The organism is Pseudomonas sp. NFR09, assembly GCF_900111535.1.
Classification (GTDB): domain Bacteria; phylum Pseudomonadota; class Gammaproteobacteria; order Pseudomonadales; family Pseudomonadaceae; genus Aquipseudomonas; species Aquipseudomonas extremorientalis.
On record NZ_FOIH01000001.1, the window covers coordinates 629,241 to 685,952 of the forward strand.

The following is a 56,712-nucleotide window of genomic DNA, read 5'->3' on the forward strand; positions in this document are numbered from 1 at the left end:
GAAATTCTTGAAGCCTTCGACCCCGAACTGGATATCGAACTGGACGAGATCGAAGCCGTCCTGCACCGCATCCAGCAGTTCGAGCCTGCCGGTATCGGCGCGCGCACCCTCAGCGAATGCCTGCTGCTGCAATTGCGCCAGCTGCCGGCCAAGACCCCCTGGCTCGCCGAGGCCCAGCGCCTGGTCACCGACTACATCGACCTGCTGGGCAGCCGCGACTACAGCCAGTTGATGCGCCGCATGAAGCTCAAGGAAGACGACCTGCGCCAGGTCATCGAGCTGGTACAGAGCCTCAACCCGCGCCCTGGCTCGCAAATCGAGTCCAGCGAAGCCGAGTACGTGGTTCCCGACGTGATCGTGCGCAAGGACAACGAGCGATGGCTGGTGGAACTGAACCAGGAGTCGGTGCCACGCCTGAGGGTCAACCCGCAATATGCCGGTTTCGTCCGCCGCGCCGACACCAGCGCCGATAACACCTTCATGCGCAACCAGTTGCAGGAAGCCCGCTGGTTCATCAAGAGCCTGCAAAGCCGCAACGAAACCCTGATGAAAGTCGCCACCCAGATCGTCGAGCACCAGCGCGGCTTCCTGGAATACGGCGACGAGGCGATGAAGCCGCTGGTACTGCATGACATCGCCGAAGCGGTGGGCATGCATGAGTCGACCATTTCACGCGTGACCACGCAGAAATTCATGCATACCCCACGGGGTATTTATGAACTGAAATACTTTTTCTCCAGCCACGTCAGCACCTCCGAAGGCGGTGAATGCTCGTCCACGGCGATCCGCGCGATCATCAAAAAACTGGTTGCCGCGGAAAATCAGAAAAAGCCATTGAGTGACAGTAAGATCGCTGGTTTACTGGAGGCACAAGGCATTCAGGTCGCCCGTCGAACCGTCGCCAAGTACCGCGAGTCCCTCGGGATCGCGCCTTCCAGCGAGCGTAAGCGTTTGATGTGACGGGCGGGCCACAGCGTTCCAGTGGCAGGCGCCTTTGCCTGCCGCTTTATGCACTGGCAACGAAGGAGAAGCTGTATGCAAGTCAACATCAGTGGACACCATGTAGAAGTCACCCCTCCACTACGCGACTATGTCGAGCAGAAGCTGAGGAAGCTTGAGGGTCATTTCGACAAGATCACCAACGTGCAGGTCATCATGAAGGTCGACAAGCTTCAGCAGAAAATCGAAGCGACTCTTCAGATACCCGGTGGAGAAGTGGTCGCCAATGCCGAACATGAAGACATGTATGCAGCAATCGACTTGCTCACCGACAAGCTTGACCGCCAACTCAAAAAGCATAAGGAAAAGAATCTGAGCCTGCTTCAGGGCACAGGTCGTTAACTCTCCCCCCATGATCCGACTTGAAACCATCCTGACCCCCGGCCGTTCCCTCGTGAACGTGCCGGGCGGCAGTAAAAAGAAAGCCCTCGAACAAATTGCCAACCTGATCGCGCGCGAAGTGCCGGATCTGGAGATGCAGGATGTCTTCGATGCGCTGATTGCCCGTGAAAAACTCGGTTCCACGGGTTTTGGCAACGGCATCGCCATTCCTCACTGTCGCCTCAAAGGCTGCGAAACACCTGTCAGTGCCCTGCTGCACCTGGAAGCCCCCATCGATTTCGACGCCATCGACGGTGCGCCGGTAGACCTGCTGTTCGTCCTGCTGGTCCCGCAAGCCGCTACCGATGCGCACCTGGAACTGCTCCGGCAGATCGCCAGCATGCTCGACCGCAAGGAAGTACGCGACAAACTGCGTAGCGCCAGCAGCAATGAGGCGTTGTACCAGGTTGTCCTGGATGAACAGAGCGGGCAGTAACCATGCGCTTGATCATCGTCAGCGGCCGCTCCGGCTCGGGTAAAAGCACCGCCCTCAACGTTCTTGAGGACAACGGGTTCTATTGCATCGACAACCTGCCCGCTGGCCTGCTGCCAGAGTTGGCGGAACGCGCCTTGATCCATACCGAACTGGCCCAACCGCTGGTCGCCGTTTCGATTGATGCCCGTAACCTGCCCAGCCACCTCGAGCGATTCCCGCAATTGCTCGAGGAAGTGCGGGGCAAGCACATTCATTGCGACGTGCTGTACCTGGACGCCGACGAAGAGACCCTGCTCAAACGCTTCTCCGAGACCCGCCGGCGCCACCCCCTCAGCAGCTCCCATCGCTCTCTGGCCGAAGCCATCGAAGACGAAACCAAGCTGCTGGGACCGATCATTGACCTCGCCGACCTCAAGATAAACACCACCAGCCTCAACCTGTACCAGTTGCGCGATGCCATCAAGCTGCGCCTGCTGAACCAGCCGGAGCCGGGCACGGCATTCCTCGTGGAGTCGTTCGGGTTCAAGCGCGGCATGCCGGTCGACGCCGACCTGGTGTTCGATGTGCGCTGCCTGCCTAACCCGTACTGGAAACCGGAGCTGCGTGACCAGTCCGGGCTGGATCAGCCCGTGGCCGATTACCTGGCGGCGCAACCGGATGTGGAGGAGATGTTCCAGGATATTTCCACCTACTTGCTCAAATGGCTGCCACGCTTTGCTGCAAGCAACCGCGCCTATGTCACCATTGCCATTGGCTGCACTGGCGGCCATCACCGCTCCGTCTACCTGACCGAGCGCCTGGGCCAGGTGCTGCAACAAACTCTCAAGAACGTCCAGGTCCGCCACCGCGACCTTAGCTGAAAGGAACACCCCCGCGATGCCCGCTCTGGAAATTGAAATCATCAACAAGCTGGGCTTGCACGCCCGCGCCTCGGCCAAGTTCGTGGGCGTAGCAGGGCAGTTCCCCTGCCAGATCCGCGCCGGGCGTACACCGGAATCCATGGTCGACGGCAAGAGCATCATGGCCATGATGATGCTGGCGGCCGGCAAGGGCACCCGGATTCACTTGAAGACGGAAGGCGAGCAGGAAGACGAAGCAATGGCCGCGCTGGTGGCGCTGATCAACAATTACTTCGACGAAGGTGAATAACCCTCTGTAGAAGCGAGCTTGCTCGCTCCTACAGTAGACTTTACCTACCCCAAAGCGGTGTCCATCACCATCATCAAGCAAAAACCGATGCACAGGCCCAGGCTGGCGAGTTTTTCGTGACCATTGCGTCGCGATTCGGGGATGACTTCGTGGGTCACCACCAACAGCATCGCGCCAGCAGCCAGGGCCAACCCCAAAGGCAACAACACTTCGGCCAGGCTGACCAGCCAGGCGCAGAGCACAGCGAATACGGGCTCCACCAGACCTGATGCAGCGCCGATCAGGAACGCCTTGACCCGCGACATTCCCGCCCCGGCCAACACCAACGCAATCACCAGTCCTTCGGGCACGTCCTGCAACGCGATGCCCATGGCCAGGCTGTCGGCATCCGGCATGCCACCACCGGCGGAAACGCCTACCGCCATGCCTTCGGGGATGTTGTGGGCGATGATGGCGAACACGAACAACCAAATGCGCGGAGGAATTACCGGCTTGTCCGGCGTGCCCACCAGCATTTCCGGACTCGCCCCGGAGACCTTACGGTCAACCAAGTACAACCCGAATGCTCCCAGCATGATGCCAAAGCTGATCAAACCACTGGCACCCCACGGCGAGAGCCCCAGGCTTTCAGCCGCGGCAATGCCCGGGACGATCAGCGAAAACGCCGTCGCCGCCAGCATCACCCCCGCACCAAAACCCAGCAGCGTATCGCTCAGCGCCACCGGCATGCGTCGGATCACCAGTACCGGGACCGCGCCCAGCGCCGTCCCCAGGGCGCAAATGGAGCCGCCTTGCAGGGCGCGCAGGATACGCGGTTCCAGGTTCAGCCAGGCCAGCCCGTGGGCCACCAGCAATGCAGTACCTGCCAATAGCAGCAGCGAGCCAAACGCATAACGAAACATTCGTCCGCTGCTGATCGCCAGTGTGTCAGTCCCCATAGTCGGCCTTAGATCTTGTCGAGGGTGATTTTCAGGCCAAAGCGGCCTGATAGCGGGCGGCAACTTCTGGCCAGTTGATAACACTGTAGAAGGCATTGATGTATTCGGGGCGGCGGTTCTGGTACAGCAGGTAGTAGGCATGCTCCCAGACGTCCAGACCGAGGATCGGTGTATTGCCGTTCATCAATGGACTGTCTTGATTACCACTGCTCTCCACCACCAGAGTCTTTTGCGGGGTGACGCTCAGCCAGGCCCAACCGCTTCCGAAGCGCGTCAACGCGGCTTTGGTGAAGGCTTCCTTGAAACTCTCAAAACCACCCAACTGTTCGTCGAGGGCTTTGCCCAACGCACCTTCGGGCTTGCCACCGCCTTTGGGCGACATCACCGCCCAGAACAACGAGTGGTTGGCATGGCCGCCGCCCTGATTGATCACCGCTGCGCGCAGTTTTTCCGGCAGTTGCTGCACGCTGGACACCAGTTTCTCGACCGGCCAGCCCGCAAACTCGGTGCCTTCGACCGCTGCGTTGAGGTTATTGATGTAAGTCTGGTGGTGCTTGGTGTAGTGAATCTCCATGGTTTGCGCATCGATATGCGGTTCCAGGGCGTCATACGCGTAAGGCAAGGCAGGCAAGGTGTAAGTCATTTCAATGTGCTCCGTAGTGGGGCGTGGCGGGCTGCGCCGCAGTACCGCCCAGCAAGCGATGGGTGCGAGGGTATTCGCCGTGATCGCTGATGAAATTCAACAGTTCGACATAGGTTTTGCTGCTCTGGCGCAGCGCCGCTTCCCGCAACTGCGGGCTCAGGCGCGGGTCCTGCATGGTCTGCAACAGACGCTGGTGGATAGCGCAAAGGTATTCCGCGCTTTCTTCCGGCTGGTTCAGCCGCAGGTGCAGGTCCGCCAGGTTGTGATGGGAAATGACGCAAGCCGCCACTGCTTCGTCGGCATCTGCCCAGCGCTCGAACAGCACTTGGGCCAGGGCCAGGGCTTGCAAGTAAGCCTCGCGAGCGTCAACCAATTCACCCGCCATAAAGCAGCGATTGGCCCGTTCGATCGTGCGTTTCCAGTGCTCCATGGTGAGCCTCCAAAGCAGAGTCGGTGATTACACGCCGCCGGCCGTGAGCTTTTCCGGATCCAGCAGGATTTCCAGTTGGCTGCGCGGCAAGTCGGTGTGCTCAAGGGCGACATCAATCACCGGACGGCCCTGCTGATAGGCCTTCTTGGCGATTTCAGCGGCCTTTTGGTAACCGATGATCGGGTTGAGTGCGGTGACCAGGATCGGGTTGCGCGACAGCGCTTCCTTGAGCTTGGCCTCATTGACCTTGAAGCTGGCAATGGCCTTGTCTGCCAGCAAACGACTGGAGTTGGCCAGCAACTCGAGGCTGCTGAGCAGGTTATTGGCGATGATCGGCAGCATCACATTCAGTTCGAAGTTGCCCGACTGGCCGGCGACCGTGATGACCGTATCGTTGCCGATGACTTGTGCGGCCACCATCGCGGTGGCTTCAGGGATCACCGGGTTGACCTTGCCGGGCATGATTGACGAACCAGGCTGCAGGCCTTCCAGCTCGATTTCCCCCAGGCCTGCGAGTGGGCCGGAGTTCATCCAGCGCAGGTCGTTGGCGATTTTCATCAGCGACACGGCGGTGGCTTTCAACTGCCCGGACACAGCGACGGCGGTGTCCTGGGAGCCAATCAGGGCGAAAAGGTTCTTGCCCGGGGTGAATTTCACACTGGTCAGGCTGCTCAATTGCTGACTGAAACACACCGCGAATTCCGGGTGTGCGTTGATTCCGGTGCCGACCGCAGTACCGCCCTGAGCCAACGCTTGCAAACTCGGCAGAAGGTCCTGCAAATGCCCGATATTGGCCTTGAGCTGCTGCGCCCAACCGTTGAGCACCTGGCTCATGCGCACCGGCATGGCGTCCATCAAGTGAGTGCGGCCAGTCTTGATGAACGGGTGAACCTCTTGCGCCTTCTGCTCGATCACCTGCACCAGATGCAACAGTGCGGGCAGTGTTTGCTCATGCAGCACCAGCGCGGCGCTGACGTGGATCGTGGTCGGAATGATGTCGTTGCTGCTTTGGCCGCAATTCACGTGGTCATTTGGGTTGACCGGCTCACCCAGCAAGCGGCTGGCAAGGGTCGCAATCACTTCGTTGGCGTTCATGTTGGAGCTGGTGCCGGAGCCGGTCTGGAAGATGTCCACCGGGAAGTGCTGCATGAAGTCGCCTTCCAGCAAACCTTGGGCGGCATCGACGATGGCCTTGCCCTGCCCTTCGCTGATCTGCTTGAGGTCAACGTTAACCTTGGCAGCAGCTGCCTTTGCCAGGATCAGAGCGCGAATGAATTGCGCGGGCATACGTTGATGACTGATTGGGAAGTTGTTCACCGCGCGCTGGGTTTGTGCGCCATACAAGGCTTCGGCAGGCACCTGCAGTTCGCCCATGCTGTCGCGTTCGATACGGGTGTTACTCATCGTTAGATCCTTGCACCAGGTCAGAAACAGAAATGGAAGGCAGCAATTCGCAGGTCGCCAATTGCCAGGCAAAGGTCTGCCAGCGCTTGAGGCGGCAGGCACAGTGGGAGAGTTTTTCCAGGTCGCGCAGCGGGCGCCAGGCCTGGTCCAGGCACAGGGAACGCCAATGCCACGGCAGTGCAATATCGCTGGCAGTGTCGAGCAACAGGCGGAATGAGGTTTCAGCGATCGTCCACGGATGGGTCGCGGTGCAGCACGCCAGGTATCGACCCTCGTTGAGGTAGTGTTCGATCAGGCGCGGCTCGTTGGGGTCGAGGCCGCAACGAATCTGGCGACTCATCCAGCGCCAGCTCTCCAGGTAAGGATCCTCATGCAGGACAGAACTCATGATCCACGCTCACTCGGTAATGATATTTATTATTAAATGATATTGAGAATCAAAACAAGAGTAGCAGGATAATCCTCCTGACACGCAGCCACAAAAAAAGGCGCGCCATCTATAAAGATGGCGCGCCTTCTTGTTGAAGCGCGTCTGAAGGATCAGCTGCCGGCGACGGTCATCCGCTCGATCAACACCGATCCCGTACGGATATTGCTACGCAACTCCAAGTCGTTTCCGACAGCGACGATCTGCTTGAACATATCGCGCATGTTGCCGGCAATCGTCACCTCTTGAACGGCAAACTGAATCTCGCCGTTTTCCACCCAGAAACCCGCTGCACCACGGGAGTAGTCGCCCGTAACCATATTCAGGCCATGGCCCATCAACTCGGTCACCAGCAGGCCACGCCCCATGCGCCGCAGCAACGCCGCCTGGTCTTCATCACCATGAGTAACGAACAAGTTGTGCACGCCACCGGAGTTTGCTGTGCTTGGCAGGCCCAATTTACGACCGGCGTAAGTACCCAATACGTAGGACACCAATTCCCCGTTCTCGACAAACGGCTTGGCATACGTGGCCAGACCATCACCGTCGAACGCCGAACTGCCCATGGCGCGCATCAGGTGCGGACGCTCATCGATGGTCAGCCATTCGGGGAACAGCTTCTGGCCGATCGCACCTTCAAGGAACGACGACTTGCGGTACAGGTTGCCGCCGGAAATCGCCCCCAGGAAACTGCCGAACAAGCCGCCGGCCAACTCCGCCGAAAACAACACCGGCACCTCGCAGGTTGGCACCGGGCGCGCGCCCAGGCGGCTCGCCGCACGCTGTGCAGCGCGCTGGCCAATGCTGACCGGGTCGGCCAGCAAATCGCCCTGGCGGTTCACGTCATACCAGTAATCGCGCTGCATCTGGCCGTTGGCCTCGGCGATCATCACGCAGCTCAGGCTATGGCGAGTGGACGCATAACCACCGATGAAACCATGGCTGTTGCCATATACACGGCAGCCCTGATGAGTACTCAATGTGGTGCCATCAGCGTTCTTGATGCGGGCATCGGCGTCGAACGCAGCGGCTTCGCAGGTCAGCGCCTGCTCGATGGCCTGCTCCGGCGTGATATCCCAGGCATGGAACAGATCGAAGTCCTTCAGGTCCTTGGCCATCAGCGCCTTGTCGGCCAGGCCCGAGCTTTCATCCTCGGACGTGTGCTTGGCAATCGCCAGCGCAGCGGCGACTGTCTCGCGAATCGCTTCCGAGCCACTGGCCGAGGTACTGGCCGAACCTTTGCGCTGCCCCACATACAAAGTGATGCCAAAGCCCTGGTCACGATTGAACTCGACAGTTTCCACTTCCCGCTGGCGCACCGACGTCGACAGCCCCTGCTCCAGCGACACCGACACCTCACAGGCACTGGCCCCCTGGCGCTTGGCCTCGGCAAGGATCTGCTCGACTTGTTCCTGCAGTGCCGGTAACGCTTGCGGACCGACGCTTTGGGCTGCACTCATGGTTTTCTCCACTCAAATTCTGCTTTCGGTTAAGGCCATCGAGCGACCGGGCCGGACAAGCGGCCCCCGACTGGTTATCATGGCGGCGTTTCTTTGCGGACTGCCACCATGGTTGATTCTTACGACGACTCCCTCGATGGGGAGAAAAGCAAAACCCAGGTCAAACGCGAGCTGCATGCGCTGGTTGACCTCGGCGAGCGCCTTACAACGCTCAAAAAAGATTTAATTGCAAAACTGCCACTGACCGACGAAATGCGCCGGGCCCTGGCCGATGCGCCCAAGCACACCGCGAATATCGCGCGCAAACGGCACATCATGTTTATCGGCAAGCTGATGCGCGACCAGGACATCGACGCCATTCTGACTTTGCTCGATCAAACCGATGCCTCCACTCGCCAGTACAACGAACGCTTCCATAACCTGGAACGTTGGCGTGACCGCCTGATCTCGGGCGATGACGCGGTGCTGGAGAAATTCGTGCTGGACTACCCGGACGCGGACCGCCAGCAACTGCGCTCCCTGATCCGTCAGGCCCAGCACGAGCTGGCGCATAACAAGGCGCCGGCCACCAGCCGTAAAATCTTCAAGTACATCCGTGAGCTGGACGAGACTCAACGCGGCCTGCGTTGATGCCCTTCCCCGGGTGGCGGCCTTCGCCACCCGAAGCTCCACCGCTTACGACCCCGTGCCACCCACGGTGATCGCATCAATCTTCAGCGTTGGCTGGCCGACACCCACCGGTACCGACTGCCCATCTTTCCCGCATGTGCCCACGCCGCTGTCCAGCGACAGGTCGTTACCGACCATCGACACCTTGCTCATGGCTTCCGGACCGTTACCGATCAAGGTTGCGCCTTTGACCGGCGCGGTGATCTTGCCGTCTTCGATCAGGTAAGCCTCGCTGGTGGAGAACACGAACTTGCCGCTGGTGATATCCACCTGGCCACCCCCGAGGTTGGCGCAGTAGATGCCGCGCTTCACCGAGGCGATGATTTCAGCCGGATCGCTTTCGCCGCCCAGCATGTAGGTGTTGGTCATGCGCGGCATCGGCAGGTGCGCATAGGATTCACGACGGCCATTACCGGTACGCGCCACGCCCATCAGGCGGGCGTTGAGCTTGTCTTGCATGTAGCCCTTGAGCACACCGTTTTCGATCAGGGTGGTGCACTCGGTCGGCGTGCCTTCGTCGTCGACGCTCAGCGAGCCACGGCGCCCGGCCAGGGTGCCGTCATCCACGATGGTGCAGAGCCTGGACGCAACCATCTCGCCCATGCGCCCGCTGTAGGCCGAACTGCCCTTGCGGTTGAAGTCACCTTCCAGGCCGTGGCCGACTGCTTCGTGCAGCAACACGCCGGACCAACCCGAGCCCAGTACCACCGGCAATGTACCTGCCGGTGCCGGGATGGCTTCCAGGTTGACCAGCGCCTGGCGCAGCGCTTCACGGGCATAGCCCATGGCACGGTCGTCGGTGAGGAAATAACGATAGTCGGTACGCCCGCCGCCGCCATGGCCGCCGCGCTCGCGGCGGCCGTTCTGCTCGACGATCACACTCACGTTGAAGCGCACCAGCGGCCGCACATCCGCCGCCAGGCCGCCATCGGTGGACGCCACCAGGATGCGCTCCCACACGCCGGCCATGCTCACGGTGACCTGCTGGATACGCGGGTCCAATGCACGGGTCGCGGCATCGACACGCTTGAGCAAGTCGACTTTCTCGGCACGGGTCATCACTTCCAACGGGTTGTCCGGCCCGTACAACTGGGTCACATCCTGGGTGCTGAATGCCTGCACCGTGCCGTTTTGCCCGGCACGGGAGATCGAGCGTGCGGCACGTGCGGCCAGGCCCAAAGCCTCCAGGGTGATCGCATTGCTGTAGGCAAAACCGGTTTTCTCACCGGACTGCGCCCGCACGCCCACACCCTGGTCAAGGTTGAAACTGCCTTCCTTGACGATGCCGTCTTCCAACGCCCAGGACTCGGAAATCTGCCCCTGGAAATACAGGTCGGCCGCGTCGATGCCCGGCCCGGCAAGATCGCCCAGCACGGTTTGCAAGCTTTCGATGGTCACGCCACCGGGTGCCAGGAGGTGTTCACTGACTGAGGACAACAACTCGCTCATAGGTATGGCCTTAAATTCATCGTTCCGAAGCAGGTCGCTGTGCGCCCTGCGAGAAAAAGCGCCGATGGCTGACCACCGGCATGCGCGCCCTTATCGACGCCTGTTCACTGCTATCGCGTTCGGCCAGCAACACCGCTTCGCCTTGATCCTGTTGTGTCAGCACGCGCCCCCAGGGGTCGACAATCGCCGCATGACCATAGGTTTCCCGCGGCCCCGGATGCACACCCCCCTGGGCGGCCGCCAGCAGATAGCACTGGGTCTCGATGGCCCGTGCACGAATCAGCACATCCCAGTGCGCAGCGCCGGTCACCGCGGTAAACGCCGATGGCGCGGTAATCAATTCAGCCCCCGCCGCGCGCAATTCGCTGTACAGCTCGGGGAAGCGCAGGTCGTAGCACACGGTCAGGCCCAATCGGCCGACCGGCGTATCCGCCACCACCACATTGCTCCCGAAAGCATAGTCGTCCGATTCGCGATAACGACCACGAGCGTCGGCAACGTCCACATCGAACAGGTGCAGCTTGTCGTAACGGGCAACGATTTCGCCCTGATCATCGATCAACAGCGAGCAGGCGTTGGACTTGGCGTGCGGTTGGTCCTTGGGCGGCAATGGCAAAGTACCGGCCACTATCCATAAGGTGAGGTCGCGAGCAGTCTGTTTCAACCATGGCAGGATCGGGCCTTCGCCCAGCGCCTCGGCGCGGCCGATATCGGCCACGTCACGACGGCCCATGGCGGCGAAGTTTTCCGGCAGTACCGCCAGCTTCGCACCACCAGCCGCCGCGTCTTCCAGCAAGCGACGGGCCTGGGCCAGGTTGGCCAGCACGTCGCTCTGGCTGACCATTTGAATTACCGCAAAGGACATGGGCCGACACTCCATAAAGGGCATGGGGCCATGCTACTCCACAGCCTCTCAGTTTGGCTTTTCAAATGGCTTGTCGAAGGTGATTTTCGGGTCCTTCCACGGGCCTTCGACCTTGTACTGGACACTGGCGAAGCGTGAAACACGGTCGCCGATCAGCTTGTCGATCAGGAACAACGCACCACCAATGGCCGGCGCACCCACGATCAACGCCGCGATCGGCAGGTTGTTGGTCACCGGCAGCGTTACCAGCAGCTTGGCATCGACGCGGTCAGCCACCAGGTCCAGGGTACCGTTGAGCTCGAGGTTGCTCGACGGCCCCGTCATGGTGATCGGTTCGCGGGTCACGAACACGCCATTGCTGGCGGCCAGCAGGCCTTTGACCCGGTCATAGCTCAAACCCTTGCCGAGCAGGTCCGAGAAATCCAGGCGCAACCGCCGCCCGATGGAGTTGAAGTTCAGCAGGCCGAATACCCGCAGGGCCTGGGCTCCGCCTTCCACTTCGACGAACTGGCCGTTGCGGAACGCCGCATCCAGGCTGCCGGAGAAACGCTTGGGCCCTACATAGGCCGGAGAACCAGGCCAACGTCCGTCCACATCCAGATGGAAATCCTGGCTGGTGACGGTCGGCGCATACCCCCACCCCTTGAGTACATCGCCAATATTCTTGCCGTCCAGGCGCCCCTTGTACCAGCTGCTGCTGTCTCCCGCCGCGCCCTCCCAGCCACCCGCCCCCTTGAGCTGCATACCCTTGAGACCCAGGTCCAGGTTGTTGAAGGCCAGGCCCTTGGCGGTCGGGCGGATTTTCAGCGACCAGGCGCCGATCAGGTCCGGGCCCTGGAACAATTGATCAATGGCGATATCCAGCGCCGGAATATCCTTGGGGTCGATGTTCGCCAAGGGGTCCGGCGCGTTTTCATCCGCCTGCACCGAAGGGTCTACCGCCGGCAGCTTCACATACTGCAGGTTGATCGCAATCGGTGCGCCCTTGGCGTCCGGCAGGTTGACCGAGCCCTTGGCCTGCTGGCTGTCGAGCTGCACGCCCCACGCTGCAGGCTTGCGGTCCAGTTGCAAATTGACTCGATCGAACTGCGTGCCGAAACCGGTCAGCTTGCCGATCTTGAAGTCAGCGCCGCTGAGCAATTGCTTGGCACTGCCGCCCGGGTCATTGCCCGCATAACGATCCACCAGTTTCTTCCACGGGTCGATATCCAGCTCCGACAGCACCCCACGAATGCGCAAGCCCTTGGCGCCCGGCAGCACAGCATCGCCATCACCGAGGAACAGCTCGCCGCGCCCGTCATTGAATTTGTCCGGCGGTGCAGCAAAGGTAAAGTTGGCCAGCTCGCCATAATCGAACCAATAGCGGCGCTCGGCGCCCTGCAAGGTCATGCGGAACACACTGTCACGCCCCTGGCTGGCCGGCATGCCGAACGGCGCCGGCAGGTCCACAGCCACGCCCTTGAGGTTGGAGCTGACCATCAGTTGGCTGTCGGCGCCATCCAGGGTCACCTGCAACTGGTACGGAATATCGCCGGATACCGGTAACGGCTGGCTGATTTTCAACCAGTCGGTCAGCCGCTTGACCGTAACCTGACCCTTGGCATTCACACGGGTGCTGATATTGCCCGGCTTGCCGTCGGCAACGATCTGCGCGGTGATCGGCCGATCAAACGCCTGAGCGGTGATGTTCTGGCCACTCAGGCCCTTGGCGCTGTCGAAACGGAACTCGCCCTTGAGCTGGGTCAGGTCCAGGGGCGGCTCGGCCAATTGCAGGCGCGCCTTGTCGGTCTTGAAGTCCACCACGATTTTCGGTTCGGCGCCCTTGGCCAACGGAATATCCAGGTCAAGGCCGCCTTGCAGGTCGCCCTCGCCCTTCCAGCCAGAAAAGGTCGATGCAGTGCCGATCGGCGCTTCCTGAAGGATTTTCAGGCCATCGCCCAAGCCACCGGCAAAACCGCCCGTAAGCAGCAGATGACTGTCCTTGCCCGCAGGTGCATGGGGAATATTGACGTAGATGTCCTTGACCTTGGTATCAAGCAACTGGCCCTTGCTGGCCAGGATGCGCACACCGCTCTCCTCGACAAACACTTCGCCGTTGACCTTGCTCACGTGAGGCCAGCCCGGCTGGAACGCCAGCTCGGCATCATGCACCTTGAAGAACAGGCTGATATTGCGTGAAGCCGGCAGCGCATCGTGGTTCAACGACCCCTGATACTGGAAGAAGCCTTGATCCACCGCGCCCTTGAGAATCGCGGTACGCAGCCATTCATCCAGGGCGGGGCTCAACACCGCCGGCAGGTATTTGGGGGTGAAGCGCCCGTCGCCATCGACCATACCGACCCGCAGGTCCATGTAGTCTTCCTGGTTGTGGTCGAAATGCAGGCGGATCAGGAAGTCGGCGGCGATCTTGCCCTCCTCGCCCAGCACCTTGATGTATGGGGCGATCAGGGTGAAGCCTTCTTTGTCCAGCTTCCACGTCAGGCGTGCATTGGCCTGGAGGTACTGCCAGGGCTTGGCGAAGATCGGGTCGAGGTGCAGGGAAAAGTCCTTGCTGTCCATGCGCAACTCGCCCTGGCCCAGGTCGCCGCTGATGCTGCCGGATACGTTACGCGCAGCCGGTGCGCCGAAGTAGGCATCGAAGCCGATGCGTTCGAGGTTGGCGGCGAAGCTGACCTTCTTATCGGTCGTGTCCTGGGGACGGAAGTCCACCAGCACATTACGCAGCAGACCAGTGGCCTTGAGGTGCTCGACCGTCTTGGCAAAACCTTCCGGCAGCGGCGCCAGCGCGTTGAGCAATGGTGTGATAGGCGTCAGGTCCAGGCGGTCGGCCTGGAGCTTCCAGACTTCCAGGTCCTTGTCGGTGGCCAGGGTCTGCCGCAATTGCAGGCGGGATTCCCAGCGAGTCTCGCCCAGGCTCATCGCCAGCGAGTCGAACAGCACGCTGAGACCGGTGTCACTGCGTTGCAGGTAGGCCGTAAGCGCGAGGTTTTCGATGTGCACCGGCTTGCGCTCGGCGTATTGGCCCTTCACCTGTGGCGAGTTGAGGCGCACTACCGCACTCTGCACGGCACCTTTGGCCCAGGTCAGCCAGAATTCGCCGCCCGCCTTGAACTGCGTGAGCTTCCACTGTTGAGTCAGCTTCGCCGGGATCCACCTGGCCCAGTCACTCTGGGGCAGGCTCAGATAAGCCTGGACTTCGCCGTCCTTCCACTGGCTGGCGCGGATGCGGGTGCGCAGGCTCATGGCGAGGGGCTGGCCATCGGGCAGGGTCAGGCGTGCATCCAGGCGTTGGCGGGTGACGCCGGTGTGCAGGTTCAGACCGACATACGTCAGGGTCACCGGCGCCTGGTCGAACGGTTGCAGTGTCACCTGGCTGTCGAGCAGTGACACGCGCTTGACCTTCTGCATGTTCGTGAGCAACTGCTCAGGGTCCAGCGGCTGATCGTCCTGAACCGGCAGGCCTTGCAAGGCCCACTTGCCGTCCTTGTCTTCCTTGACGCTGAGTTGCAGGCCACTGACTTGCAGGTGGGCAATCCGCACTTCGCGCGCCATCAGGCTGGCCCAGACATCGGGCACCACTTCGACCTGGTCCAGGCGCAAGGCACTGCTGCCCTCGCCCAGCATCACATCATGGGCCAGCAATACCGGCGCGAAGCCGCTCCAGCGGCCTTCGAGGCTGCCGATATGCAAAGGCATGTCCACGGCTGCCTGGGCCTTGGCTTCGACTTCGGCACGGTACTCGGCCACCAGCGGCGTCAATTCACGCCCCAGGCTCACGTACACCGCCGCCAATACCAGCGACAAGGCGCAGAGGCCCAGCCCCCAACGGGTCAAAGCGGCAAAAAAGCGTATCAGACGCTCCATGTCAGGCGACCCTCAAGGCAGTAGTCGGACGGCAGATCAAGGCCTGCCTGTCTCATAAAAGGAAAGCGAATGGGGATCAGAGCAGCACCACGTCGTATTGTTCCTGGGAATACATGGTTTCAACCTGGAAGCGTATCGTGCGCCCGATAAATCCCTCCAGCTCGGCAACGTTGCCGGACTCTTCGTCCAGCAGCCGGTCGACCACTTTCTGGTTGGCAAGCACTCTATAACCTTCGGCCTGGTAGGCACGCGCTTCACGCAGGATCTCGCGAAAAATCTCGTAGCAAACCGTTTCCGGGGTCTTCAACTTACCGCGCCCCTGGCAACTGCTGCACGGCTCGCACAGCACTTGCTCGAGGCTTTCTCGGGTGCGTTTGCGGGTCATCTGCACCAGGCCCAACTCGGTAATGCCGATAATGTTGGTCTTGGCGTGATCACGCTCCAGCTGTTTCTCGAGGGTCCGCAGCACCTGGCGCTGGTGCTCTTCGTCTTCCATGTCGATGAAGTCGATGATGATGATGCCACCCAGGTTGCGCAGACGCAGTTGGCGAGCAATCGCGGTAGCCGCTTCGAGGTTGGTCTTGAAGATGGTTTCTTCGAGGTTGCGATGGCCCACGAACGCACCGGTGTTGACGTCGATGGTGGTCATGGCTTCCGCCGGGTCCACCACCAGGTAGCCGCCGGACTTGAGCGGCACCTTGCGTTCCAGGGCTTTCTGGATTTCGTCTTCGACGCCATACAGGTCGAAGATCGGTCGCTCGCCGGGGTAGTGTTCCAGGCGGTCGGCAATTTCCGGCATCAGTTCGGCGACGAATTGCGTGGTGCGCTGGAAGGTTTCCCGCGAGTCGATGCGAATTTTCTCAATCTTCGGGCTGACCAGGTCGCGCAGTGTGCGCAGGGCCAGGCCCAGGTCTTCATAAATGACGCTGGGCGCACCGATGGTCTTGATCTGGGCGTCGATCTGGTCCCACAGACGCCGCAGGTAGCGGATGTCCATGAGGATTTCATCGGCGCCGGCGCCCTCGGCAGCGGTGCGCAGAATAAAGCCGCCCGCCTCCTTGATGCCTTCGGCGGCTACGCAATCGCTGACCACCTTCTTCAGGCGCTCACGCTCGGCTTCATCTTCGATCTTCAAGGAAATGCCGACATGCGCCGTACGCGGCATGTACACCAGGTAACGCGACGGGATCGACAACTGCGTGGTCAGCCGCGCGCCCTTGGAACCGATGGGGTCCTTGGTGACTTGCACCACCAGGCTCTGCCCTTCGTGCACCAGCGCACTGATGCTTTCCACGGCCGGGCCTTCGCGCAGGGAAATTTCCGAGGCATGGATAAATGCCGCACGGTCCAGGCCGATATCGACGAATGCCGCTTGCATCCCCGGCAGTACACGCACCACCTTGCCTTTGTAGATATTGCCGACGATCCCGCGCTTCTGGGTGCGCTCAACATGGACTTCTTGCAGAACACCGTTCTCTACCACCGCCACGCGCGATTCCATCGGCGTGATATTGATCAGAATCTCTTCACTCATGGCTGGGTCTCGTTCAGGCGTTTTCACAATAGTGACCGATCGCTAAAGGCTGGGCGCTGGAGAACGGCGATCAGCGCGCGGTAAGATTTTGCCAACAGGGTATGCCGAATTGATGGAGCAGTTGTGCGGTTTCGCACACCGGCAGGCCGACGACCGCCGAATAACTGCCATTGAGCCCGGCTGCAAACACCGAGCCCAGGCCTTGGATAGCATAGCCGCCCGCCTTGTCCTGGGGTTCGCCACTGTGCCAGTAGGTTGTAGCCTCCTCGACAGAAATGTCGCGAAAACGTACACGACTGCTTACACAAATACACTCGCAGCGCTGGCCGTCGGTGAGGGCAATGGCGGTGAGCACCTCGTGCTCACGCCCCGACAAGGCCATCAACATCGCCAAGGCGTCGGCCTGGTCAACGGGCTTACCGAGGATCTGACCATCAACGATCACAGCCGTATCAGCCCCCAGCACACAGGCGCCAGACGTATTTGAGAGCACAGCAAAACCCGCCGCAGCCTTACCGCGCGCCAGGCGCTCGACGTAGGAAACGGCGGATTCATTTGTAAGAGGGGTTTCATCAATAGCGGCGCTGACCACGGTGAAGGGCACACCGATCTGGGTCAACAGTTCACGCCGCCTCGGAGAGCCCGAGGCCAGGTAAAGCGAATTCATTGCAGACTCTCCCTGTAGGGCTCGATAACCAGGCAGAGCCTCGCAATCCATTCAATTGATTTTGTAGCGACGACGCAACCCACGCAGACCGAAGCTGACCCATGGCCACAGCAACGCACTGACCAGGGCCGGCAGCACCAACGCAAGGGTGGGCTGGCGGTTACCGGTCAAGGCACTGAGCCACAGCTGAACCAGTTGTGCCAGGCCGAAGATCACCAGGATCACCAGGCACTGTTGCCACATCGGGAACATGCGCAAACGCTGCTGCAACGACAGCACCAGGAAAGTGATCAACGTCAGGATCAACGCGTTCTGGCCCAGCAAGGTGCCATAGAGCACATCTTCCGCCAAGCCCAGGAACATTGCCGTGACCATGCCGACTTTGTGCGGCAGGTTCAGCGCCCAGAACGCCAGCAGCAACGCCAGCCAGAGCGGGCGCAGGATTTCCATGAACTGTGGCAGCGGCGAAACGCTGAGCAACAGGCCGATGGCAAAGGTCAGCCAGACGATCCAACCGTTACGCGAATGAGTACCGGCCATTATTCTTCCCTCTGCCGCGTGGTGGTCGCAGCGGCCGCTGGAGGCTTGGCTGCAGGCGTGGCGGCCGGTGGCTTGGTCGCCGCCGGTTTGGCCGGGCGAGCGTTGTGGGCGGCCGGCTTGACCGGCGTGGCCACAGGCGCGGCCGGGGCAGCGGCGGGTGCGGGCGGCCCCACGAATGCAGGCTTGGGCACCGTCGCAGGAACGATCGGCGCGATGCCGTTTCGCTTATCTTCTGCTTCCTGGGCCTGGGCGGCGTCGTTGGCGCGCTCTTCCGGGGTGCGGTTGTCGCTGAATACCAGCAGCAGGTAGCGGCTGCGGTTCAGGGCTGCAGTCGGCACGGCACGCACAATGGCAAATGGCTGGCCGGAATCGTGGATCACTTCCTTGACCGTCGCCACCGGGTAGCCGGCCGGGAAACGCTGACCGAGGCCGGAACTGACCAGCAGGTCGCCTTCCTTGATGTCGGCAGTGTCGGCCACATGACGCAACTCCAGGCGCTCGGGGTTGCCGGTACCGCTGGCAATCGCGCGCAGGCCGTTGCGGTTTACCTGCACCGGGATGCTGTGGGTAGTGTCCGTCAGCAACAACACCCGCGAGGTGTAAGGCATCAGCTCGACCACCTGGCCCATCAGGCCACGGGCGTCGAGCACCGGCTGGCCGAGGACCACACCGTCGCGCTCACCCTTGTTGATGATGATGCGATGGGTGAAGGGGTTGGGGTCCATGCCGATCAACTCGGCCACTTCGACCTTTTCATTGACCAGTGCGGAAGAATTGAGCAACTCGCGCAGCCGAACGTTCTGCTCGGTGAGGGCCGCCAGCTTCTGCATGCGCCCCTGCAACAGCAGGTTTTCGGTCTTGAGTTTTTCGTTCTCGGCGACGAGCTCGGTGCGGCTGCCGAACTGGCTGGCCACGCCCTGGAACAGACGTTGCGGCAGGTCGGTGATCCAGTAGGTCTGCATCAACACCAGCGACATCTGGCTGCGCACGGGTTTGAGCAGTGCAAAGCGGGCATCGACCACCATCAGCGCGACCGAAAGCACGACCAGCACCAACAGGCGCACGCCCAATGAGGGGCCTTTGGCGAAAAGCGGTTTAATAAGCCGCTCCTCCCAGGCAAATGTTCTCTTTATTCATACGGCATCTAACCGGCCTGGATGCAGATTGAAGAAGATAAACGCCAACAGGCAGCACTGCAAAGTGCTGCCTGCGGGCGAAACATGGGCTCATCAGCAAAGGCTTATTCGCTGGAAAGCAGGTCCATGGTGTGTTTATCCATCATTTCCAGTGCACGACCACCACCGCGAGCAACACAGGTCAGCGGGTCTTCGGCGACGATCACCGGCAGGCCGGTTTCCTGGGCCAGCAGCTTGTCGAGGTCACGCAGCAAGGCGCCACCACCGGTCAGCACCAGGCCACGCTCGGCGATGTCGGAAGCCAGTTCCGGCGGCGATTGCTCCAGGGCACTCTTCACGGCCTGAACGATGGTCGCCAGGGACTCCTGCAGAGCCTCCAGCACTTCATTGGAGTTCAGGGTGAAGGCACGTGGCACGCCTTCGGCCAGGTTGCGACCGCGCACGTCGACTTCGCGTACTTCGCCGCCTGGGTAGGCGGTGCCGATTTCCTGCTTGATGCGCTCTGCGGTGGATTCGCCGATCAGGCTGCCGTAGTTACGGCGCACATAAGTGATGATCGCTTCGTCGAAGCGGTCGCCGCCTACACGAACGGACTCGGCATACACCACACCGTTCAGGGAAATCAGGGCGATTTCAGTGGTACCACCACCGATATCCACCACCATCGAACCGCGCGCTTCTTCAACCGGCAGGCCGGCACCGATCGCAGCAGCCATTGGCTCTTCGATCAGGAACACTTCACGGGCACCGGCACCGAGGGCCGATTCACGGATGGCACGACGCTCAACCTGGGTGGACTTGCATGGAACACAGATCAGCACACGAGGGCTGGGCTGCAGGAAACTGTTTTCGTGAACCTTGTTGATGAAGTACTGCAGCATCTTCTCGCAGACACTGAAGTCGGCGATCACGCCGTCTTTCATCGGACGAATGGCAGCAATATTGCCTGGTGTACGGCCGAGCATGCGCTTGGCCTCGGTGCCGACGGCAACGACACTTTTCTGATTACCATGGGTCCGAATGGCCACAACCGATGGCTCATTCAGGACAATACCGCGCTCGCGCACGTAAATAAGGGTGTTGGCAGTGCCCAGGTCAATGGAAAGATCGCTGGAAAACATGCCACGCAGTTTCTTGAACATGGGAAAGGGACCCTAGGCAACGCGTGGGTAAAAAAGTGCGGCAAACTCTAACAACGACAGGGATTTTGGGCAAGGCGCCAATGTGCTAAATTGGCCGACTTTCTGTGCACCTAACCCCACAATCGCGGCCGTAAGACCGTAGAAATGCGGTAGTGTTCCGACAATCTAACACACGGACAGCCTCCGTTCTGTTTTCCACTGGAGATTCCCATGACGCTTGAACGCTCCGACGTGGAAAAAATCGCTCATTTGGCCTGCCTGGGCCTCAATGAAGTCGATCTTCCACAGACCACCGCCGCCCTGAACAGCATTCTCGGGCTGGTCGACCAAATGCAGGCCGTGAATACCGACGGCATCGAGCCCCTGGCTCACCCACTGGAAGCCAGCCAGCGCCTGCGCGCTGACGTCGTGACCGAGAGTAATAATCGCGAGGCCTACCAGTCCATCGCGCCAGCGGTCGAAAACGGCCTGTACCTGGTTCCGAAAGTCATCGACTAAAGGGAAAGAGCCTGCAATGCATCACATGACTCTGGCCGAGATCGCCCGCGGTCTCGCCGACAAAAAGTTTTCTTCCGAAGAGCTGACCAAGACCCTGCTGGCGCGTATCGCCGAGCACGACCCGAAGGTCAACAGCTTCATCAGCCTCACCGAAGAGCTGGCCTTGAGCCAGGCCAAGGCCGCCGACGCACGTCGCGCCAACGGTGAAAATGGCCCACTGCTGGGCGCGCCGATTGCCCACAAAGACCTGTTCTGCACCCAGGGCATTCGCACCAGCTGCGGCTCGAAGATGCTCGACAACTTTAAAGCCCCCTACGACGCCACCGTGGTGTCCAAGCTGGCTGCCGCCGGGGCCGTGACCCTGGGCAAGACCAACATGGACGAATTCGCCATGGGTTCGGCCAACGAGTCGAGCTACTACGGCGCGGTGAAAAACCCGTGGAACCTGGAGCACGTGCCCGGCGGTTCGTCCGGTGGTTCGGCTGCAGCCGTCGCCGCGCGCTTCCTGCCGGCCGCCACGGCCACCGACACCGGTGGTTCGATCCGCCAGCCTGCCGCGTTCACCAACCTCACCGGCCTGAAGCCGACCTACGGTCGCGTTTCCCGCTGGGGCATGATCGCCTACGCGTCCAGCCTCGATCAGGGCGGCCCCCTGGCTCGCACCGCCGAAGACTGCGCGATATTGTTACAAGGCATGGCCGGTTTCGATAAACAGGACTCCACCAGCATCGATGAGCCCGTGCCGGACTACAGCGCCAGCCTGAACACCTCGCTCAAGGGCCTGCGCATCGGCGTGCCGAAGGAATACTTCAGCGCCGGCCTCGACCCGCGCATCGCCGAGCTGGTGCACAACAGCGTCAAGACGCTGGAAGGCCTCGGCGCGGTGATCAAGGAGATCAGCCTGCCGAACAACCAGCACGCGATTCCTGCGTACTACGTGATCGCGCCGGCAGAGGCCTCCTCCAACCTGTCGCGTTTCGACGGCGTACGCTTCGGCTACCGCTGCGAAAACCCGAAAGACCTCACCGACCTGTACAAACGTTCCCGTGGCGAAGGCTTCGGCGCCGAAGTGCAGCGCCGCATCATGGTCGGCGCCTACGCCCTGTCGGCCGGTTACTACGACGCGTACTACCTGAAGGCGCAGAAAATCCGTCGCCTGGTGAAGAACGACTTCATGGCCGCCTTTGAACAAGTCGACGTGATCCTCGGCCCAACCACGCCGAACCCGGCCTGGAAACTCGGCGCCAAGAACGGCGACCCGGTGGCTGCGTACCTCGAAGACCTGTACACCATCACCGCCAACCTCGCGGGCCTGCCGGGCTTGTCCATGCCCGCCGGTTTCGTCGATGGCCTGCCGGTCGGTGTGCAATTGCTCGCCCCGTATTTCCAGGAAGGCCGCCTGCTCAATGTGGCGCACCAGTACCAGTTGAACACTGACTGGCACACTCGCACCCCTACCGGCTTCTGAGGAGAACACTATGCAATGGGAAGTCGTGATCGGGCTGGAGATTCATACCCAGCTCGCCACCCAATCGAAGATTTTCTCCGGTAGCGCCACCACGTTCGGCTCCGAGCCCAACACCCAGGCCAGCCTGGTCGACCTGGGCATGCCCGGCGTGCTGCCGGTGTTGAACCAGGAAGCGGTGCGCATGGCGGTGATGTTCGGCCTGGCGATTGACGCCGAAATCGGCCAGCACAACGTGTTCGCGCGCAAGAACTACTTCTACCCGGACCTGCCCAAGGGCTACCAGATCAGCCAGATGGAATTGCCGATCGTCGGCAAGGGCCACCTGGACATCCCGCTGGAAGACGGCACCATCAAGCGCGTCGGCGTGACCCGTGCGCACCTGGAAGAAGACGCCGGCAAGAGCCTGCACGAAGAATTCCCCGGCGCGACCGGTATCGACCTGAACCGTGCCGGTACGCCGCTGCTGGAAATCGTGTCCGAGCCGGACATGCGCAGCGCCAAGGAAGCCGTGGCCTACGTCAAGACCATCCACGCGTTGGTGCGCTACCTGGGCATCTGCGACGGCAACATGGCCGAAGGCTCGCTGCGTTGCGACTGCAACGTGTCGATCCGTCCAAAGGGCCAGGTTGAGTTTGGCACTCGCTGCGAGATCAAGAACGTCAACTCGTTCCGCTTCATCGAGAAAGCGATCAACAGCGAAGTGCGTCGCCAGATCGAGCTGATCGAAGACGGCGGCAAGGTCATCCAGCAAACTCGCCTGTACGACCCGAACAAAGACGAAACCCGCGCTATGCGCAGCAAAGAGGAAGCCAACGACTACCGTTACTTCCCCGATCCGGACCTGTTGCCGGTGGTGCTGGAGGACTCGTTCCTCAACGAGATCCGCGCCACCCTGCCGGAACTGCCGCAGCAGAAACGCGAGCGCTTCCAGGAACAGTTCGGTCTGTCGGTCTACGATGCGAGCGTCCTGGCGTCCAGCCGCGAGCAAGCCAACTACTTCGAAAAAGTCGTGAACATTGCTGGTGACGCCAAGCTGGCGGCCAACTGGGTGATGGTTGAGCTGGGCAGCCTGTTGAACAAGCAGGGCCTGGAAATCGACGAGGCCCCGGTCAGCGCCGAGCAACTGGGCGGCATGCTGCTGCGCATCAAGGACAACACCATCTCCGGCAAAATCGCCAAGACCGTGTTCGAAGCCATGGCCGGCGGCGAAGGCAGCGCCGACGAGATCATCGAGAAGCGCGGCCTCAAGCAAGTCACCGACAGCGGCGCGATCTCGGCCGTGCTGGATGAAATGCTCGCGGCCAACGCCGAGCAGGTCGAACAATACCGTGCGGCAGACGAAGCCAAGCGCGGCAAGATGTTCGGCTTCTTTGTGGGCCAGGCGATGAAAGCCTCCAAAGGCAAGGCCAACCCGCAACAGGTGAACGAATTGCTGAAAAGCAAACTCGAAGGCTGACAGCGGTGAAGAGACCGAGTGAGACCTCATGCTCAACTCGGCCTACTGTGGGAGGGGGCTTGCCCCCGATGAGGGTGTATCAGCGAGCAATTCTATTGACTGACGCGCCGCTATCGGGGCAAGCCCCCTCCCGCATTCAATAGGGGGATAACCTGAAAATGAAGCGTCTACTCGGCCTCCTGGCCCTGTTCTCCCTGTTGGCCGGCTGCGCCAGCGGCCTCATCGACCCCAACGGCTACGACGAAACCGGCACCGCGTCCTACTACGGCGCCAAACACCACGGCAAGAAAACTGCCAGCGGTGAACCCTTCAACCAGAACGCCCTGACCGCCGCCCACCGGCGCCTGCCCTTCGGCACGCAGGTCAAGGTCACCAATCTCGACAACGACCGATCCGTGGTTGTCCGCATCAATGATCGCGGCCCGCATACCCGCGGGCGGTTGATCGATCTTTCACGCAAGGCCGCCGAACAGCTGGGTATGATCGGCAGCGGTACGGCGCGAGTTCGCGTGCAAGCCCTGAGCAATTGAAAACGGAGCCCTGGCCATTTTCGGATTAACCGCCCTCTCGCCCTGGAGCCTGCTGGAATTGGTCAGCGGCCTGGTGCTGCTGATCCTCGGTGCCGAAATCCTGGTGCGTGCCGCCGTGCGCCTGGCCGCCAGCCTCAAGGTGCGGCCACTGATCATCGGCCTGACCATCGTCGCCTTCGGCAGCAGCGCACCGCAAATGACCGTCAGCCTGCAAGCCACCCTGGCCGGCAATACCGATATCGCCGTGGGCAGCGTGATCGGCAGCAGCATCTTCAACATCCTGGTGACCCTGGGCCTGTCGGCGCTGATTATTCCGCTGCGGGTCTCACGCCAGTTGGTGCGCCTGGACATCCCCGTGATGATCCTGGCCGGGCTGCTGGTGTTCACCCTGGCGGCCAACGAAGAACTCACGCCCATCGACGGCCTGGTGCTGCTTGTTGCCCTGCTCGCTTACCTCGGCGTATTGCACTACCAGACGCGCCACTCCCGCCGCCCGCGCACTCTGGACACGGTGGCCAGGGCACCCTGGCTGAGCAGCGTGCTGCTGATGATCGGTGGTTTTCTGATCCTGGTGCTGGCCGGACATTTGCTGTTGGGCGCGGCGGTGGATGTGGCGAGCGACCTGGGCCTGTCGGAACGTGTGATCGGGCTGACCCTGATCGGTGTCGGCACCTCCCTGCCCTGCCTGGCGACGTCACTGATCGCCGCCTTGCGCGGCGAGCGGGACATTGCCGTGGGTAACGTGATCGGCAGCAACCTGTTCAACCTGCTCGGCGTGTTGGGCCTGACCGCCCTGCTCGCCCCGTCTCCGCTGTCGGTGTCGCCCAATGCCCTGGATTTCGACCTGCCGGTGATGCTCGGCGTGGTGGTGCTGTGCCTGCCGGTGTTCTACACCGGTTACCGCGTGACCCGCGCCGAAGGCCTGGTACTGCTGGGCCTGTATCTGGCGTACGGGCTGCACGTGATGGCGTTCACCACGGGCATGCCCCTGGCCAACAAGCTTGAACAACTGATGCTGTATTACGTCCTGCCAGTGCTGGTGGCTTTCCTGTTGTTCAGCACGCTGCAAGCCTGGCGCCGCCAACACAAGAGGGAACCGCAATGACCGATCAGAAGAAGCCCGGGGTACAAATGCGCCGCCAGGTCATGGGCGATGCGTTCGTCGACCGCGCCCTGGGCAATGCCACCGAGTTCAGCCAGCCGTTGCAGGATTTCGTCAACGAACATGCCTGGGGCAGCGTATGGAACCGCGAAGGGTTGCCGCTGAAGACCCGCAGCCTGATCACCCTCGCCGCCCTGACCGCGCTCAAGTGCCCGCAGGAATTGAAGGGCCACGTGCGCGGCGCACTGAACAACGGTTGTACCGTGGAAGAGATTCGCGAAGCGCTGCTGCATTGTGCGGTGTATGCCGGTGTGCCGGCGGCGATTGATGCGTTCCGTGCCGCCCAGGAAGTGATCGACGCGTATCAGACCGATCAGCAGTGACGGTCAGATAGCTATCGGGGTGTAGAACCGTAGACATCGTTTACATCTGAAACCGGGGACATCGTTTACACATTTGAGGCTTGGACGCGGGTCATACCTCGTCCAAGCCTCCCCAAGGGATAATCACACAGGTACAAATCCCAGACATCATCCTCAGCTTCTTTAAGACCTATCCTTTCTCCGGATAGGGCCTCGCTGACAAATACCAACTTGCCGTTCCACTTGATCGATCCATCCTGCCTGACGCTTCGCACCCGCATTTCTGCCGGATACTCCACATCGGGCAGGCACCCTGGGTACAGTCGGGTAGATGGCACGTACACATCTCCCGGACGTTTCATACCAAGCGCTTCATGAGGGCGTACGTAATTGAACTCATGCCGGAAATGCTCCAGCAAAAGCTGCTGCTCGACCAAGTTGCTCCCTAGCGGTAGCTCAAGTTTCAGGCTGCGATGCATTCGTTCGTGTCGACCATTCTGGGCAGGTCTTCCCGGCATGGTTCGCTCGGGATAGATACCTAAACGGATCCACCAAACGGCCAGTGTGGATATCCTCGCCAGGCCAGGAGAGGCGAAAGGGACTCCGTTGTCAGAGCGAATGACTTCCGGCATGCCGTAATCCTGAAAAAGCCGCTCAAAGGTTTGTTTTACAGGCTGGGTCATGATTTTAGGATGAGCCCTGCACGCCAGAATCAAACGGGATGCATGGTCTGTAACAGTCAGCGGGAAGCAAAGCTGGGCGTTGAGCATCTTGAATTGCCCTTTGTAGTCCACGCACCAGGTTTTGTTGGGATCATTGGCCTCTCGCATTTCAATATGGGAGGTACCGTGCCGACGCTTGAACCGCCGTTTGCTGACCAGCCCCAGTCGGTCAAGCCATTGGCCGGCTGTACTGGGAGACGGCCAATCGATAGAGGGATCTTCAATTCGCAATAGCTCAATGAGCTTCTTTGGCCCCCATTTATCGTGGGCTTCCTTCATGGCTACTACGCGAGCCAGGATCTTATCGTCGGTCTTGTTGGGGCTGTTGTGGGGTCGCCGGGAAAGCTCGGACAACGACTTTAAATCGCCATCATGCCGAGAAATCCATTTGTCTACGGTAGGTCGACTGACACCGAAGCGGCGGGCCAGCTGGCTTTTCGTGAAGTTACCCGAAAGCCAGTCAGCAACCAGCTTGATTCGTTGGTTCATGGGGGACTCTTGGTTCCAGGGCATGATCAGTTACCTCCTGATCATGCGTATTAACCTGTAAACCATGTCCCCGGTTAGAAATGTAAACGATGTCCCCGGTTTGTACCGGGGCAAGCCCCCTCCCACTTTGACTGTGCTCTCCCGTCCAATGTGGGAGGGGGCTTGCCCCCGATTGGCCCTCACAGGCACCCGAGCGTTCAGATCCAACCACCCGCCTGCAACACAAAGATCCCGATATTCGTGGTCACCGCCGCCATCAAGGTGGTGATCACGATAATCGCTGCCGCCAGTTCATGGTTGCCCTCGGCCGCCCTGGCCATCACGAAGCTCGCCGCGGCGGTCGGTGCGCCGAAGTACAGGAACAGAATCCCCAACTCCGCCCCGCGAAAGCCCAGCAGCCAGGCGCCCAGGGTGGCGACCACCGGCAGCCAGACCATCTTCATCAGGCTTGCGCTCAATGCCATGTTGCCGCTCTTGCGCAAAGCCGCCAGTGACAAGGTGCCGCCGATGCAGATCAATGCCAGCGGCAAGGTAGTGTCCGCCAGGTACTGCATGGATTTTTCCAGCCAACCGGGCAGGCCGATCTGGAAATAGGCGAACGGCGCCGCCGCGATCACGCTGATGATCAACGGATTGGCCAGTACACTCTTGCAGATGCTCCACGGGTCGGACTTGATCACCGGGCTGTACACCGCCAGCACGATGGTCGACAGCGTGTTGTAGAACAGGATCACCAGCGCTGCGAGGATCGCGCCGAGGGAGATGCCGTAGTCACCGTACATGCTGGCGGCCAGCGCCAGGCCAATCACGCCGTTATTACCGCGAAACGCCCCCTGGGTGTAGATGCCCCGGTCTTCACGCGGGCAACGTAAGATCGCCCAGCCCCAGACCAGGGCAAAGCTGAGCAAGGTGGCGACGGCAAAATAGATCAGCAAGCCCGGCTTGAGTGCCGAATGCAGGTCGGCATGCAGGATGCCGAGGAACAGCAGCGCCGGCATGGTGACGTTGAACACCAGGGACGAGGCCGTGTGGATGAAGTTGTCGTTGATCCAGTTGATGCGCTTGAGCAGCACACCGAGGAACAGCATGGCAAACACCGGCGCGGTGATGGTGAGGGTGGAGAGGAAAATTGCCAGCATGCCGGGGAGAACCTTGGTGAGCGTCGTTAGGTGGCTAATGATAAGCCAGTGTAGGCCGCTTCGTCTGGTCTACCGCTATCGGGGCAAGCCCCCTCCCACCTCTGACGGTGCTCACCGTTCAAAATGTGGGAGGGGGCTTGCCCCCGATGCAGGCGACTCGGTCTCAGGTAATAGGCGCCGGGTTAAACAAGGTGATGTCGTTATGCAGCTTGTGGTGTTCCGCCCATGTCTGCTTCTTGCCGCTGGCCACATCCAGGTAGAAGTGAAACAGCTCCCAGCCCAACTCCTCGATAGTCGCACGCCCGGTGGCAATGCGCCCGGCGTCGATATCGATCAGGTCCGGCCAGCGCTGCGCCAGCTCAGTACGCGTCGACACCTTCACCACCGGCGCCATCGCCAGGCCGTACGGCGTGCCACGCCCGGTGGTGAATACGTGCAGGTTCATCCCCGCCGCCAGTTGCAAGGTGCCACACACAAAGTCACTGGCCGGCGTTGCGCAAAAGATCAGGCCCTTGCCCTTGAAACGCTCACCCGGACCAAGCACACCGTTGATCGCGCTGCTGCCGGACTTGACGATGGAACCCAGGGACTTCTCGACGATGTTCGACAACCCGCCCTTCTTGTTGCCCGGCGTGGTGTTGGCACTGCGATCCGCCTCGCCCTTGGCCAGGTAACGGTCGTACCAATCCATTTCCCGGACCAGCTCCTGGGCAACTTCCTTCGTCTCTGCACGCGAAGTCAGCAAGTAGATGGCATCCCGTACTTCAGTGACCTCGGAAAACATCACCGTCGCCCCGGCCCGCAGCAGCAAGTCCGAGGCATAGCCCAGCGCCGGGTTGGCGGTGATGCCAGAGAACGCATCACTGCCGCCGCACTGCATGCCCAGGATCAGCTCGGACGCCGGCACCGTTTCGCGACGGCGCTGGTCAAGCTTCTTCAAGCGCACCTCCGCCAGCTCCATGATCTGCTCGATCATCTCGGTAAACCCGTGGCTGGAGTCCTGCAGGCGATACAGCCAGGGCTCACTCAGGTCCACCGAGCTGTCGTTGTCGTGCATCACCTGCCCGGCCTGCAATTTCTCGCAGCCCAGGCTGATCACCAGGGCCTCGCCCCCCAGGTTCGGGTTGCGCGCCAGATTGCGCACGGTGCGGATCGGGATGTAGGCGTCCGTGGCGGTAATCGCCACGCCACAGCCGTAGCTGTGGGTCAGCGCCACCACGTCATCGACATGCGGGTACCTGGGCAGCAATTCATCCTTGATGCGCTTGACCGCATGGTCCAGCACGCCCGTGACGCACTGCACCGTGGTGGTAATGCCGAGAATATTGCGCGTACCCACGGTGCCGTCGGCGTTGCGATACCCCTCGAAGGTAAAGCCCTCCAGTGGCGCCTGGGTTTCAGGCACCTCGGTGGACAGCGGCAAGCTGTCCAGCGGCGGCGCGGTGGGCATGCGCAGTTGATCTTCCTGCACCCAACTGCCGCGTGGAATCGGCGCCAGGGCGTAACCGATGGTCTGGCCGTAGCGAATGATCTGGCCACCTTCGGGGATATCTTCCAGGGTCACTTTGTGGCTCTGGGGGATGAAATCCACGGTCACCAGGCCGTCCGGAAACTCGGTCCCGGCCGGGACGCCCTGGTCATTGACCACGATCACCACGTTGTCGCGCTCGTGCAAACGAATCGAGCGCGGCGAGTCGGCATGTTCAATCAACTGCATTACATCGCCCCTCAGGAATGCGCTTCGGTTAGGTGGGTCAACTCAGGCCCCTTGGTGGGCGGCTCTTTGAGTACTACACGCTTGATCGGCCCAACGATGACCAGATAGCTGAACACCGCTACCAGTGCGTTGGCGCCGACGAACACCAGGGCCCATTTGAACGAACCGGTGGTGCTGATGATGTAGCCGATGACAATCGGCGTGGTGATCGACGCGAGGTTACCGAAGGTGTTGAACAAGCCGCCACTGAGGCCGGCGATTTGTTTCGGCGAGGTGTCGGACACCACCGCCCAACCCAGTGCGCCAACGCCCTTGCCGAAGAAGGCCAAGGCCATGAAACCGACCACCATCCATTCGATATCCACGTAGTTGCACGCCACGATGCTGCTGGAGATCAGCAGGCCACCAATGATTGGCGCCTTGCGCGCGAAGGTCAGGGAATGGCCCTTGCGCAGCAGGTAATCGGAAATTACCCCACCGAGCACGCCACCGATAAACCCGCAGATTGCCGGCAACGAGGCGATGAAACCGGCCTTGAGGATGGTCATGCCCCGGTCCTGCACCAGGTACACCGGGAACCAGGTGAGGAAGAAATAGGTGATGCCGTTGATGCAGTACTGGCCCAGGTAGACGCCGAGCATCATGCGGTTGGTCAGCAACTGGCGGATGTAATCCCACTTCGGCCCGTCGGTTTTCTTGCCCTTGCCTTTGTCCTGGTCCATATCGACCATGGCGCCGTTGGCCGCGATATGGTTGAACTCGGCTTCGTTGATCATCGGGTGCTGGCGCGGGCTGTGGATCACTTTCAGCCAGATCAGCGAGAAAATGATGCCGATCACGCCCATCACGATAAACACGTGCTGCCAGCCGAAGCGGTAGACAATCCAGCCCATCAGCGGCGCAAACAGCACGGTGGCAAAGTATTGCGCCGAGTTGAAAATCGCCGATGCCGTACCGCGCTCGGCGGTAGGGAACCAGGCGGCCACAATCCGAGCGTTGCCGGGAAAGGACGGCGCTTCGGCCAGGCCCACCATGAAGCGCAGCATGAACAGCGCAACCACGGCGGTGGAGACCCCGAATTCACCGACATAGCCTTGCAGCACGGTGAACAGGGACCAGGTGAAGATGCTCAGGGCATAGACTTTTTTCGAGCCGAACCGGTCCAGCAGCCAGCCACCGGGGATTTGCCCGGCCACGTAGGCCCAACCGAATGCAGAGAAGATATAACCGAGGGTGACCGCGTCGATGCCGAGGTCTTTTTGCAGGCTGGAACCCGCGATGGCGATGGTGGCCCGGTCGGCGTAGTTGATCGTGGTCACCAGGAACAGCATGAGCAGGATCAAATAGCGGACGTGGGTCGGCTTGGTCGCTTGCATGTAGAAGTACTCCCACTAATTATTTTTTTTGCGGGTAATGGTTTTCTGTTTTTCGTGTGGGAGCCGGCAGGCATCCGGCTCCCACAAGGTGATGCGTCTTACGAACCGATGTAACTGGTCTTCACCACGGTGTAGAACTCTTGCGCATAGCGACCTTGCTCACGCGAACCATAGGATGAGCCCTTACGGCCACCGAAAGGAACGTGGTAATCCACACCGGCAGTCGGCAGGTTGACCATCACCATCCCGGCCTGGGAATGGCGCTTGAAGTGGTTGGCGTATTTGAGCGAGGTGGTGGCAATGCCCGCCGACAGCCCGAACTCGGTGTCGTTGGCCATGGCCAGCGCCGCTTCGTAGTCCGCCACGCGCACCACGTTGGCCACCGGGCCGAAGATCTCTTCACGGCTGATGCGCATCGCAGCTTCGCTGTCGGCAAACAGCGTCGGTGCCAGGTAGTAGCCTTCAGTGTCGCAGGTCACCAGGCCGCCACCGCTCACCAGCCGTGCACCTTCGCTCTGGCCGATGTCGATGTACTTGAGGTCCTGGTCCAACTGGGCCTGGGACACCACCGGGCCGATGTCCGTGCCGCTCTTGAGTGCATGGCCGACCTTGATCGACTTCATGCGCTCCGCCATGGCCGCGACGAACTGGTCGTGGATGCCGGCGGTCACGATCAGGCGGCTGGAAGCGGTGCAACGCTGGCCGGTGGAGTAGAACGCGCTCTGTACCGACAGCTCGACGGCCTGCTTGAGGTCGGCGTCGTCGAGGATGATCTGCGGATTTTTGCCGCCCATCTCCAACTGCACTTTGGCCTGGCGCGAGACGCAACTGACGGCGATCTGGCGCCCAACCCCCACAGAACCGGTGAAACTGATGCCATCGACCTTCGGGCTGTTGACCAGCACATCGCCCACCACGCGACCGCTGCCCATCACCAGGTTGAATACACCGGCGGGGAAACCGGCACGGGAAATGATTTCGGTCAGGGCCCAGGCACAGCCCGGCACCAACTCGGCGGGCTTGATCACCACGCAGTTACCGTAGGCCAGGGCCGGGGCGATCTTCCACGCGGGGATGGCGATCGGGAAGTTCCACGGCGTGATCAGGCCGACCACCCCCAGGGCTTCACGGGTGACTTCAACGTTGACGCCTGGGCGTACCGACGGCACGTAGTCGCCGGACAGGCGCAGGCATTCGCCGGCGAAGAATTTGAAGATGTTGCCGGCGCGGGTCACTTCGCCGATGGCTTCGGGCAGGGTCTTGCCCTCTTCACGGGCCAGCAGGGTGCCGAGCTCTTCGCGGCGGGCGAGGATCTCGCTGCCGACTTTATCCAAGGCATCGTGACGCGCCTGGATCCCGGACGTAGACCAGGCTGGGAATGCGGCACGGGCGGCATCAATGGCAGTGTTGACCTGAGCGACATCCGCCTTGGCATATTCGCCAATGACATCGGACAACTCCGACGGGTTGAGGTTGACGCAATAGTCGGCACCGGCCACCCACTGGCCATTGATGTAGTTATCGAAACGTTGGGCTTGGGACACAAATCTTCTCCTGACGCAAAAGGCCGCTGATTGCTCAGCGGCCTTGTAGATAGGTTATTGCGCGCCTTGCTTGTCGATCAGCGCGGCCAGGGCTTCGTATTCTTCCGGCAGCAAGTCGGTCAGCGGCGTGCGCACCGGGCCTGCGTCGTAGCCGGCGATTTTTGCACCTGCCTTGACGATGCTTACCGCGTAACCGGCCTTGCGGTTACGGATATCCAGGTACGGCAGGAAGAAGTCGTCGATGATCCTGGCGACGGTGGCGTGATCGTCCTTGGCAATCGCGTGGTAGAAATCCATCGCGGTTTTCGGGATGAAGTTGAACACCGCCGAGGAGTACACCGGCACGCCCAGGGCCTTGTAGGCAGCGGCGTAAACCTCTGCCGTCGGCAGGCCGCCGAGGTAGCTGAAACGGTCACCCAGGCGACGGCGGATCGACACCATCAACTCGATGTCACCCAGGCCATCCTTGTAGCCGATCAGGTTCGGGCAGCGCTCGGCCAGGCGTTCCAGCAGCGGCGCAGTCAGGCGGCACACGTTGCGGTTGTAGACCACCACGCCGATCTTGACCGACTTGCACACCGCTTCAACGTGGGCGGCAACGCCGTCCTGGCTGGCTTCGGTGAGGTAGTGCGGCAGCAGCAGCAGCCCCTTGGCACCGAGGCGTTCGGCTTCCTGGGCGTACTCGATGGCCTGGCGGGTCGAACCGCCGACGCCGGCGAGGATCGGCACGCTGGTGGCGCAGGTATCAACGGCGGTTTTCACCACCTGGGAATATTCGCTGGCGGCGAGGGAGAAAAACTCACCGGTGCCGCCGGCAGCGAACAAGGCAGTGGCGCCGTAAGGGGCGAGCCATTCCAGGCGCTTGATGTAGCCCGCCTGGTGGAAGTCACCCTGGGCGTTGAAATCGGTCACCGGGAAAGACAGCAGACCGTGGGAGAGGATGGACTTCAGTTCTTGTGGATTCATTATTCGAACACCCTGGGCGAAGACTTTCTATCGAAAGGTTGTTGTTGGTTTTGGTGATGTCGTACGTCATCGTACAACTATAAAAAGATTCGTCAACTGCAATTGATCAGACTTCATTCAACGAGGGGTTGAAGAGCGCCGTCTTGACGTAGGAAGTTTTTCCTCTATGCTCGCAACAACTGTATATGTATACAGCCATTACGGAAGATTCCTACGACATAGCAAGGAGCTAACATGTCAGGTCTTGATCTCGCAGTATCCGAAAAGAAACCACCTGTCCTGCGTTTCGAAGGGGGTGAACACACCGCCATCGGCGACGACACCTTGCTGCGCTTCGCCAAGGACGCCCCGGCAATTCCCGCCCGCCAAGTCGAGTTGCACCTGCCCAACGGGCTGGCGTTGACTTACGGCCAGGTCATTGCCTTGGGCGGCGACTTTTATGGCATCCCCGGCCAACCCATCAGCGATGGCACCTCCCCGGCCGAACGCGTGCAACGCTTTACCGCTGCTTTCAACACGCTCGCCGTGCTGCCCGCTTCACGGGAAGAAGCGCACAAGATCCTCGCGGTGATGCAAAAGGAGATCAACGCGGTCAAACAGGCGATCAAGGATGGCAAGCAAGCCCATGAAGCCTACGACGCCTTAGGTGATACGTTGTCTGAGGAATGGAACCGCATCACCGGCGGTGGCAGCGCGGTGTCGGCGCTGATTCCACTGGGGCGCTATTTGAAGTTGGCGGCGGACAATGCCGATCACTTCGGCGAATGGGCGCTGTCCGCGTACCTGGCAGGGCATACGGCGGCGTTGCAACAAGCCGTCGTGGCCCACCAGACCGAAACCGACCAGGCGCTGGAACTGGCCTATGCAATGAACAGTTTTGCCGATCATTTTTTGACCGATCTGTTCTCCGCAGGCCACTTGCGTGTACCGCGCAAACAATTGGCAGCGGTGGTGACACCCGGTGAACTTGGTTCGCTGATCAGCCGCTTCATGCACGATGAAGACAGCAAATTCGGGCTGAAAGTGCGCAATGCCCTGGGCGATCAATGGCACGCGTACGGGGATAAACGCTACTTCGATGATATCGATGCGGACAACCGGCTGCAGGTCAAACGTGCGGTGCAAGCCTCAGCCGATGAGATCTTCGAGACGTTTATCAGTGGTGCCGCACCCTCCCCGGCCAACTTCAAGGCACCGCTGTATGTGCCCGACCTGAATGCGGCACAGAACCCGGCGAACAACTTTTCGCCGCTGTTCAAGATGGAGGGAGACAAGGTGCTGCGCCGCAAGGATGTGAATGACTTGAACGACAAGCACTGGACGAATGATTGGTGGGGGTGGAGTACGTATTTGTTGCTTAAGGACTATAAGCCCAACACGCCAGCTTGATCACCGCCGCCTGTCGCAACTGTGATTTCTGACAGTTACGCCCAAGTCGGCAAAAACTCATAAATAGCCTCAAGAGCCCCAGGGTGGATTCTTGGGGCTTTTTAATGCAACCCGCTTGCTCGTGCATTTAACGTTTTTATCTCCCTCACGCCATGAGGTTCATATGCGTATCTACTGCCATATCCGATCAACATCCTCAGGTCGCGCCAACAAACCCAATTATTTCGAGCTGGAAAGGGAGGCTCAGGTAGGCGATTTTGTCTATTTCAAGCTGGCGGACTTGTGGGTGGTTATAACAGCCAAATACATTTTCATGGCTGAGGGGGGCGGAGACAGCATTATCGTGCTCGATGCCCTGGCCACTGTTCCGCCAACGACCATTCGCCCACCGGCGGCTTGATCAACCTGCCCGTTCTGCCTCTTCATGGGCATGGCGCAGCCGCTCACGGCTGTTGGTCAAATGCAAGCGCATCGCCGCCCGCGCCGCATCCGAATCCTGGCGGGCAATCGCCTCATAGATCTCTTCGTGTTCGCGGCTCAAACGGCTCATGTAGTGCTGCTGGTCATCATGGGCCAGGCGCGCTGAATTCAGGCGGGTGCGCGGAATGATGCTGGTACCGAGGTGCGTCATGATGTCGGTGAAGTAGCGGTTGCCGGTGGACAGCGCGATTTCCAGGTGGAAGGCAAAGTCGGAGGCCACCGCATCGCCTGCGTGGGCCGCGCTTTCATTCAGGGCATCGAGCGCAGCGCGCATGGCGGCCAGTTGTTCGTCGCTGCGACGTAGAGCTGCAAGACCGGCGGACTCCACTTCCAGGCTGATACGCAGCTCAAGAATCGCCAGCACATCACGCAATGTCACCACAGTGGCCGGGTCGATGCGAAAGCCGCTCGGGCTCGGCGTGTCCAGCACAAAGGTGCCGATACCATGACGGGTTTCCACCTGTCCCGCCGCCTGCAGACGTGAGATAGCCTCCCGCACCACCGTGCGGCTGACCCCATGGGCCTCCATGATCGCCGACTCGGTGGGCAACTTGTCACCCCGCTTGAGCTGGCCATCGCGGATCTGCTCGGACAACACCGTGACCAATTCCTGGGCAAGGCTGCGGCGCTTGCGGGGAAGACGAGGGGCGGTGTTGGCGTTTTCCATGATGAATCATCTTTCTCGGTGAACTTGAGCACGCATCATAGCCCATGGTGGTTGTACGATCACCGTCCGGGCGCGACTTTCATCCACATCCTTCACGCAAAAAAATGCCCCGACACAGGTCGAGGCATTTTTTCGACAAACCCCGAGGGGAACGCCGTTTATTTCACCACTTTCAGGCTCGGCCGGCCGCTGGGACGCGGTGGCTCGGAATCCGGTGGCGGTTGATCATCGCCCTGTTCGCTTTCGATCGATTCGTCGTCCTCGAAAGGCGACTCCAGATCGAACACCATGCCTTGACCATTCTCCCGGGCATAGATGCCGAGGATGGCGCCAATCGGCACGTACAGCGTATGCGGCACGCCGCCGAAACGCCCTTCGAAGCTGACCGCTTCGTTGTCCATGTGCAGGTGGCGCACGGCACTGGGTGATACGTTCAGCACAATCTGCCCGTCGCTGGCAAAACCCTGCGGTACCTGAACCGCAGGAAATTCGGAATTGACCAGCATGTGCGGGGTGCAATCGTTGTCCACAATCCACTCATAGAGCGCGCGGACCAGGTAGGGTCGACTGGAGTTCATCAGCGGCTCCTTAAGCCTTAGCGCATATCGCGTTCGACACCAGACAGACTCGCCTGGAAAGCCTCACGCGCAAACTGGCGCTCCATGTAATCAAGCAGCGGCTTGGCTGGCCGCGGCAGTTCAATACCAAGAATCGGCAAACGCCAGAGTATCGGTAATAGGCAGCAATCCACCAAACTTTGTTCCTCACTGAGGAAAAAAGGCTTATCGGCGAACAGCGGCGAAACGCCGGTCAGGCTTTCGCGCAATTCCTTACGCGCCTGTACACGTGCCGCCTCTTTGCTGCGGGTATCCAGAATCAAATCCACCAGCCCGCACCAGTCACGCTGGATCCGGTGGATCAGCAGGCGGCTGTTGGCACGCGCCACCGGGTACACCGGCAGCAAGGGTGGATGCGGGTAACGCTCATCCAGGTATTCCATCACGACGGTCGACTCCCACAACGCCAGGTCACGATCGACCAGGGTGGGCAAGCTGCCGTAGGGGTTCACTTCGATCAGTTTGGGTGGATGACGACCTGCTTCCACACTGATGATCTCGGCGCTGACACCCTTCTCTGCGAGCACGATGCGTACTCGGTGGGAATAGTGGTCGGCGGGGTCGGAGTAACAGGCCAACCGGTTGGTCACGCCCATGGCGGTCCTCCTCGCTTGTTGAAATTATCGAAAGCTCAAAAACGAGCGCGCCCAGAGAGCATCTCTGTAACGCCTGGAACAACCAGACCGCTACGTATTCAGAGATGCCGCTGGGCGCGCAAGATTAACAGCAATTGCTTACGGTTGGATCAATGCACATCCTTCCAGTATTCGCGTTTGAGCAGATAGGCGAATACGAAGAAGAACGCCAGGTACAGCAACACATAGGTACCGATGCGCTGATGCTGCAGTTTGACCGGGTTGGCCGAGTAGGCCAGGAAGGTCACAAGGTTCTTGACCTTCTCGTCGAACTGCTCGTCTGTCAACGAACCTGGGGTTTCTATCTTCAGTTGATCGCACGCTTCATGGGTCAAAGGTGTGCCGGTCAACGGATCGTATTGCTTCTTGCCGTCTTCAACGACCTGAATCTGCTTGCATCCTACCACTTGCTTGCCTTGCAGGCCGACCAGAACGTTAGGCATGCCGACGTTCGGGAACACACGGTTGTTCACGCCATAAGGGCGCGCCGGGTCTTCGTAGAAGGATTTCAGGTAGCCGTAGAGCCAGTCGGTGCCGCGTACACGTGCCACCAGGGTCAGGTCGGGCGGTGCCGCGCCGAACCAGGTCTTGGCGTCGGCGGGCTTCATGCCGATGGTCATGTGGTCGCCGATCTTGGCGCCGGTGAACACCAGTTTCTCCAGCATCATTTCATGGGGGATACCGAGGTCATCGGCCACCCGCTCGTAACGCTGGAACTTGGCGCTGTGGCAGCCCATGCAGTAGTTGGCGAACGTACGCGCGCCGTCTTGCATGGCGGCCTTGTCAGACACGTCGATATCGACTTTTTCCAGCGCCGGGCCACCGTGCTCGGCGGCGAAGGACAGGAGCGGCAGCGCCGCAAGCATCAAAGCAACGAATAACTTTTTCATCAGCCAGTCACCCTTTCCGGAACCGGTTTGGTCTTCTCGAGCCGGGTGTAGAACGGCATCAGAATGAAGTAGGCGAAGTACAGGAAGGTGCAGACCTGCGACAGCAACGTACGCTCAGGGGTTGGCGCCAATACGCCGAGAACACCCAGGATGACGAAGGCAATGCAGAACACCCACAGCCAGATCTTGCTCAGCCAGCCCTTGTAGCGCATGGACTTGACCGGGCTACGGTCGAGCCAAGGCAACACGAACAGCACCGCGATGGCCGCGCCCATGGCGATCACGCCCATGAGTTTGTCGGGGATCGCGCGCAAGATCGCGTAGAACGGCGTGAAGTACCAGACCGGAGCAATGTGCTCGGGCGTCTTGAAGGCGTTGGCCTGTTCGAAGTTAGGCTTCTCCAGGAAATAACCGCCCATCTCCGGGAAAAAGAACACGATCGAGCAGAACACGAACAGGAACACCACCACACCGACAATGTCTTTCACGGTGTAGTAAGGGTGGAACGGAATGCCATCCAGCGGGATGCCGTTTTCGTCCTTGTGCTTCTTGATGTCCACGCCATCCGGGTTGTTGGAGCCGACCTCGTGCAACGCCAGGATGTGCAGCACCACCAGGCCCAGGATCACGATCGGCAGGGCCACAACGTGCAGGGCGAAGAAGCGGTTCAGGGTAATGCCGGAGATCAGGTAATCGCCCCGGATCCACTGGGTCAGGTCGTTGCCGATCACCGGGATCGCACCGAACAGCGAGATGATTACCTGGGCGCCCCAATACGACATCTGGCCCCACGGCAACAGGTAACCCATGAAGGCTTCGGCCATCAACGCGAGGTAGATCAGCATGCCGAACACCCACACCAGCTCACGCGGCTTCTGGTACGAGCCGTAGAGCAGGCCACGGAACATGTGCAGGTAGACGACGATAAAGAATGCCGACGCGCCGGTGGAGTGCAGCAGACGCAGGATCGAGCCGTACTCGACGTCACGCATGATGTACTCGACCGAGGCGAACGCCTCTTCCGCCGACGGCGTGTAGCTCATCGTCAGCCACACACCGGTGACGATCTGGTTGACCAGCACCAGCAGGGCCAGGGAGCCGAAGAAATAGAAGAAGTTGAAGTTTTTCGGCGCGTAATATTTGCTGAGATGGTCTTCCCACATTTTAGTGGCGGGGAAGCGCGCATCCACCCAATCCATGAACTTGCTCATCACGCGTTCTCCTTATCGAGGCCAATGACAATGAGGTCGTCAGTTTCGTAGGTGTGCGGAGGAACCGGCAGGTTCAGGGGAGCAGGCTGGGATTTATAGACGCGGCCAGCGAGGTCGTAGTGGGAGCCGTGGCAGGGGCAGAAATAACCGCCGACCCAATCCTTGCCCAGGTCGACAGGGGCCACTTCCGGGCGGAAGGTTGGCGAACAACCCAGGTGGGTACACAGACCGACCAGCAGCAGGATCTCTGGCTTGATCGAACGCACTTCGTTTTTGGCGTAGGCGGGCTGGTCGGACTTCTCGGATTTGGGGTCAGACAACTGGCCTTCGATCTTCTTGAGATTCCCCAGGATTTCCTCGGTACGACGAACAATGAACACCGGCTGGCCGCGCCACTCAGCAATCATCTGCTGACCTGGCTCGATCTTGCTGATATTCACCTTCACCGGTGCACCTGCGGCTTTCGCCTTGGCACTGGGAAACCATGACCCCACGAACGGGACCGCAGCCCCCACCGCTCCTGCAGCACCCACCACGGATGTGGCTGCTACCAAGAAGCGACGCCGGCCTGCATTCACGCCGTCATTGCTCATTCAGTCCTCTCCCATCAGCTTTTTGGCCTGTTAAATCAGGCGTCTACTAAGTGTTGAATCTTTACTTATAAAAATTTTGCCGAATGGTAATGAAAAGCCCCACGTCTGACAAGGGAATTGCCCGGGGCTCCGCCTCCAGGCCTTGTAGTATAGGGGGTCTACGGATGTGGCAAGTTGTCACGGCGATTTTTCTGCATAAATCGCAGGCAATAAAAAACGCCCAGCTCCGTGAGGAGGCTGGGCGTTTTTGTGGAACGTAAAGCGGATTAACGCTTCGAGTACTGCGGACGCTTACGCGCTTTACGCAGACCGACTTTCTTACGTTCAACTTCACGAGCATCGCGAGTCACGAAGCCAGCTTTGCGCAGGGCGCCACGCAGGGTTTCGTCGTACTGCATCAGAGCGCGAGTGATACCGTGGCGGATTGCGCCAGCTTGACCACTTACACCGCCACCGATAACGGTGACGTAGATGTCGAACTTTTCAACGGTCTCGGTCAGTTCCAGCGGCTGACGAACTACCATGCGGGCAGTTTCGCGGCCGAAGAAGTTGTCCAGGGAGCGGTTGTTGATCGAGATGTTACCAGTACCCGGACGCAGGAAAACGCGAGCGGTTGCGGTTTTGCGACGGCCAGTGCCGTAATTTTGAGTCGCCGACATAATGAACTATTCCGTTAAAACTTCAGTTCTTGGGGCTGCTGAGCAGCATGAGGGTGTACAGCGCCCGCATAGACTTTCAGCTTGCGAAACATATCGCGACCCAGTGGGCCCTTAGGCAGCATGCCTTTGACCGCGATTTCGATCGGGGCTTCAGGCTTCTTGGCAATCAGGCCTTCGAAGTTGGAAGACTTGATACCGCCTGGGAAACCGGAGTGACGGTAGTACATTTTGTCGCTTGCTTTGTTGCCGGTTACACGAACCTGCTCAGCGTTGATGATCACGATGTAGTCACCGGTGTCAACGTGAGGGGTGTACTCAGGCTTGTGCTTGCCACGCAGACGGCTGGCGACTTCAGTGGCCAGACGACCCAGGGTCTGACCAGCGGCGTCGACGACAAACCAGTCGCGCTGAACTGTTTCCGGTTTTGCAGTAAAAGTTGTCATTCTTTAATAGCCTCAGGGGCCGCCCTGTAAATTAGACGGCGGATCTTACTGAATAGTGCGTACTTTGACAAGTCAAAGGCAGCCGGATACAGACGCTATCGGGGGCTCGGGTCGGCGCGTCCGTTCAACGGCAAGATTCTTCGGCAGGCGGCGCATCACTTCCACTGCAGAAAGAGGTGGGCAATTATGCAGATTGCGAAAAAAAATTCAACCTGCTTTTATGATTGTTTTCCCTGAAGGAGTACCCGATGGATTATCGACAGCTGGGCCGTACGGATCTGAACGTGAGCGCGATAGCCCTGGGCACCATGACCTGGGGCGAGCAGAACAGCGAGGCAGAGGCCTTCGCGCAGATCGAGCGGGCCAAGGGCGCGGGGATCAACTTCCTCGACACCGCTGAAATGTACCCGGTGCCGCCCAAGGCCGACACCTATGCCACCACCGAACGCTACATCGGTAATTACTTCAAGAGCCGTGGCGACCGTGCCGACTGGATCCTCGCCAGCAAGATCGCCGGCCCCGGCAACACCATCGACTACATCCGCGACGGCCACCTGCGCCACAACCGCAAGCACATCGTCGAAGCCCTGGACGCCAGCCTCAAGCGCCTGCAGACCGACTGGATCGACCTCTACCAACTGCACTGGCCGGAACGCAGTACCAACTTCTTCGGCCAACTGAGCTACAAGCACAAGGACGAAGACAACCTCACCCCGCTGGAAGAAACCCTCGAAGCGCTGGATGAGCAGGTGAAGGCCGGCAAGATCCGCCACATCGGCCTGTCCAACGAAACGCCGTGGGGCACCATGAAGTTCCTCGCCCTGGCCGAAGCCCGTGGCTGGCCGCGTGCGGTGTCGATCCAGAACCCCTACAACCTGCTCAACCGCAGCTTTGAAGTGGGCCTGGCGGAAGTCGCGATTCGCGAGCAATGCGGCCTGCTGGCGTATTCGCCCCTGGCGTTCGGCATGCTCAGCGGCAAATATGAGAATGGCGCCCGCCCAGCGAAAGCGCGACTGACGGAATACAGCCGCTTCAGCCGTTACTTCAACCCGCAGTCGGAAGCGGCATGCAGCCGCTACGTTGCACTGGCGCGGGAGCATGGGCTGGACCCGGCGCAGATGGCGCTGGCGTTTGTGACGCAGCAACCGTTCGTGACCAGCAACATCATTGGTGCCACGTCGCTGGAGCAACTGGATAACAACATTGCCAGTGCGGATCTGAAACTGTCGAAAGAGGTATTGGAAGGGATTGAGGCGATTCAGAAGGATCACCCGAACCCAGCGCCTTGATTGATCTTAAGACCGCTATCGGGGGCAAGCCCCCTCCCACATTTTGATCTGTGAATACATTCAAGTGTGGGAGGGGGCTTGCCCCCGATTTGGCCATCAGCAGAACCGCCCAATCAAAGCGCCCGCGCAATGATCTCCTTCATGATCTCATTGGTCCCCGCATAAATCCGCTGCACCCGCGCATCCGCCCACGCCCGGGCAATCGGGTATTCCCACATGAAGCCGTAGCCTCCGTGCAACTGCACGCACTCATCGAGCACCTTGCATTGCAGGTCGGTAGCCCAGTACTTGGCCATCGCCGCCGTGGGCACATCCAGCTTGCCTTCCAGGTGCAACGCCATGCACTTGTCGACAAACACACGGCCAATCTGAATCTCGGTCGCCATCTCCGCCAGCTTGAAGCGGGTGTTCTGGAAATCGGCAATCGCCTTGCCGAACGCCTGGCGTTCACGGGTGTACGCCAGGGTCCACTCCAACGCCGCCTCGGCGGATGACAGCGCGCCAATCGCCACGGTCAACCGTTCCTGAGGCAGCTCCTGCATCAGATAGGCGAAGCCCATGCCGGCCTGACCGAGCAGGTTTTCCTTGGGCACCCGCACATCCTGGAAGAACAGCTCCGAGGTGTCCTGGGCCTTCATGCCCACCTTCTCCAGGCGCTTGCCCTTGTCGAAGCCTGGCGTGTCGGCTTCCACCAGGAACAGGCTGGTGCCCTTGGCGCCGGCCTTGGGATCGGTCTTGGCGACCACGATGACCAACTCGGCCAGGTAGCCATTGGTGATGAAGGTTTTGGAGCCGTTGATCACGTACTCATCGCCGTCCAGCACCGCCGTGGTCTTCACGCCTTGCAAGTCGGAACCGGCGCCCGGCTCGGTCATGGCAATCGCCGTGACCAGCTCGCCGGAGATCAACTTGGGCAGGTATTTGTGTTTCAGCGCTTCACTGCCGTAATGCAGGATATAAGGCGCCACAATGTCCGAATGCAGGGAAAAGCCGATGCCGGTCAGGCCCAGCCGGCTGATCTCTTCGATCACCACCGCGCTGTATAAAAAGTCCGCGCCCAGCCCGCCATATTCTTCCGGCAGGTGAGAGCAGAGCATGCCCGCCTCCCCCGCTTTGCTCCACAAATTGCGGTCGATGTAGCCCTGTTTCTCCCATTGCCCATGGAACGGCGCGGCGTCCTTTTCGAGGAAGGTGCGCACGCTCTCGCGGAAGAGTTCGTGTTCCGGGCTGAACAAGGTTCTGGGAATCATGGGTCACCTGCATGGATTGTCGGACAAGAGCGAGCCCACAGAGACTATGCCGCGAAGGCAGCACGGGACACTGGACACATGCGACAAAAAATAAGACGATCCAGCCGTCTGGTGACCACTTTCCCCTATAAGAATAAATGAAATTATGTCTAACCAAATCTCCACGCCCTTGCGGCGCGTCAGCATTTTGGCCATTGATCGGGTATTCGCTTCCACCCTCATGCAAGCCAAGGATTTCTTCCACCTCGCCAGCCTGCGTTACGGCAAGCAACAAGGCCTGGGCCTGACGCCAGGGTTTGAAACACGCCTGGTCAGCCCCGATGGGCAATCGGTGTGCAGTTTCAGTGATGTGATCATGCCGGTGGACGGCGGCCTGGAAGACGCCGACATCATCGTGCTGCCGGCCTTCTGGGATGACTTCGACACCTTGTGCGCCCGCTACCCGCAAGTGCTGCCGTGGCTGCGCGAACAGCATGCACGCGGTGCTGTGTTGTGCGGCGAAGCCACCGGGGTATTCTGGCTGGCCGAAGCCGGCCTGCTCGATGGCAAGGAAGCGACCACCTACTGGCGTTTCTTCAATGCGTTCGGCGAACGTTTCCCCAAGGTCCAGCTCAACCAGGACAAGCACCTCACTGACGCCGACAACCTGTATTGCGCCGGCGGCACCACCTCGGCATGCGACCTCTACATCTACCTGATCGAACGCTTCTGTGGCGCCAACATCGCCCAGGCCGTGGCCCGCGATATCCTCTACGAAGTGCAGCGCAGCTATTCGCCAGGACGTATCGGGTTTGGCGGACAGAAGCTGCATCAGGACGTGATCATCCTGCAGATCCAGCACTGGCTCGAAGAACACTTCGCCGACAAATTCCGCTTCGAAGACGTGGCCCGGGAACACGGCATGAGCATCCGCAACTTCATGCGCCGCTTCCAGACCGCCACCGGCGACAAGCCGCTGCACTACCTGCAACGGCTGCGTATCGAGACGGCAAAGGGCCTGCTCTCGGGCAGCCGCAAGAGCATCAAGACCATCAGTTATGAGGTGGGTTACGACGATGCGAGTTTCTTTGCACGGCTGTTCAGGCAGCACACGGAGTTGTCGCCGAACCAGTATCGCCAGCAGTTTCAGCAAGCGGCGTAGGTTCGCCGCTTGACGAAGCAAACGACCCTGTACACCGCAATGGTGCAGGGTCGAATTGAGAACCCTATGCCCGCCTACAAGCCCCTCACCCAATTCCTACTGACGAATAAGATGAAGTCGCTAGGTTGCGCCTTGGGCGCCTGCCATTTTAAACGAGGTCGAAGCCGTTGATTTCTGCCGAGCTACGGTCCGAATGCACAAAGGGCTTTTTCCAAACCGACTTACTTGAAATCAGGACGGAGACTCAATCATGTCATCCATAGGCAGCAACGCTCAATCGTTCAACCCAGCTGTACAACCAAATAAGTTAGACGCAAGTCAATTCAACGAAAATCTGACCGATCAGTTGAATCCACAAATGGATGAGAAAAAGAACAAGGAGGAGAAATATCCGGAGCTGGAGTTAAAAGTAATATTCAAGGGTCCGGACGGCGCGCTCTACGAGTTAAAAAAGGGCGAAATGCTCCTCATAGAACCGGCACCACCCAGCACAGACCAGATCACTTATTAACCAGCGCCCAAACTATAAAAGGACCGCAATCGCTGCGGACCTTTTATAGGCGTTACGTCAAGTTACGGCTTGTGCCCACGCGACAGGAACTCATGGGACTGCATTTCCAGCAAGCGGCTCAGGGTGCGCTGAAATTCGAAGTTTAGGCGACCGCCGGTGTACAGGTCCTTCAACTCAACTTCCGCTGAGATGATCAGCTTCACGTTACGGTCGTAGAACTCGTCGACCATGTTGATGAAACGTCGCGCGATGTCGTCGGTGGTAACGCTCATCTGCTCCACGCCGCTCAGGATCACCGCGTGGAAGATCTTGCCCAGTTCGATGTAGTCGTTCTGGCTGCGCGGGCCGTCGCACAGTTGGCGGAACTCGAACCAGGCCACGTCGTCGCAGGTGCGCAGCGCGATGATTTCGCGGTTCTCGATCACCAGCTTGTCGTTTTCCACCGCCTGGGTGCATTCCGGCGTAAGGGCACGGAAGCTCTTTTTCAGGCTTTCGTGGGCCGCCTCATTGAGCGGGAAGTGGAACAGCTCCGCTTGCTCCAGGTGACGCAGACGGTAGTCGACGCCGCTGTCGACATTGACGATCTCGGTATGCTGCTTGATCAACGCAATGGCCGGCAGGAAGCGTGCGCGTTGCAGGCCGTCCTTGTACAAACCGTCGGGCACGATGTTCGAGGTGGCGACCAGGGTCACGCCGTTCTTGAACAGCTCTTCCATCAGGGTGCCGAGGATCATGGCGTCGGTGATGTCGGAGACGAAGAACTCATCGAAGCAGATCACCCGCGCTTCTTCGGAGAAACGCTTGGCGATGATGGTCAGCGGGTTTTTCTCGCCCGGCAGGGTCTTCATCTCTTCGTGCACGCGCTTCATGAAGCGGTGAAAGTGCGTCCGGACCTTTTCCTTGAACGGCAGCGCTTCGAAAAAGGTGTCCACCAGGTAGGTCTTGCCCCGGCCCACGCCCCCCCAGAAGTACAGGCCCTTGACCGGCGTGTGGTCTTTCTTGCCAAACAGCTTGCTGAACATCCCTGGCTTGCTTTGCGAAGCCGCGAGCAGGTCATCGTACAGGCGCTGCAGATGACGCACCGCCGTTTCCTGGGCCGCGTCATGGAAGAATTCAGGGCGTTTCAGATCAGCTTGATATCGTTCTAGGGGCGTCATAATTTCGTTAGCAAGGCAACAAAAACGGGCCGTCACTGTAACGACGGCCCTGGATAATGGCAATCAACCCTTGGTCGGGTTAATCCTCGAGGGGGGTCAACGCGACGCGCAGAGCGGCGATGGCCGCATCGCGGGACGCTTCGTCGGCGAACTCAGCACTGTCCGCCACCGTCACGCCGTCCAACCACACGCTGAAGCCCAGGGCCTCGGTACGCAGGTCCAGCGCGTCGCCGCTTTGCAGTTGCTTGGTCACTGCGCCCGCCGCCTTGCCATCGGCAAAGTTGCGCGACAACAGCAGTTGCTCGCCGTCGGCGGCCAGCAGGCGGAAGCGGAAACTGCCGTCGTCTTCACGGAAGCTCACGAAGCGCGCGGCTTTCGCCGCTTTCTTCTTGGCGGCGACTGGTGCCGCAGCCTGGTTGACAAACGAACGCAGGCCCACCGCTTCACGCAGTTCAGCCAGGAACGGCGCCGCCACGGCACGGGCCTTCTTGGCGCCGATCAGCAGCAGGTCTTCCATGTCAGAAGGGCTCGACATCAGTTGATGGTAACGCTCGCGGGCTTCACCCAACTGGCCGTCCAGCAGGTGGAACAGGCGGTTCTTCGCCTCGCCCCAACCCAGCCCTTGCAGCAGTTCGGCACGGAATTCTTCTTCCTGCGCCTTGGTCGCAAACGCCTGGTACAGGGTGAACAGGTGCGAATTGTCCGGGTCCTTGGCTTCGCCCGGGGCGCGGGAGTCGGTGACGATCCGCGAGATGGCGTCCTTCATGTCCTTGGCGCTGGTGAACAATGGGATGGTGTTGTCGTAGCTTTTCGACATCTTGCGGCCGTCCAGGCCCGGCAAGGTGGCGACGCTTTCTTCGATCAACGCCTCGGGCATGGTGAAGAATTCTTTACCGTTGCCGAACAGGTGGTTGAAGCGCTGGCCGATATCACGGGCCATTTCCACGTGCTGGATCTGGTCGCGACCGACCGGCACCTTGTGCGCGTTGAACATCAGGATGTCCGCCGCCATCAGCACCGGGTAGCTGTACAGGCCCATGCTGATGCCCGCATCCGGGTCTTCGCCGGCTTCCACGTTCTTGTCCACCGAGGCCTTGTACGCGTGGGCGCGGTTGAGCAGGCCCTTGGCGGCAACACAGGTGAGCAGCCAGGTCAGTTCGGGGATTTCCGGGATGTCCGACTGGCGATAGAACGTCACCCGGTTCACATCCAGGCCACCGGCCAGCCAGGTCGCGGCGATTTCCATGCGCGAGCGCTGGATGCGCTGCGGGTCATCGCATTTGATCAGGGCGTGGTAGTCGGCCAGGAAGTAGAAGGAGTCGGCATTGGCGTCCTGGCTGGCGAGGATCGCCGGGCGGATCGCACCGGCGTAGTTGCCCAGGTGCGGCGTGCCGGTGGTGGTGATGCCGGTGAGGATGCGGGTACGAGTCGTCATGGGTAATCGCTTATCAGACTGCTATCAATTCGAGAGGCGCGGCAGCACCAGATCCTTCAGATCGGTGAGCTTGCCGTGAAAAAAGTGTCCGCATTCTGCCACTTTCAGCAGCTCATGGGGGCGATTCAAGGCGGCGGACCAGTCGTAGACGGTCTGCGGGTCGACCACTTCGTCGGTTTCCGGCTGGATAAGGGTCAGTGGGCAGGCCTGGGGCAGCAGGTCGCTGTCACGCAGGCGCATCACCGCGGCGGCGACCATGAACAGGTGCGAGAGTTTTTCGCCCTTGGCCTCCAGGCGGCCACCCAGGCTGGCGGCCACGTAGCCTCCGAAGGAAAACCCGAGCAAGGTGATCGGCAGGTCGGGGTGTTTTTCCCGCAACCAGGTAGCAGCCGCTTCAGCATCGTCCACTTCACCGGTGCTCATGTCGTGGGTGCCGGCACTCGCGCCGACGCCACGGTAATTGAAACGCAAGGTGATCAAACCGGCATCGCGGGCGGTGCGTTGCAAGGTCGATACAACTTTATTGAGCATGGTCCCGCCCTGCACCGGGTTAGGGTGACAGATCAGCGCCAGGCCACGTGGCTCGGGGTGATCCAGGTACAGGGCTTCCAATTGGCCTACCGGGCCATCGATCAAAACGGGGGTTTCACGCATGAGCAAGGAATGAACTCCGTGACCTCTCAAAGGGTCGACTCGTCTAGCTAAAAGTCTGTGCTTGGCATCATTGCGAGCTTAATCGCGGTATACAGCGCAGGTTTGAGCCGTTAACGTAAAGCAAAGCCGTTTATAGAGGAAGGACTCGTGGAACACTCGCTCTTAGTTTGGTTGTTGCCGACTCTTGCCCTGGTTGCCGGTGTCGCCATTGGTTTCCTGGTTGCTCGCTTGCTGCCGAATGCCGCGCCTAACCGCACGCAGCGTCAGCTGGATGATATCCAGGAACGTTTTGACAGTTATCAGAACGAGGTTGTTACCCACTTCAACAGCACCGCGACCCTGGTCAAGAAGCTCACCCAGAGCTACCAGGAAGTACAGGATCATCTCGCCGATGGCGCCAACCGCCTCGCCCTCGACGACATCACCCGCCAGCGCCTGCTGGCCGCGTTGCATTCCGATGCGCCGCAGCCCCCACGGGAACGCCTGACCCCACCGCGGGAAAACCAGGAGCCGCCACGGGACTATGCGCCAAAAACGCCGAACGCCCCTGGCATGCTGGATGAGCATTACGGTTTGAAGAAGTAAGTCGTCTTCAAGTACAAAAAAGCCCGGCTGATCAATGATCAGCCGGGCTTTTTTTGGGGCCTACCTGCTCGACTGGAATCGCTGCCGGCCGCTGAAAACGGGGCTTAAATCACAGCCTGGTCAACGCCTCGTGGCTGGACCTGTGATTGCAGCCGTCCTGCTTGTTCATCAGATGAATCACCGACGTTGCCAGTCGAGCCAGTGAATTCACGACACTGGCCGCAACCGGCCCGGTACAACCGCTCATGCATCCGCTGTTTTTCTCTTCGGTGGCCATTGCACGGGTAGGCTCAGGCTGGGGAGCGGCTGAAGGTGTGGCACTCTGGGCGGTAGCCGCGTAATAGGAAGGCTGGGTGGTTGAAAAAGCATTCACCGAATTCATAAAAAACCTCTGGATCAGTAGGAAAAATAGGGGATCCCCCCACCCCTTGAGTGAGTGTCCTCCCCAAAACGGTTCCTTTTCTGACCCGGCCTCACATCATACTGGGACTTGTTCCTGCAACTGCCCCCCCTCGATCCGCACATGCCGTCCATGGAAGCGCTTGAGGCTGCTGCGATGGCCGACGCTGACGATGCTCAGCCCCGGCAACTCATCGATCAACGCCTGATACAAGGTCGCCTCATCCTCTTCGTCCATGGCCGACGTCGCTTCGTCCATGTACAGCCATTGCGGCGCGAACAGCAACGCGCGGGCAAAGGCCAGGCGTTGCTGTTCGCCCGGCGAGAGCATGCGTTGCCAGTGGTTGGCTTCCTCCAGTCGGCCGATCAGATGGGGCAGGCGACAGGTTTCCAGGGCCTGTGCATAACGTTCTGCCGGGTAGACGCTGTCGTCCTGTGGATAACTCAACACCGCCTTCAACGTGCCAATCGGCAAGTAGGGTTTCTGCGGCAGGAACAGATAGCGCTCGGCCGGCAGGCGGATATTGCCGTGACCGTTGGGCCACAGGTTGCCCATGGCCCGCAGCAACGTCGACTTGCCGCTGCCGGAACGACCGCTGAGCATCAGGCGCTCGCCCTCGGCAACGGTCAGGTCGGCGCCTTGCAGCAGGTGACGGCCGTCGGCTAGGTCCAGACTCAGGTCCTTGACCTGCAAACCTACGCCCTGATGCTGCAGGCCAATACCCATGGTGCGCGTTTCGTTGTCTTGCATGGCCTGGCCGAAACTCAGCAGACGATCACAGGTGGCGCGCCAACTGGCCAGCAATGTATAGGCGTCGACAAACCAACTGAGGCTGCCCTGCACGCTGCCGAACGCCTGAGCCACCTGCATCAGCACGCCCAGTTCGATCTTGCCGGCGAAGTAACGCGGCGCCGCCACCACAAAAGGAAAGATGATGGCGATCTGCGAGTAACCGCTGGTGAAGAAACTCAGACGCTTCTTGAGCTGCATGATGCTCCAGAAGTTGCTCCATACCCGTGCGAAACGCGCGCTCAATTGATGGTGTTCGTTAGGCTCACCGTTGAACAGCGCGATGCTTTCCGCGTTCTCCCGCACCCGCACCAGGCTGAAGCGCAGGTCCGCCTCAAAGCGTTGTTGACGGTTGCTCAAGCCGATCAGTTTTCGACCAATCACATGCGTCAGCCAACTGCCGATCACCGCATACACCAGCGCGGCCCAGAACATATAGCCGGGAATCGTGATGCCCCACACTTCGATGCTGCCGGACACCCCCCACAGGATCACCGAGAACGACACCAGGCTCACCAGGTTGCTGATAAAACCCAGCCCCAGGGTCAGGGTGCTGGCGGTAAATGCATTGAGGTCTTCGGAAATACGCTGGTCGGGGTTATCGGTGTAACCGCCGTATTCCAGGTGGTAGTAGTTCTTGTGGCCCAGCCATTGGGCAAAGTAGCGTTCCGTCAGCCAGCGGCGCCAGCGGATGGTGAGCATCTGTTGCAGATAGGACGAGAACACGCCGGTTACAATCGCCACCACCGCAATCACGCTGAAGTACATCAGCAGGTGGGTAAAAGCGTCGTAGTCCTTGTGCTCCAGCGCGTTGTAGAAATCGCGGTTCCAACTGTTGAACCACACCGATACAGCGACGCTGAACAGCGAAAGCCCCAGCACCACCAACAGCAGCAGCCAGGCGATGCCCTTCTCTTCACTGCGCCAGTAGGGCGTAATCAACCCCCACACCCGCCGTAGAAATTGCCCACGCACCGCGTCGTTGACCGCGGAATACTCAGCGTTCTGATTCATTGTTTCGCTCGGCGCAGTAGTGTGAGTGGATCATAAGGTAGGCTTTAGCGCAGCGGGCAATTCGATGTCGCTCATTCAGTCAGCGTTCAGTATTTATTTGACTTACATCGGCTGGCAACCAGTACTCGAAACCGTCCCACTTACTCTCGGCACTTTGGAACACGCTCAGAGAGAAAAATCCTATATGACCCTTCCCACGTCGATACAATTTGTACGCCTGCCCCCACAGACCATACCTACCGTCCAGGAGCAAACCATAGATGACTCCAGACAACTGCCCGCCTCGCCTGGACGGATCACGGAAGTCTATGAAACGGTCGACGCGTCCCACAGTAGCCAAAGCGTTGAACGCCTTATAAAAAATGCCAGCCAAACCATCCTGACGCCGGCACAGGAAACCTCACAAATAATTGCGCAAGCGTTGCGCAAAAAATTCAACCTGCAGCTGAACCCCGACCATACCTATATCGTAACGACCAACTACGACACGACCAAACCGGCACCGTCGGATGGCAAGATACTCAACCAAATTAGCCTGACCGAGGCCGCACTGACCAACGTACGCAGGAAAAACAATGACGATGAATCGCCTACCGGACTGGCGCGGACGCACCCGACAGCCTCAAGACTGTTGAATATTTTTCATTCCTTTCCTCTCGTGTCAGTCATTCAGATGGCCCACGATTTCATGAGCCCGACATACGAGTACGTCGTTCGAGGCACAGACACCTCAAAGGACTCAGTACCGAATCTGTCGTCAAAGGTCTCGCTTACGCCACAACAATTTCGGGATCTGGTATGGGAAACCGAGCTGATTACGCCTTACAAATCCTACTTGGACACGTTCTGGGCAACCCATGAAAAACCCTACGAGCTACTCACCAAGATAGCCCTCGTTCAAGCTGCCCTTGCACAACAAAAGGACGGCAGCCTGAGCAATGAAGAAACCCGCCTGGTCCTACGTGCATCGGGCCTTCAACCTGGAAAGCCTTGGTCTGAAACCAGTGTCAAGAACCTGGAAGCCCCGTATGCCAAGGACCCCGACGTCGACGTTGGTCTACTGTCGATCAATGGCGACGTATCTACCGACCTGCTGTACATCATCGACAAAAAGACCCGCCTGGACAGCCACGGCAAACCGATTAAAACCACCCTGCTGCATATTCCGGGCAACTCATCACCCCTGCACAGGTTTGATAACCCCGAAGCCATGAAAACCTGGCTGGCCGACCAGGCGGCTGACCCGATCAAGCGGACGGCGTTGCTTAACCACTTCACCAAGAACGACCAGGACGACAAGTTTTTTTCTGACGGCGTGAAGCAGTCCCTCGTGGGACTGGGGGGCTGGACCGAAGCACAGAAACCCAATGCGCTGGGCTTTACCTCACTCAGTGATTGGGACCCTCAGCGCTATATTACTCTGGAGCCCCTGAACGGCGACCCATTCAAGGCCATGACCCAGCGTCAAAAAGAGCGCGCCTATGCCGACGCCGATCACGACATCACTACCGATGGCGATGTAATCAAGGACGCCGCACTGAAACTGGCAGAGGCCGCTACTGCCACAGCGTTGCTGCTGACCCCGTTGGCGTTTGTCATGCCGGAGGTAGGCCTGGCGCTGGATGCGATCTACACAGGGGCCGGCATTACAGAGGTGGGCGTCGGTATCGATGATCTGGCCCACGGCAAATCCCGCGGGACCGACCGGATCGTGTTTGGCGTGCTCAAAGCAGTGCCCGGTATCGCCGGCAGCGCATCCAAGCTCGACAGAGGGACGGCGTCGATTGAATCGGCGGTGGCAGACGAGGCTATCGAAGCACCCAACAGCCCTCCAACCGAAGACGTGACAACGCCGGCACCCACCGAAGCCGCCAATCGCCTGCGCCCCTCTGAATCTAACAACATCAGTGCCCATGCCGTCGAAGACGGCGAAAGGCTTATAGAGCACGCAACGAAGAACGCCAACAACATCTATCACCTCCGTGACGCCGACGGCCTGGACCGGTGGTTCATTCGACACACAGATCATTCGGAGATAGAACGGGTATATGAACTCAAAAGCAATTTTAAACTAACCGATCAGTACGCCGAAATTATTGACCCCACCTCCAGGCAATCGATCATGACTGTGCATCTCGACAAGGAGGGCATTTGGGTACAACTGGACAAAGGCGCAGGTATAAATTTCCCATGGAATGCCAGTAACTCCTCTGCCAAAGCTCAACTTGCGCAAGACATCAGCCGGATAGACAAAGACGAAAATGCACTGAGTAGCGCAGAGCGCGAGCGGGTGCTGGACGAGTTGACCCGCTTGACGCAGACGTCCAGGGCTGAAGATTACGAGAGCCTGAATGAGTACACCGAAGCCGGTTCGGGCGAAATCAATGAAATCCTTCGCACGGAGGTCGATCCAAACAAGTACCCACCGAATGTGAGCGAATTCCTGTCCGACCTGGATGAACAAGCCGAATACAGCGGCAAGGCCTATCGCTACGCCTTTGTTACATCAGAGGGCGCTGACAAACTCAAAAACGGTGTTGGGAGAGTATTCAGGGACAGCGGCATCCAATCGGCGTCGACCCAGGCCTTCAACGCCAAGGGCTGGGCAACCTGGGCAAAAGACACGCTGCCCGTAAAAAACCGCCAACCGGTAATTTATATCTTCGATGAGTCGATTGCCAAAAAGAACCTCTCCAGCAGCATCCTCCCCGACCACGTTGCGATCGAACCGCAAGCCTCACTCGAAGTGAGCGCTGCCAAGATAAAAGACGGTATTTTGTATGTATCCTTCAAAGCCCCCGCCAAGTTGCCGGATCAGCGCTATAACCTGTTCGACGGCCGTGTTGCCTTTCCCTACTGAGTAACCACTCTGGCGAAGAAAAAGCCCGGAAAGTCCGGGCTTTTTTGATCCAGCATTGCTCAACGCCGTACCGGACGCTTCTGCAACTTGCGCTGCAAGGTACGGCGGTGCATGCCCAGGGCGCGAGCGGTGGCGGAGATATTGCCTTCGTGCTCGGTCAGCACGCGCTGGATGTGCTCCCATTGCAGGCGGTCCACCGACATCGGGTTTTCCGGCACCAGGGTGTCGAGGTCGGCGTGTTCGGAGAGCAAGGCGGCCAGCACATCGTCGGCGTCCGCCGGCTTGCACAGGTAGTTGCAGGCACCGCGCTTGATCGCCTCGACGGCGGTGGCAATGCTGGAGTAACCGGTGAGGATCACCACGCGCATTTCCGGGTCGAGTTCCAGCAGCTTGGGCAGCAGCACCAGGCCGGAATCGCCGTCCATCTTCAGGTCGAGCGCGGCGTAGTCCGGCAGGTCGGCCTGGGCGATGGTCAGGCCCTCTTCGGCGGAGCCAGCGGTGCTGACGCGAAAACCGCGGCGGCTCATGGCGCGCGCCATCACGCGGGTAAAGGTGGCGTCGTCATCTACCAGCAACAGGTGCGGCAGTTCTTCGCCTTCGACTTGGATCTCGTCACTCATCGATATCTCCTCGTGCGACACGGGGCAGGCGCAGCTCGGTGAGCGTGCCACCTTCCTCATGACTATAGAGCTTCACTGAGCCGCCCGCGCGGGTCACGCTGGCCTTGCTCAAAAACAGGCCAAGGCCGAAGCCTTTGCCCTTGGTGGTAAAGAAGGGCTTGCCGATCTGCTCGGCAATGGCCAGCGGCACACCTGCGCCGTGGTCGCGAATGCTGATGGTCACGTCTTCGGCATCCCAGTCCAGCTGCACACCCAGGCCTTCAGGGCAGGCGTCGGCGGCGTTGTTCAACAGGTTGAGCAGCGCCTGGGTCAGATCCGGTGGTGGCGCCATGCGCGGCACCGTGCCCTGCCCTAATAGATGAAAACGGTAACTGGCTTCGGGGCGCATCAGGTGCCAACGGTTCAGGGCTTCATCGAGCCACTGGGTCACGTCCTGCATCTCCACCGCCAGGCGGCGATTGGCCTCGGCGGCGCGTACCAGTTGCTGCAAGGTCTGCTTGCATTGCTTGACCTGTTCGCGCAGCACGCCGAGGTCTTCCTGCAACGCAGGATCGTGGTGGTCCTGGGTCATTTCGTTGAGCAGCACGCTCATGGTGGCCAACGGTGTACCCAATTCATGGGCAGCGCCGGCGGCCTGGGTGGCGACAGCCAGCAGTTGCTGATCGCGCAGGCCTTCTTCACGGCGAATGGCGCGCAGCTCTTCCTGGCGGCGCAGTTCTTCGGCCATGCGTGCGGCGAAGAAGGTGATGACGGCGGCGGACAGCGCAAAACTCAGCCACATCCCGTAGATCTGCAGGTTTTCCCGGGCGATGGGAAAGGTTTGCAGCGGGTAGAAGCGCGCCAGTAACAGGGTGTAGAGGGTCAGGGCGATGCCCGACAGCACTACCGAATACCGCCACGGCAAGGTCACGGCGGCAATGGTCAAGGGCACCAGGTAATAAGACACGAATGGATTGGTGGAACCGCCGGAGAAATACAGCAACACACTGTGGATAAACAGGTCGCAAGCCAATTGCAGGGCGTACTCCAACTCGGTCACCGGCCAGGTGGTGCGCAACCGGATGGCGGTGAACACGCACAGTACGATGGAGAAACCCAGGGTCACGCCCAGTTGCAGCCACGGCAGAGGCAGCAGGTCGAACCAATAGGCGAGCCCGACGGAGCCGGCCTGTGCGGCCAGCACCAGCGTGCGGATGAACGTCAGGCGCCAGAGGTTCTGGCGGGTGGCGGAAGTCAGTTTTACGGCGGCGAGCATGAGCTCTCCCGGTGAGCGCTGCAGGCGGATCGGCAGGAGTATAAACGAAGCAGACCCACCGGCACGGCGCGTGTGGCTCTTTGCCGCAGGCCGGGCAAATGACCGTTCGTCGGCATCGCTACAACATGTAGGTAATGTGTAAACCCGAAGAACCCGGTGCCACCGTCTACAGTCATACCGAACACGATCACCTCAAGGAGCTTTCATGTCTCGTTTCACTCGCAGTGCAGCTGTCATCACCCTCGGCGTGGCCACCCTGGCCAGCCTTCCGGCCGTGGCCGCCGAAGGATTGAACTACAACCAGATTTCCCTGCGCGCCGAGGTCAGCCAGGAAGTGGCCCGCGACAAGATGATCGTCACGCTGTACACCGAGTCCCAGAACAGCGACCCGGCCAAACTCGCCGCCGAAATCACCACCACCATGAACAAGGCCCTGGGCCAGGCGCGTGAAGTCAAAGGCGTAACCCTGCGCCAGGGCAGCCGCAACAGCTACCCGATCTACGACAACAAGAACCAGAAGATCACCGGCTGGCGCGAGCGCGCCGAGCTGCGCCTGGAAAGTGCGGACTTCCCGGCGCTGTCCAAGCTCACTGGTGAACTGCAGAGCACCCTGAAAATGGAAAACATGGAGTTCTCCATCGCCGACACCACGCGCAAGTCCAGCGA

Annotated in this window: 56 protein-coding genes (2 of these 56 running past the window's edge); 20 read left to right on the top strand and 36 right to left on the bottom strand. The window is 60.0% G+C overall.

Features of this window, described 5'->3' with window-relative positions; translation table 11 throughout:
- The 5 genes from BMX59_RS02830 to BMX59_RS02850 form a co-directional block, all read left to right on the top strand.
- A protein-coding gene (locus BMX59_RS02830) for an RNA polymerase factor sigma-54 (RefSeq protein WP_016974289.1) crosses the window boundary here: on the top strand, positions 1–960 show its 3' portion. It extends 534 nt beyond the left edge of the window; the window shows 960 of its 1,494 coding nt (coding positions 535–1,494); its start codon lies beyond the left edge, outside the window; its stop codon occupies positions 958–960.
- A 75-nt stretch (positions 961–1,035) separates the two neighbouring features.
- Positions 1,036–1,341: a ribosome hibernation-promoting factor, HPF/YfiA family gene (hpf, locus tag BMX59_RS02835; protein ID WP_093119827.1), complete on the top strand. Its 306-nt coding sequence runs from the start codon at positions 1,036–1,038 to the stop codon at positions 1,339–1,341.
- Positions 1,342–1,351: 10 nt separating this feature from the next.
- Entirely contained in the window at positions 1,352–1,816 is a 465-nt protein-coding gene (gene ptsN / locus BMX59_RS02840) for a PTS IIA-like nitrogen regulatory protein PtsN (protein ID WP_038851044.1), read from the top strand.
- 2 nt (positions 1,817–1,818) lie between these two features.
- The gene (rapZ, locus tag BMX59_RS02845) at positions 1,819–2,676 is read left to right on the top strand and encodes an RNase adapter RapZ (RefSeq protein WP_092240739.1); all 858 of its coding nucleotides are present in this window, start codon (positions 1,819–1,821) and stop codon (positions 2,674–2,676) included.
- A gap of 16 nt (positions 2,677–2,692) precedes the next feature.
- Positions 2,693–2,965 (top strand): HPr family phosphocarrier protein, encoded by a 273-nt coding sequence (locus BMX59_RS02850; RefSeq protein ID WP_058422993.1) that lies wholly within the window; start codon positions 2,693–2,695, stop codon positions 2,963–2,965.
- Positions 2,966–3,009: 44 nt separating this feature from the next.
- Here BMX59_RS02850 and BMX59_RS02855 read toward each other — a convergent pair whose 3' ends face one another.
- From BMX59_RS02855 to pmbA, 6 genes are all read right to left on the bottom strand, one after another.
- Positions 3,010–3,903, bottom strand: a complete 894-nt coding sequence (locus BMX59_RS02855) for a ZIP family metal transporter (protein WP_071491150.1) — start codon at positions 3,901–3,903, stop codon at positions 3,010–3,012.
- A gap of 31 nt (positions 3,904–3,934) precedes the next feature.
- Positions 3,935–4,546 (bottom strand): superoxide dismutase, encoded by a 612-nt coding sequence (locus BMX59_RS02860; RefSeq protein WP_071491149.1) that lies wholly within the window; start codon positions 4,544–4,546, stop codon positions 3,935–3,937.
- Between the two features lies 1 nt (position 4,547).
- Positions 4,548–4,976, bottom strand: coding sequence for a hypothetical protein (locus tag BMX59_RS02865; RefSeq protein ID WP_092240737.1), 429 nt, complete (start codon positions 4,974–4,976; stop codon positions 4,548–4,550).
- Positions 4,977–5,003: 27 nt separating this feature from the next.
- Positions 5,004–6,380, bottom strand: a complete 1,377-nt coding sequence (locus tag BMX59_RS02870) for a class II fumarate hydratase (RefSeq protein WP_093119832.1) — start codon at positions 6,378–6,380, stop codon at positions 5,004–5,006.
- Positions 6,373–6,768: a FagA protein gene (locus tag BMX59_RS02875; RefSeq protein ID WP_071491146.1), complete on the bottom strand. Its 396-nt coding sequence runs from the start codon at positions 6,766–6,768 to the stop codon at positions 6,373–6,375. Before BMX59_RS02875 ends, BMX59_RS02870 begins: the two co-directional genes overlap by 8 nt.
- Positions 6,769–6,920: 152 nt before the next feature.
- A complete protein-coding gene (pmbA, locus tag BMX59_RS02880) occupies positions 6,921–8,267 on the bottom strand; it encodes a metalloprotease PmbA (RefSeq protein WP_093119835.1) in 1,347 nt (448 codons plus the stop codon).
- A 108-nt stretch (positions 8,268–8,375) separates the two neighbouring features.
- Between pmbA and yjgA the strand changes: the two genes are divergently transcribed.
- On the top strand, positions 8,376–8,897 hold the full coding sequence (yjgA, locus tag BMX59_RS02885; protein ID WP_058423000.1) for a ribosome biogenesis factor YjgA: 522 nt from the start codon (positions 8,376–8,378) through the stop codon (positions 8,895–8,897).
- 45 nt (positions 8,898–8,942) lie between these two features.
- Here the strand turns inward: yjgA and tldD are convergent, their stop codons facing one another.
- The 8 genes from tldD to mreB form a co-directional block, all read right to left on the bottom strand.
- Complete coding sequence (tldD, locus tag BMX59_RS02890) at positions 8,943–10,385, bottom strand: metalloprotease TldD (RefSeq protein WP_071491144.1); 1,443 nt, start codon at positions 10,383–10,385, stop codon at positions 8,943–8,945.
- A gap of 16 nt (positions 10,386–10,401) precedes the next feature.
- Entirely contained in the window at positions 10,402–11,250 is an 849-nt protein-coding gene (locus tag BMX59_RS02895) for a carbon-nitrogen hydrolase family protein (protein ID WP_071491143.1), read from the bottom strand.
- 48 nt (positions 11,251–11,298) lie between these two features.
- Positions 11,299–15,114 (bottom strand): YhdP family protein, encoded by a 3,816-nt coding sequence (locus BMX59_RS02900; RefSeq protein ID WP_093119838.1) that lies wholly within the window; start codon positions 15,112–15,114, stop codon positions 11,299–11,301.
- Between the two features lie 76 nt (positions 15,115–15,190).
- Positions 15,191–16,648 (bottom strand): ribonuclease G, encoded by a 1,458-nt coding sequence (gene rng / locus BMX59_RS02905; protein ID WP_071491141.1) that lies wholly within the window; start codon positions 16,646–16,648, stop codon positions 15,191–15,193.
- A 70-nt stretch (positions 16,649–16,718) separates the two neighbouring features.
- Positions 16,719–17,315, bottom strand: coding sequence for a Maf family protein (locus tag BMX59_RS02910; protein WP_071491140.1), 597 nt, complete (start codon positions 17,313–17,315; stop codon positions 16,719–16,721).
- Positions 17,316–17,366: 51 nt separating this feature from the next.
- Positions 17,367–17,855, bottom strand: a complete 489-nt coding sequence (gene mreD, locus BMX59_RS02915; protein WP_071491139.1) for a rod shape-determining protein MreD — start codon at positions 17,853–17,855, stop codon at positions 17,367–17,369.
- A complete protein-coding gene (mreC, locus tag BMX59_RS02920; RefSeq protein WP_083351538.1) occupies positions 17,855–18,955 on the bottom strand; it encodes a rod shape-determining protein MreC in 1,101 nt (366 codons plus the stop codon). Before mreC ends, mreD begins: the two co-directional genes overlap by 1 nt.
- A 140-nt stretch (positions 18,956–19,095) precedes the next feature.
- Positions 19,096–20,133, bottom strand: a complete 1,038-nt coding sequence (mreB, locus tag BMX59_RS02925; protein WP_002555108.1) for a rod shape-determining protein MreB — start codon at positions 20,131–20,133, stop codon at positions 19,096–19,098.
- A 210-nt stretch (positions 20,134–20,343) separates the two neighbouring features.
- Between mreB and gatC the strand changes: the two genes are divergently transcribed.
- From gatC to BMX59_RS02955, 6 genes are all read left to right on the top strand, one after another.
- Positions 20,344–20,631, top strand: coding sequence for an Asp-tRNA(Asn)/Glu-tRNA(Gln) amidotransferase subunit GatC (gene gatC, locus BMX59_RS02930; protein WP_071491137.1), 288 nt, complete (start codon positions 20,344–20,346; stop codon positions 20,629–20,631).
- 16 nt (positions 20,632–20,647) lie between these two features.
- Positions 20,648–22,099 carry an Asp-tRNA(Asn)/Glu-tRNA(Gln) amidotransferase subunit GatA gene (gene gatA / locus BMX59_RS02935; RefSeq protein WP_093119841.1) on the top strand — a complete coding sequence of 484 codons (1,452 nt, stop codon included), beginning with the start codon at positions 20,648–20,650 and terminating at the stop codon, positions 22,097–22,099.
- A gap of 10 nt (positions 22,100–22,109) precedes the next feature.
- Positions 22,110–23,555: an Asp-tRNA(Asn)/Glu-tRNA(Gln) amidotransferase subunit GatB gene (gene gatB, locus BMX59_RS02940; protein ID WP_071491135.1), complete on the top strand. Its 1,446-nt coding sequence runs from the start codon at positions 22,110–22,112 to the stop codon at positions 23,553–23,555.
- Between the two features lie 158 nt (positions 23,556–23,713).
- On the top strand, positions 23,714–24,085 hold the full coding sequence (locus tag BMX59_RS02945; protein ID WP_058423011.1) for a septal ring lytic transglycosylase RlpA family protein: 372 nt from the start codon (positions 23,714–23,716) through the stop codon (positions 24,083–24,085).
- A 58-nt stretch (positions 24,086–24,143) separates the two neighbouring features.
- A complete protein-coding gene (locus BMX59_RS02950) occupies positions 24,144–25,190 on the top strand; it encodes a calcium/sodium antiporter (protein WP_092240724.1) in 1,047 nt (348 codons plus the stop codon).
- Positions 25,187–25,570, top strand: a complete 384-nt coding sequence (locus BMX59_RS02955) for a carboxymuconolactone decarboxylase family protein (RefSeq protein WP_092240723.1) — start codon at positions 25,187–25,189, stop codon at positions 25,568–25,570. Before BMX59_RS02950 ends, BMX59_RS02955 begins: the two co-directional genes overlap by 4 nt.
- Positions 25,571–25,635: 65 nt before the next feature.
- On the opposite strand, the gene BMX59_RS02960 is transcribed toward BMX59_RS02955, so the two are convergent.
- The 6 genes from BMX59_RS02960 to kdgD form a co-directional block, all read right to left on the bottom strand.
- The gene (locus BMX59_RS02960; protein WP_093119847.1) at positions 25,636–26,784 is read right to left on the bottom strand and encodes an integrase core domain-containing protein; all 1,149 of its coding nucleotides are present in this window, start codon (positions 26,782–26,784) and stop codon (positions 25,636–25,638) included.
- A gap of 173 nt (positions 26,785–26,957) precedes the next feature.
- On the bottom strand, positions 26,958–27,899 hold the full coding sequence (locus BMX59_RS02965; protein WP_093119850.1) for an AEC family transporter: 942 nt from the start codon (positions 27,897–27,899) through the stop codon (positions 26,958–26,960).
- A gap of 163 nt (positions 27,900–28,062) precedes the next feature.
- The gene (garD, locus tag BMX59_RS02970; protein ID WP_093119852.1) at positions 28,063–29,616 is read right to left on the bottom strand and encodes a galactarate dehydratase; all 1,554 of its coding nucleotides are present in this window, start codon (positions 29,614–29,616) and stop codon (positions 28,063–28,065) included.
- 11 nt (positions 29,617–29,627) lie between these two features.
- Positions 29,628–30,992 (bottom strand): MFS transporter, encoded by a 1,365-nt coding sequence (locus tag BMX59_RS02975; protein WP_071491129.1) that lies wholly within the window; start codon positions 30,990–30,992, stop codon positions 29,628–29,630.
- A 98-nt stretch (positions 30,993–31,090) separates the two neighbouring features.
- Positions 31,091–32,536 carry an aldehyde dehydrogenase family protein gene (locus tag BMX59_RS02980; protein WP_093119855.1) on the bottom strand — a complete coding sequence of 482 codons (1,446 nt, stop codon included), beginning with the start codon at positions 32,534–32,536 and terminating at the stop codon, positions 31,091–31,093.
- Positions 32,537–32,590: 54 nt separating this feature from the next.
- On the bottom strand, positions 32,591–33,502 hold the full coding sequence (gene kdgD, locus BMX59_RS02985; RefSeq protein ID WP_092240718.1) for a 5-dehydro-4-deoxyglucarate dehydratase: 912 nt from the start codon (positions 33,500–33,502) through the stop codon (positions 32,591–32,593).
- Between the two features lie 234 nt (positions 33,503–33,736).
- Between kdgD and BMX59_RS02990 the strand changes: the two genes are divergently transcribed.
- A complete protein-coding gene (locus BMX59_RS02990) occupies positions 33,737–34,891 on the top strand; it encodes a phospholipase (protein WP_093119859.1) in 1,155 nt (384 codons plus the stop codon).
- A 163-nt stretch (positions 34,892–35,054) separates the two neighbouring features.
- The gene (locus BMX59_RS02995; RefSeq protein ID WP_093119861.1) at positions 35,055–35,291 is read left to right on the top strand and encodes a hypothetical protein; all 237 of its coding nucleotides are present in this window, start codon (positions 35,055–35,057) and stop codon (positions 35,289–35,291) included.
- Here BMX59_RS02995 and BMX59_RS03000 read toward each other — a convergent pair whose 3' ends face one another.
- The 8 genes from BMX59_RS03000 to rplM all read right to left on the bottom strand — a co-directional run bounded on the left by BMX59_RS03000 (position 35,292) and on the right by rplM (position 41,086).
- Complete coding sequence (locus tag BMX59_RS03000) at positions 35,292–36,038, bottom strand: FadR/GntR family transcriptional regulator (RefSeq protein WP_093119864.1); 747 nt, start codon at positions 36,036–36,038, stop codon at positions 35,292–35,294.
- Positions 36,039–36,196: 158 nt separating this feature from the next.
- Complete coding sequence (locus BMX59_RS03005) at positions 36,197–36,616, bottom strand: ClpXP protease specificity-enhancing factor (RefSeq protein WP_071491124.1); 420 nt, start codon at positions 36,614–36,616, stop codon at positions 36,197–36,199.
- A gap of 17 nt (positions 36,617–36,633) precedes the next feature.
- Positions 36,634–37,251, bottom strand: coding sequence for a glutathione S-transferase N-terminal domain-containing protein (locus BMX59_RS03010; RefSeq protein ID WP_049710008.1), 618 nt, complete (start codon positions 37,249–37,251; stop codon positions 36,634–36,636).
- Positions 37,252–37,400: 149 nt separating this feature from the next.
- Complete coding sequence (locus BMX59_RS03015) at positions 37,401–38,180, bottom strand: cytochrome c1 (RefSeq protein WP_071491123.1); 780 nt, start codon at positions 38,178–38,180, stop codon at positions 37,401–37,403.
- On the bottom strand, positions 38,180–39,391 hold the full coding sequence (locus BMX59_RS03020; protein WP_003171746.1) for a cytochrome b: 1,212 nt from the start codon (positions 39,389–39,391) through the stop codon (positions 38,180–38,182). Before BMX59_RS03020 ends, BMX59_RS03015 begins: the two co-directional genes overlap by 1 nt.
- Positions 39,391–39,984 (bottom strand): ubiquinol-cytochrome c reductase iron-sulfur subunit, encoded by a 594-nt coding sequence (petA, locus tag BMX59_RS03025; protein WP_016976232.1) that lies wholly within the window; start codon positions 39,982–39,984, stop codon positions 39,391–39,393. The genes BMX59_RS03020 and petA overlap by 1 nt, the downstream gene beginning before the upstream one ends.
- Positions 39,985–40,250: 266 nt before the next feature.
- A complete protein-coding gene (gene rpsI, locus BMX59_RS03030) occupies positions 40,251–40,643 on the bottom strand; it encodes a 30S ribosomal protein S9 (protein WP_002555064.1) in 393 nt (130 codons plus the stop codon).
- A gap of 14 nt (positions 40,644–40,657) precedes the next feature.
- Positions 40,658–41,086, bottom strand: a complete 429-nt coding sequence (gene rplM, locus BMX59_RS03035; RefSeq protein ID WP_003188508.1) for a 50S ribosomal protein L13 — start codon at positions 41,084–41,086, stop codon at positions 40,658–40,660.
- Between the two features lie 248 nt (positions 41,087–41,334).
- On the opposite strand from rplM, the gene BMX59_RS03040 reads away from it, so the two are divergent.
- Positions 41,335–42,375, top strand: a complete 1,041-nt coding sequence (locus BMX59_RS03040) for an NADP(H)-dependent aldo-keto reductase (RefSeq protein WP_093119866.1) — start codon at positions 41,335–41,337, stop codon at positions 42,373–42,375.
- Positions 42,376–42,488: 113 nt separating this feature from the next.
- Here the strand turns inward: BMX59_RS03040 and BMX59_RS03045 are convergent, their stop codons facing one another.
- Positions 42,489–43,625, bottom strand: a complete 1,137-nt coding sequence (locus tag BMX59_RS03045; protein WP_071491121.1) for an acyl-CoA dehydrogenase family protein — start codon at positions 43,623–43,625, stop codon at positions 42,489–42,491.
- 220 nt (positions 43,626–43,845) lie between these two features.
- Between BMX59_RS03045 and BMX59_RS03050 the strand changes: the two genes are divergently transcribed.
- Both BMX59_RS03050 and BMX59_RS03055 read left to right on the top strand, forming a co-directional pair.
- Positions 43,846–44,766: a GlxA family transcriptional regulator gene (locus BMX59_RS03050; RefSeq protein WP_170856032.1), complete on the top strand. Its 921-nt coding sequence runs from the start codon at positions 43,846–43,848 to the stop codon at positions 44,764–44,766.
- Between the two features lie 250 nt (positions 44,767–45,016).
- The gene (locus BMX59_RS03055) at positions 45,017–45,277 is read left to right on the top strand and encodes a hypothetical protein (protein ID WP_092240710.1); all 261 of its coding nucleotides are present in this window, start codon (positions 45,017–45,019) and stop codon (positions 45,275–45,277) included.
- 62 nt (positions 45,278–45,339) lie between these two features.
- Here the strand turns inward: BMX59_RS03055 and zapE are convergent, their stop codons facing one another.
- The 3 genes from zapE to BMX59_RS03070 all read right to left on the bottom strand — a co-directional run bounded on the left by zapE (position 45,340) and on the right by BMX59_RS03070 (position 48,523).
- Entirely contained in the window at positions 45,340–46,434 is a 1,095-nt protein-coding gene (zapE, locus tag BMX59_RS03060) for a cell division protein ZapE (protein WP_071491119.1), read from the bottom strand.
- A gap of 79 nt (positions 46,435–46,513) precedes the next feature.
- On the bottom strand, positions 46,514–47,869 hold the full coding sequence (locus tag BMX59_RS03065) for a tryptophan--tRNA ligase (protein ID WP_093119870.1): 1,356 nt from the start codon (positions 47,867–47,869) through the stop codon (positions 46,514–46,516).
- A 24-nt stretch (positions 47,870–47,893) separates the two neighbouring features.
- Positions 47,894–48,523 carry an alpha/beta hydrolase gene (locus tag BMX59_RS03070; protein WP_093119873.1) on the bottom strand — a complete coding sequence of 210 codons (630 nt, stop codon included), beginning with the start codon at positions 48,521–48,523 and terminating at the stop codon, positions 47,894–47,896.
- Between the two features lie 147 nt (positions 48,524–48,670).
- Here BMX59_RS03070 and BMX59_RS03075 point away from each other — a divergent pair, with 147 nt between their 5' ends.
- On the top strand, positions 48,671–49,108 hold the full coding sequence (locus BMX59_RS03075; RefSeq protein ID WP_032893585.1) for a Z-ring associated ZapG family protein: 438 nt from the start codon (positions 48,671–48,673) through the stop codon (positions 49,106–49,108).
- A 109-nt stretch (positions 49,109–49,217) separates the two neighbouring features.
- Here BMX59_RS03075 and BMX59_RS30030 read toward each other — a convergent pair whose 3' ends face one another.
- Both BMX59_RS30030 and BMX59_RS03080 read right to left on the bottom strand, forming a co-directional pair.
- The gene (locus BMX59_RS30030; protein ID WP_139212846.1) at positions 49,218–49,490 is read right to left on the bottom strand and encodes a hypothetical protein; all 273 of its coding nucleotides are present in this window, start codon (positions 49,488–49,490) and stop codon (positions 49,218–49,220) included.
- 96 nt (positions 49,491–49,586) lie between these two features.
- Positions 49,587–51,311 carry an ABC transporter ATP-binding protein/permease gene (locus BMX59_RS03080; protein WP_093119876.1) on the bottom strand — a complete coding sequence of 575 codons (1,725 nt, stop codon included), beginning with the start codon at positions 51,309–51,311 and terminating at the stop codon, positions 49,587–49,589.
- Positions 51,312–51,375: 64 nt separating this feature from the next.
- Between BMX59_RS03080 and BMX59_RS03090 the strand changes: the two genes are divergently transcribed.
- Positions 51,376–54,171 (top strand): dermonecrotic toxin domain-containing protein, encoded by a 2,796-nt coding sequence (locus tag BMX59_RS03090; protein WP_139212847.1) that lies wholly within the window; start codon positions 51,376–51,378, stop codon positions 54,169–54,171.
- Between the two features lie 59 nt (positions 54,172–54,230).
- Here the strand turns inward: BMX59_RS03090 and BMX59_RS03095 are convergent, their stop codons facing one another.
- On the bottom strand, positions 54,231–54,791 hold the full coding sequence (locus BMX59_RS03095) for a response regulator transcription factor (protein WP_003171731.1): 561 nt from the start codon (positions 54,789–54,791) through the stop codon (positions 54,231–54,233).
- Complete coding sequence (locus tag BMX59_RS03100; protein ID WP_058423028.1) at positions 54,784–56,046, bottom strand: ATP-binding protein; 1,263 nt, start codon at positions 56,044–56,046, stop codon at positions 54,784–54,786. Before BMX59_RS03100 ends, BMX59_RS03095 begins: the two co-directional genes overlap by 8 nt.
- 205 nt (positions 56,047–56,251) lie before the next feature.
- Here BMX59_RS03100 and BMX59_RS03105 point away from each other — a divergent pair, with 205 nt between their 5' ends.
- Positions 56,252–56,712, top strand: partial view of an SIMPL domain-containing protein gene (locus tag BMX59_RS03105; protein WP_071491113.1) — the 5' portion only. It continues 253 nt past the right edge of the window; only the first 461 of its 714 coding nucleotides appear in the window; its start codon is at positions 56,252–56,254; its stop codon lies beyond the right edge, outside the window.

Excerpts from the sequence above, each read along its gene's own strand:
- hpf (WP_093119827.1), top strand. The coding sequence starts at position 1,036 with ATGCAAGTCAACATCAGTGGACACCATGTAGAAGTCACCCCTCCACTA.
- ptsN (WP_038851044.1), top strand. The coding sequence starts at position 1,352 with ATGATCCGACTTGAAACCATCCTGACCCCCGGCCGTTCCCTCGTGAAC.
- rapZ (WP_092240739.1), top strand. The coding sequence starts at position 1,819 with ATGCGCTTGATCATCGTCAGCGGCCGCTCCGGCTCGGGTAAAAGCACC.
- BMX59_RS02850 (WP_058422993.1), top strand. The coding sequence starts at position 2,693 with ATGCCCGCTCTGGAAATTGAAATCATCAACAAGCTGGGCTTGCACGCC.
- BMX59_RS02855 (WP_071491150.1), bottom strand. The coding sequence starts at position 3,903 with ATGGGGACTGACACACTGGCGATCAGCAGCGGACGAATGTTTCGTTAT.
- BMX59_RS02860 (WP_071491149.1), bottom strand. The coding sequence starts at position 4,546 with ATGACTTACACCTTGCCTGCCTTGCCTTACGCGTATGACGCCCTGGAA.
- BMX59_RS02865 (WP_092240737.1), bottom strand. The coding sequence starts at position 4,976 with ATGGAGCACTGGAAACGCACGATCGAACGGGCCAATCGCTGCTTTATG.
- BMX59_RS02870 (WP_093119832.1), bottom strand. The coding sequence starts at position 6,380 with ATGAGTAACACCCGTATCGAACGCGACAGCATGGGCGAACTGCAGGTG.
- BMX59_RS02875 (WP_071491146.1), bottom strand. The coding sequence starts at position 6,768 with ATGAGTTCTGTCCTGCATGAGGATCCTTACCTGGAGAGCTGGCGCTGG.
- pmbA (WP_093119835.1), bottom strand. The coding sequence starts at position 8,267 with ATGAGTGCAGCCCAAAGCGTCGGTCCGCAAGCGTTACCGGCACTGCAG.
- yjgA (WP_058423000.1), top strand. The coding sequence starts at position 8,376 with ATGGTTGATTCTTACGACGACTCCCTCGATGGGGAGAAAAGCAAAACC.
- tldD (WP_071491144.1), bottom strand. The coding sequence starts at position 10,385 with ATGAGCGAGTTGTTGTCCTCAGTCAGTGAACACCTCCTGGCACCCGGT.
- BMX59_RS02895 (WP_071491143.1), bottom strand. The coding sequence starts at position 11,250 with ATGTCCTTTGCGGTAATTCAAATGGTCAGCCAGAGCGACGTGCTGGCC.
- BMX59_RS02900 (WP_093119838.1), bottom strand. The coding sequence starts at position 15,114 with ATGGAGCGTCTGATACGCTTTTTTGCCGCTTTGACCCGTTGGGGGCTG.
- rng (WP_071491141.1), bottom strand. The coding sequence starts at position 16,648 with ATGAGTGAAGAGATTCTGATCAATATCACGCCGATGGAATCGCGCGTG.
- BMX59_RS02910 (WP_071491140.1), bottom strand. The coding sequence starts at position 17,315 with ATGAATTCGCTTTACCTGGCCTCGGGCTCTCCGAGGCGGCGTGAACTG.
- mreD (WP_071491139.1), bottom strand. The coding sequence starts at position 17,855 with ATGGCCGGTACTCATTCGCGTAACGGTTGGATCGTCTGGCTGACCTTT.
- mreB (WP_002555108.1), bottom strand. The coding sequence starts at position 20,133 with ATGTTCAAGAAACTGCGTGGCATGTTTTCCAGCGATCTTTCCATTGAC.
- gatC (WP_071491137.1), top strand. The coding sequence starts at position 20,344 with ATGACGCTTGAACGCTCCGACGTGGAAAAAATCGCTCATTTGGCCTGC.
- gatA (WP_093119841.1), top strand. The coding sequence starts at position 20,648 with ATGCATCACATGACTCTGGCCGAGATCGCCCGCGGTCTCGCCGACAAA.
- gatB (WP_071491135.1), top strand. The coding sequence starts at position 22,110 with ATGCAATGGGAAGTCGTGATCGGGCTGGAGATTCATACCCAGCTCGCC.
- BMX59_RS02945 (WP_058423011.1), top strand. The coding sequence starts at position 23,714 with ATGAAGCGTCTACTCGGCCTCCTGGCCCTGTTCTCCCTGTTGGCCGGC.
- BMX59_RS02955 (WP_092240723.1), top strand. The coding sequence starts at position 25,187 with ATGACCGATCAGAAGAAGCCCGGGGTACAAATGCGCCGCCAGGTCATG.
- BMX59_RS02960 (WP_093119847.1), bottom strand. The coding sequence starts at position 26,784 with ATGCCCTGGAACCAAGAGTCCCCCATGAACCAACGAATCAAGCTGGTT.
- BMX59_RS02965 (WP_093119850.1), bottom strand. The coding sequence starts at position 27,899 with ATGCTGGCAATTTTCCTCTCCACCCTCACCATCACCGCGCCGGTGTTT.
- garD (WP_093119852.1), bottom strand. The coding sequence starts at position 29,616 with ATGCAGTTGATTGAACATGCCGACTCGCCGCGCTCGATTCGTTTGCAC.
- BMX59_RS02975 (WP_071491129.1), bottom strand. The coding sequence starts at position 30,992 with ATGCAAGCGACCAAGCCGACCCACGTCCGCTATTTGATCCTGCTCATG.
- kdgD (WP_092240718.1), bottom strand. The coding sequence starts at position 33,502 with ATGAATCCACAAGAACTGAAGTCCATCCTCTCCCACGGTCTGCTGTCT.
- BMX59_RS02990 (WP_093119859.1), top strand. The coding sequence starts at position 33,737 with ATGTCAGGTCTTGATCTCGCAGTATCCGAAAAGAAACCACCTGTCCTG.
- BMX59_RS02995 (WP_093119861.1), top strand. The coding sequence starts at position 35,055 with ATGCGTATCTACTGCCATATCCGATCAACATCCTCAGGTCGCGCCAAC.
- BMX59_RS03000 (WP_093119864.1), bottom strand. The coding sequence starts at position 36,038 with ATGGAAAACGCCAACACCGCCCCTCGTCTTCCCCGCAAGCGCCGCAGC.
- BMX59_RS03005 (WP_071491124.1), bottom strand. The coding sequence starts at position 36,616 with ATGAACTCCAGTCGACCCTACCTGGTCCGCGCGCTCTATGAGTGGATT.
- BMX59_RS03010 (WP_049710008.1), bottom strand. The coding sequence starts at position 37,251 with ATGGGCGTGACCAACCGGTTGGCCTGTTACTCCGACCCCGCCGACCAC.
- BMX59_RS03015 (WP_071491123.1), bottom strand. The coding sequence starts at position 38,180 with ATGAAAAAGTTATTCGTTGCTTTGATGCTTGCGGCGCTGCCGCTCCTG.
- BMX59_RS03020 (WP_003171746.1), bottom strand. The coding sequence starts at position 39,391 with ATGAGCAAGTTCATGGATTGGGTGGATGCGCGCTTCCCCGCCACTAAA.
- petA (WP_016976232.1), bottom strand. The coding sequence starts at position 39,984 with ATGAGCAATGACGGCGTGAATGCAGGCCGGCGTCGCTTCTTGGTAGCA.
- rpsI (WP_002555064.1), bottom strand. The coding sequence starts at position 40,643 with ATGTCGGCGACTCAAAATTACGGCACTGGCCGTCGCAAAACCGCAACC.
- rplM (WP_003188508.1), bottom strand. The coding sequence starts at position 41,086 with ATGACAACTTTTACTGCAAAACCGGAAACAGTTCAGCGCGACTGGTTT.
- BMX59_RS03040 (WP_093119866.1), top strand. The coding sequence starts at position 41,335 with ATGGATTATCGACAGCTGGGCCGTACGGATCTGAACGTGAGCGCGATA.
- BMX59_RS03045 (WP_071491121.1), bottom strand. The coding sequence starts at position 43,625 with ATGATTCCCAGAACCTTGTTCAGCCCGGAACACGAACTCTTCCGCGAG.
- BMX59_RS03050 (WP_170856032.1), top strand. The coding sequence starts at position 43,846 with ATGCAAGCCAAGGATTTCTTCCACCTCGCCAGCCTGCGTTACGGCAAG.
- BMX59_RS03055 (WP_092240710.1), top strand. The coding sequence starts at position 45,017 with ATGTCATCCATAGGCAGCAACGCTCAATCGTTCAACCCAGCTGTACAA.
- zapE (WP_071491119.1), bottom strand. The coding sequence starts at position 46,434 with ATGACGCCCCTAGAACGATATCAAGCTGATCTGAAACGCCCTGAATTC.
- BMX59_RS03065 (WP_093119870.1), bottom strand. The coding sequence starts at position 47,869 with ATGACGACTCGTACCCGCATCCTCACCGGCATCACCACCACCGGCACG.
- BMX59_RS03070 (WP_093119873.1), bottom strand. The coding sequence starts at position 48,523 with ATGCGTGAAACCCCCGTTTTGATCGATGGCCCGGTAGGCCAATTGGAA.
- BMX59_RS30030 (WP_139212846.1), bottom strand. The coding sequence starts at position 49,490 with ATGAATTCGGTGAATGCTTTTTCAACCACCCAGCCTTCCTATTACGCG.
- BMX59_RS03080 (WP_093119876.1), bottom strand. The coding sequence starts at position 51,311 with ATGAATCAGAACGCTGAGTATTCCGCGGTCAACGACGCGGTGCGTGGG.
- BMX59_RS03090 (WP_139212847.1), top strand. The coding sequence starts at position 51,376 with ATGTCGCTCATTCAGTCAGCGTTCAGTATTTATTTGACTTACATCGGC.
- BMX59_RS03095 (WP_003171731.1), bottom strand. The coding sequence starts at position 54,791 with ATGAGTGACGAGATCCAAGTCGAAGGCGAAGAACTGCCGCACCTGTTG.
- BMX59_RS03100 (WP_058423028.1), bottom strand. The coding sequence starts at position 56,046 with ATGCTCGCCGCCGTAAAACTGACTTCCGCCACCCGCCAGAACCTCTGG.